The organism is Petrotoga sp. 9T1HF07.CasAA.8.2 (assembly GCF_002895585.1).
In the GTDB taxonomy this organism is placed as follows: domain Bacteria; phylum Thermotogota; class Thermotogae; order Petrotogales; family Petrotogaceae; genus Petrotoga; species Petrotoga mobilis.
This window is the reverse complement of the sequence record NZ_AZRI01000036.1, coordinates 1-57,671: the sequence shown is the minus strand read 5'-3', so window position 1 is coordinate 57,671 and position 57,671 is coordinate 1. Positions and strand designations below refer to the sequence as shown.

Sequence of the window (57,671 nt, the reverse complement as noted above, 5' to 3'; positions counted from 1 at the left end):
CCAAAAGAGAAAAATCGAATTATATTCTCAGAAATAACAAAAAATGCAATAAAAAATTCAATAAGTAATCCTCAAAGTTTAGACTTAAAAAAAGTAGATGCTCAAATAGCTAGGAGAATCTTGGACCGATTGGTAGGATATAAAATTTCACCTTTGGTTTGGAAAGTATTAAAAGATTACAAAACAAGCGCGGGAAGGGTTCAATCTGCAGCATTGAAATTGATAGTGGATAAAGAAAGAAAAATTTTTATCTTCAAACCAAAAAAATACTTCAATATCTATCTTGAGTACAAAGGTCAAAATATACCTTTAACAAAAGAAGACGGTAAAAAAATAAAACCCGAAAGCATAACAAAAATAAAAAAAGACCAGATCTTCGAATATTTGAAAGACAAGGATTTTAAACTGGTGAACGTAGAAGAAAAAGAATCAATAAGAAAACCCCCATTACCATTCATTACAAGTACGCTACAACAAGCAGCGGTTTCGACTTTTAACTGGGCTTCATCTAAAGTAATGAAAATCGCTCAAGAGTTGTATGAAGGTGTGGAAACCTCTGAAGGAAGTATTGCGTTTATTACTTATATGAGAACTGATTCTACACGAGTTTCAAATGAAGCTCAACAGGCTGCTATTAACTATTTGGAAAAAAATTATGGAAAAGATTACGTTGGACATTACTTATCAAAAAACAAAAAATCCAATGTTCAAGATGCTCACGAGGCTATAAGGCCTACAGACATCAACATGGATGTCAACAATGCAAAAAGGTTAATTTCATCAGACCATTTGAAATTGTACACCCTTATTTGGAATAGATTCATGGCCTCTCAATCAGCTCCATCAAGATATTTAGAAAAAACATACACTATTGAAGACAACACCAACAAATACGCATTTGAAATAACGTCCAAAAAATGTATCTTTGATGGATTTGAGAAATTCTGGAATCCTAACAATAAAGAAGTTAATTTTGAAATAGGTAAAAATGATAAGATCACATATGACCAATTAAAATTCGAAGAAAAAGAGACTAATCCTCCAAATAGATATACGGAGGCAACATTGATAAAAGAATTAGAATCTAAAGGTATTGGAAGGCCATCAACATACGCAACCATAATATCCACACTTTTGCAGCGGAAATACGTATCCAAAATAGCAAAAAGTACCTTGAGGCCTACAACTACTGGTTTTGTAGTAACTGACTTTTTGGAAACATATTTCCCAGAAATAGTCGACGTAAAATTCACTGCGAACATGGAAGAAGACCTTGATAAGATAGAAGACGGAAAAAACAAAAGTAAAGTCGTTCTAGAGCAGTTTTACAAAGAGTTTGAGACATTCCTTTCGACTGCATCTAACAACATCAAAAATAAAAAAGAAATTTTACACTACGAAAGTGATGTCCCTTGTGAAAAATGTGGGAAAAATATGAAATTAAATTTTGGGAGATATGGTCTATATTTATCTTGTGAAGAATGCAAGGAAACTCAGAAAATCCCAGCGGAATCATTTGGAGTAACAATTAAGGAGAAATTATACATAAAAGAATATCTACAAGAAACTTTAAAAATAGACAAAGAAGAGAATAAAATAGATGAAAAATGCCCCATTTGCGGTGGAGATCTCATATTGAAACACGGGAAATTCGGAGAATTTATTGCATGCAGTAATTACCCAGAATGTAAATACACTCGGAATGTGAAAGCGCGAGGGAAATGTCCCAACTGTGGAGGTGACATCGTAAAATTAAAAAGCAAAAAAGGAAAAACTTATTTCAAATGTAATTCTTGTAGTACCATGTATTGGAATGAGCCTTCAGAATACAGTTGCCCCAACTGTGGAGAAACCCTTTTTTACAAAACCTCAAAAGGAAAAGAAAAATTATACTGTGAAAAAGACAAAGCATACTTTGACATTGAAGAAATCAAACAACTAACAAAATAAACAGACAAAGTAAAAAAGGAGAAAAAACGATGTACATCCCAATCATTACAGGTGGGAAATCTAAAGAGAGAGAAATTTCCTTAACAAGCGCAAAAAATGTTTTTAATTCTATAAGTAATTTAGGTTATAAACCAGTAATCTTAGATTTAATAGATGATGATTTTATAAATAAAATTCAAAATTATAAATTCGCCTTCAACGTGGTACATGGAGATTACGGAGAAGACGGAAGATTACCTTCCTTATTAGAAATCTTAGGAATAGACTACACATGTTCAAACCCTGAAACATGTATAGCCACATACGATAAATTTATATTCTACTCTCTATTTAAAAATTATATACAAATGCCTCAGACAACCCTAACCAACAAATTGATATTACCGCCCTTTGAATACCCTTTCATCATCAAACCTAGAAAAAGTGGATCGAGTAAAGGAGTATACATCATTCACAACGAAAATGAATACAAATTCTATTTAGAAAAAGATTTGAAAGAATTTCAGGAAGTTCTGGTTCAAGAATATATAAAAGGCCGGGAAATAACGATATCTTATATTCAGAAAAATGAAGAGTTCATATTACTACCAATTCTTGAAATTATTCCAAAAAAAGAATTCTATGACTATGAAGCAAAATATACTAACGGGTTAACGGAACTCAAGCCACAGCTTAATTCACCCGAAAAAATCATACAAAAAATAAATGAAATAGGGAATCACGTTATGCAAACACTCACTTTTAAAGACATGTTTCGGATCGACGCCATCTTAAAAGACGATGAAGTTTACGTTTTGGAAATAAATACTGTGCCTGGTTTAACAGAATTAAGTGATCTTCCTACATCCGCACTAGCTGCTGGAATTAGCTTTGATGAGTTAATAAATATAATAATTAAAAACCATGTTGCGCGGGTTGCAGGGTGAAAGAGTAAAAAGCTCTTTTCCTTATGGTTTGCTGTATTATGCAAAGTAGGTCTTTAAATGATTTTGACGTAGAACTTGGGGTTTTTAAGGGGTTACCCCTTAATGCACGGGCGAAGGGGCGCTATAAAAAACACAAAAATGTGACTGCAAGGAGGAAAAATAATTTATGGATTTTCATGGGACAACAATATTAGGAGTAAAAAGAAACGGAAAAACTGTAATATGTGGTGATGGACAGGTAACAATGGGAGAAACAATCTTTAAAGGTAACGCCAAAAAAGTGCGAAGATTAGGCGAAGGAAAAGTAATATCAGGTTTCGCTGGATCCGTAGCCGATGCCTTGGCTTTGTATGAAAGATTTGAAGGAAAGTATAAGTCTTCACATGGCAATCTTATGAAAGCAGCTGTGGAACTGACCAAAGAATGGCGTATGGACAAAGCACTTAGAAGACTTGAAGCATTATTATTAGTCGCCGACAAAGAAAATATCTTTCTAATTTCAGGCAATGGCGAAGTAATGGAACCACAAGAAGATGCAATCGCAATTGGCTCCGGTGGACCTTATGCTTATGCTGCAGCAATGGCTCTATTGAGAAACACAGACTTAGATGCTGAAGAAATCGCTCAAAAAGCAATAAAAATTGCTGGTGAAATTTGTATTTATACGAACGATAATATCACCATGGAGATTATAGAATGAGTGAACAAATTTTAGCTATTCCCACAAAAAAAATGGACGAAAAAATATCTTCGAACAATGACAATTTTTTTAAAATAAAATTCAGCGATTTTGTGGAAATATTAGAAAGTGGTAATTTCTATGAAAGAAATGCACTCGAAAACGATTATAATTACAAACAAATCATACCTTATGTTGTGTTCAGAAACTTCCAAGACGAGATTTTAGTTTTAAAAAGGACACAAAATCAAGGAGAAAAAAGACTTCATAACAAAATATCGATAGGGATAGGGGGTCACATAAACAAAGGAGATAATGGTATTACTATGGAACAAACTTTTTTCAACGGGATGGATCGAGAAATTAACGAAGAATTATGGATTACCAATTCATATAAATATGTTTACAAAGGAATAATCAATGATAACGATGAAGATGTATCCAAAGTTCATTTAGGTGTTCTTTTCGTCGGATTCATCGATTCTGCTAAGATTAAAGAAGAAGATAACTTTGAGAGCACTTGGATGAAAAAAGAAGAAATCGTAAATTTAAAAGATGTGAATTTTGAAGGTTGGACAAAAATTGCTTTAAATAACTTGTAAGTTCCCTTCCTTAAATGGGTGCAGCCAACTACCCTTAAGGGACAGAGGGTCTCAGCTGAAGCGAATATAAAGGAGGTCTAAATTTATTTTATGAACAACATTTACGGAGAAAATTCAGGTAAAGGTTTTATAAAGGAAGTTCCTTTATCTACCTTTGCAAAAGCAGTAGAAAGTGCTATTTATAAAGCACCGCTTAGAGAAAACAACAAAGTTTGGTTAAGCGACTTATGGCTCATCACTTCTTTACCGGAAGATTTGATCAAAGAAACTATATCCAAATATATAGAAGAAATCGATATACCCGAAGACGTTGAAGAAATATACGACGATGAAAAAAATAAAGTTCTTTGGAAAAAATAAGTAAAAGGAGCGTTGTAATACTAATTAAAACTGGAGGGAAAATGTGAAAGTAGATTTTCATACTCATTCTACAGGATCAGACGGAAGTAACACTCCTAATGAATTATTGAATCTGGCTTTAGAAAAAAATATAGAATATCTATCTATCACCGATCACGATACCCTTGATGGAGTAAAATCTTTAGAAAATTTTAAAGATTTAAAAAAATTAAAATTTGTTCCTGGAGTAGAGATAAGTGCAGAATTCCCAACCACTCTACACCTATTAGGATACGGTTTTGATAGCAATAACGAAAGACTAAATAGGGTTTTAGAAGAGCTTCAAGAGTTCAGAAAAAAAAGAAACGTTTTAATGATCGAAAACATGCAAAAACTTGGTTTTCAAATTACCCTTGAAGAACTAAAAAAAGAAGCAGGTGGAGAATTGATTGGTAGGCCCCATTTTGCTTCTTTAATGGTGAAGAAAAATTATGTAAGCAACAAACAAGAGGCTTTCGATAAGTATTTAAAGAAAGGAGCTCCTCTTTACTTAGATAAAAAAAGGTTGAATCCAAAAGATGCAATATTGTTAATTAAGGAAGCGGGTGGTGTAGTTGTTTTGGCACACCCTTATCAAACAAAACTCGATGAACAAAATCTAGCCAATCTGATCAGAGAGTTAGTAGATTATGGGTTAGATGGCATAGAAGCTTATTACTCCTCGCACACCAAAGAAATGAACGAAAAGTATAAAGCACTTGCCAAAAAGTATGATTTGTTTATAACCGCTGGTTCGGATTATCATGGAACAAACAAAGCAGGGATAGAAATGGGGATTAACATCAGCAAAGAAGAATTAGAACCATTTTTAAATATTTTAAGGATGCTTTAAGATTCTTTGCATATAATAGATTTAGAAAACAATAACCCCCAATAAAATCCCCAACTTATCCCGCTTTATGCGGGGTTTTTTTATAAAAGAAATATATTTAATGGAGGTTTTTATGAAGAAAAAAAATCTGTTAATTCCGTTGTATGGTATTTTCATGGGTATTTCTGATTCTATCCCGGGAGTTTCAGGCGCTACGATAGCTTTGATACTAGGCATTTATGAGAGTTTCATATCTGCATGGTCTTTTGTTTTTTCTAATTTATTCAATTTCAAAACTTTAACGAAAAGTCGGGAACTTAGATTTTTGATATTGTTGTACATAGGTGTTTTTCTTGGAATGTTCTCAACCTTGGGACTTATAGACTTTTTAATAACTAACTACCAAACAAGTGTCTTTTCATTCTTTTCAGGTTTAATTATCGGGAGTATCTTTTTTTTAGGCTCAGATATATTTAAAAATCCTGATTTCAAAAATACGCAAAAATCTAAATACGTTTCTTTTTTTATTTCAACCGCTATTGGTTTTTTAGTTGCCTTCTATATTTCAGGGGCACAGTTTTTATTAGAACAACACGATTTTTTAATAATCTTTTCTTCTGGATTTTTGGCTATCTCTGCTATGATCCTACCGGGCATTTCCGGTGCATACGTCCTATTACTTTTGAATCAATATTCATTCATTGTAAAAGCAGTTAATGATTTTAATTTCCCTGTACTGATAACCTTTGTTTTGGGTGTTGTACTGGGATTGGCTTCTATGAGTAGACTATTGAAATGGGTGTTGGACAATTTTTACCTCACGACAATGTTTTTTTTGATGGGACTAATGGTTGGAGGATTGAGGGCTCCCATTTCAAGAATAGATAACTTTGTTAGTTTTTTAATATTTGGTTTAATTGGAGCCATAGTAATTGTAATTATCGAGAGGTTCGGTAGAAACAATAAATAATTTCACTGTTTCCTTTTTCTCTTTTTTGGTATTCCAAAAGTTTGATCAATTTCAACCTCTTTCCCCAACTCTCTATGAACAAGGGAAAGAGATTCCAACTTTATTTGATACTTTAACTTTTTATCAGACAAATAACTGGTAATCTGTCCAATGTTCTCTTTATTAATATCTTCTACCGCTAAAGTTATATGTGGAAACCAATTATCAGGAGAGTAATATTCATTAAGCTTTGAGTCATTTACATTGACCAAATTCCAAAGGTATTCGTGAAAGTTCAAAATTTCTTTTGTCGGTTTTACAGGGATGTACAAGGTTAATTTTTTGCCGGTAAATAAGGCTACACCTTCCGTTTTTATGGTTAATGAATCCAATTCTTTGGTTGCCTTTTTGAGTAACTTATTTAAATCGTTAACTTTATAATTCTCAGCAACACTCCAAGTTATATGGGGAAAAGGTACGTTGTTTTTTACCCAATTAACGCCAAAATTCTTTTCTAATTCATTCCAAAGTTTTGTTATTTTATTGTAAAAAGGTTGAGGTAGAATAGTCAAAAGAGCTTGCACGATTATCACCTTTTTTAGTGGGAGGTTTAAAAATGAGCTACAACAAAAAACGAATCATAAAGTTTCTTATCTATTATTTCTCTATTTCTGTTGGAGTTCTTTTAATATTCTATTTTTGGTTCACAAAACTTTTTTGGTTTTCTCTAGTAACTTGGATTTTTGCCACATTTGGTGTTGTTTCAATTTCTTTTTTCACTTTGATGAACCTAAGAATCGCTGAACTTCAAAATGAGTCAAAAGATGTAAAGAATAAAAATAATGAAAATGATTAAAGTGTTTATCAAACTAAGTTCAATTCGTCTTTTATTCGAACCATACCATCTATGGCTATTTTGAAGAAATCGTCTAATTCGATGTTCAGTTTGGTTATTTCTTTTATTTTTTCTCTGTCCGCTCCTCTAGCAAAAGCATTGTCTTTGAACTTTTTTTTTAATGATTTAACTGATAATTCAGCTATATCTTTGCTTGGCCTTACTAAGACAGAGGCAACAATAAGCCCAGAAAGTTGATCTGCAGCATATAAGGCTATCTCAATATCTTTTTCCAACGCTTTTTTTTCGTTATGCGCCAATATAGCGTCTTTTACATCTTGATCGACCTTGTCTCCAAGCATTTCAACAGTTTTTAACGCATGATTAGCTGGATCATCTTTGGTTTCTTCGTAATCCAAGTCGTGTAGTAAACCGGTGATTTCCCATTTTTGCTCATCTTTGTTTAGATGTATTGCTAACTCTTTCATAATAGCTCCAACGGCAAGGGAATGAGTGAACAAATTATCCGTTTTTAAGTTTTGCTTTAGTAACTCAAGGGCTTCTTCTTTAGTCAAAAAAATCACTCCTTATTCAAATTTATTATAAGCAAATTTAAAGTAATAATAAAAAATTAATACAGTAAATAAAATAGCTCCAAAGATGATCCATAAACCGATTACCACGGGTGGGGTAGTGGTAAAAATTAATATTAAACATGCAACTAAACCAAAAAATAACCAAAACATGATCTTCAGATTACGCCATATTTTATTTAATTTTTCTTTCATCTTTGAATTTTGAAAAAGCAGGTCGTCCAAAGTTTCCCTATTTTCTTTATTTTGTTCTTCTAATAGTTTTATTCTATTCTCTAAATCTTCAACATTATTCTTAGCCATCCTTTTTGCGTACCTCCTTTGGAAAAAGAGATTTTTATATCATTTTAATTATTATATCACAATTTTGCAGATTTCAAAGGCCTTTCGTGCAATAAATAAGCTTTCTCAAACTTATTAACCAATCAATTAGTCTATTTAGGCATTTTCTAAATATACAAATTATTTGCCCTGTATTTTTAATAATTAAATAACCAGAAAAAATATGGTATAATTTAAGGACAAAAAGATAAAGATTTTTTATTGTTCGGGCTGCTAAAGCTTGGTTTAGAATTCTTAAAGTTGCTATAACTACTACACTTAGGAGGGAATTTGATGAAGGGAATGATCGTAGAAACTTGGATGGAAACTTGGAAAAATACATATGGAGAAGATTATGTTAATCAGCTTTTAACCGAAATAGGAATTCCAAAAGATAAACACTTCTCTCCTTTCGAAGATTTGGAAGATTCAAAAGTTTTTAAACTTCTTGATTTAATGAGTAAAACAACTAATAAATCAAAAGAAGAGCTCATGAAAGAATTAGGGAAAAAAAACATTTATACGTTCAAAAAATATTACCCTAATTTTTTCAGAAAAAAGGGACTTCTGTCATTTTTATCAACCATGAATGACGTTCATAAATCGTTGACAAGGAGAATAAAAGGAGCCAAACCTCCCGCGATTGAATTTGAAATCATAGATAGCAACTCAGCCTACATTACCTATCGTTCTTTCAGAGATATGAGATACTATTTCTTAGGATTGTTGGAAGGTTCCGCCGAGGTTTTTGGTGAAAAAATTGAATATGAGATTATTGATCAAGGAAACACTGATCAGGGAAGTTTTCTAAAAATAAAATTAAAAAGCGAGAAACCATACGCAAAAATCAAGAAGGCAAGGTTTTTCACAGCTATGAGCTTATCATTAATGAAAATGTTTTTCACTTCTCTAACTTTTTATACAATAATCATTGTCTTTTTATTATCTTGGCTTTTTACTTGGATTTTAGGAAACCATTGGTATACATTTTTAATTACAGGTATCTTATCTGGAGCGTTTATTCTTTCGATGGGTAATTATTTCAAAAGGTTATTTTCTTCTTCTTCAGAAGGGTTGCAAAATTTAAATAACCTCGAATATGATAAACCCGTACTTTTAAAGGGAGAAAAAATGCTTGAAAAGCATTCTTTAGAAATTGATAATTTGAGAAGCAATTTTAATGGTATTTTTATTCAATTAACTGGAGATATAGAAGAAATAGAAACCTTTACTGAAAAAGTTGGCGAAAGAGCTGAAGAAATGAAGGAAATAAGTGACTCAATAGGAGAACTAGTTGAACAGGTGGCTATAAGTTCGGAACAGATCGCTCAAGATGCCGAATCAATATCAAATGTAGTTGAAGTAAATGTAAATACAATACAAAGTATCATATCTAGAGAAGATCAGATGGTAGACTCTTTGGAAAATGCTGTCAAAAGAATCAATGATTCCTCTTCAAAAGTAGAAGCATCCTCAAAAGAAATAGAAAATATGAGCGAAAGATTCAATAATTTAGTGAAAGAAAGTGATAAGTTAGAAGAGGATACTAAAGAAATTCTTAAGGTTGTTGACACGGTAAAGGGTATTGCTGATCAAACTAATTTGTTAGCCTTAAACGCGGCAATTGAAGCTTCAAGAGCAGGAGAAGCTGGCAGAGGATTTGCGGTGGTAGCTGATGAAATAAGAAAATTAGCAGAGGAAAGCAAAATAGCCGCTTCACAGATTGATAATATACTTAGTAGAATATCTTCAGGTATTCAGCTATTAACAGAAACTGTGGAAAAAGAGTTTAAGGCAATGAGAGAAGGAGCTAACAATCTAAGAATTAGCTCTCTAAATAATAAAGAATCTGCTACTAATATAAAAAATATCTCTAAAGAGATACACGAAATATTAAACGAATTAAGCAGTGAAGGGGTCAAACTAGAAGATTTAACTAAAAACACCCAAAACTTACTAGCTATATCCGAAGAAGGTTCGGCTACCGCTGAAGAAATATCTAGCTCCGTCAAAACGTTTGTAAATAATATAAAAGAAATCCTACAGAACATAAAAGAGGTGGATAGATTTATTTCTTCACTTAAAGAAAGCTTATCCAATAAGAATTGATCTTTTATTTCAAAATTATGTTATTTTTTTAATCTTTTTTTAAAACTTTCATGTTATACTTTACTTTAGAATGTGCCTTTAAAACATTTGAGAATTTTGAAAGACGATAATAAGTTTAAATAAGGGGGTAGATAACTTTGGTAGAAAGAGAAATGACAAGACAGTTTTTGGAGGATGCATTTTGTGGTGAATCCAAGGCACATATGAAGTATTTGATTTTCTCTACTGAAGCGGAAGAAAAAGGGTTAAAAAACCTTGCAAGAATGTGGAAAGCTATTGCACATGCTGAGTTTGTTCATGCAAGGAATCATTACAGAGCCTTGGGTTATATTGGATCAACTCAAGATAACCTCCAACAATGTATAGATGGAGAAACCTTTGAAATTGAAGAAATGTATCCAGTGTACAACAATGCAGCTAACTTTCAAGAAGAAAATGAAGCGGTAAGAACCACCTATTTTGCTTTGGAAGCAGAGAAAATACACGCAGAGTGGTACAAGAACGCAAAAAAGGTTGCAGACCAGGGTAAAGATGTTGAAGTTGGTAAAATCTTCATATGTGATGTCTGTGGTTATACTGTAGAAGGAGAAGCACCAGAAAAATGTCCTGTTTGCGGAGCTCCGAGAAGCAAATTTGTAGAATTCTAACTAGATTTTTTAAGAAAGGAGATGATTCTTTGTGTTAGGTGATGTAATTAAGATTAATGATTTCAAAAATGAAAAACATGTCCCTACAATCGATTGTCCAGACAAAGTTGAACCTAACGAAGAGTTTGAAGTTGATGTACAGATAGGTAAAGAGATTAAACATCCGAACACAGTAGAACACCATATTGAATGGATAGATCTTTTTATACAATATGATGATGATCCAAATACCGTACATGTTGGCAGATATATTTTTGGACCTGTGGTGGGGGAACCTCACGTAAAAGCAAAAATTAAGTTAACCAAATCAGGAACGTTGATCGCCCTCTCTCATTGCAATATTCATGGACTTTGGGAAAACACTAAAAAAGTTTCTGTAGGATGATTTTTGAAAATACTAAATAGGAGCTGATAAAAAATGAAAAAATACAGGTGTATGATTTGTGGATATATTTACGATCCAGAAGCAGGAGATCCTGATAACGATATAGAACCAGGAACCTCTTTTGAAGATTTGCCCGATGATTGGACTTGCCCAGTTTGTGGTGCAGCTAAAGAAGACTTTGAATTACTTGAAGAATAAAAAGCGGGATGTTAATCCCGCTTTTTTAATAATTCTCCTCCAGATTTTCTTATTTCTAAATTTTCACCATCTTTTGAGTCAACTATAACCGTATCTCCTTCTTTTATAGTATCTTCAATGATCATAGTTGCCAAAGGAGACTCTATTTTTCTTTCTATGACTCTTCTCAACGGTCTAGCCCCATAAACTGGATCAAATCCTTCTTTTGCTATAACGTCCTTCGCTGCTTCTGTTATTTGAATACTAATATGTTTCTCCTTCAATCTCTCTTCTAACCTTGAAATCATTATATCGACTATTCTCTTTATCTGGGAGATACCCAAGGGTTTGAAAACTATAATATCGTCGAGCCTGTTAATAAACTCAGGTCTAAATGCCAATTTTACTTGGCTCATAATTTCATTTTTTGTGTTTTCATAAGATTCTTCTTCTGTTTCTCCAACAAAACCAACACTTTTCTTGGTTTTATTTAGTAACTCTGAACCTAAGTTGGAAGTTAGTATTATGATGGTATTACTGAAATTGACGGTCCTACCTTGAGAATCTGTTAACCTACCATCGTCTAAGATCTGTAACAATATGTTGAATACATCGGGATGAGCTTTTTCAACTTCATCGAATAATACAACGGAATAGGGTCGCCTTCTGATCATTTCTGTTAGTTGTCCACCTTGTTCGAAACCTACGTAACCTGGTGCTGCACCTACTAACCTAGAAACGTTGAATTTTTCCATGTATTCACTCATATCTATTCTCACGAGTGCGTCTTCAGTACCAAATAATATCTCGGCTAATGTTTTTGCTAGTTCAGTCTTTCCTACTCCAGTTGGACCAAGGAACAAGAATGAACCAACTGGTTTCTTAGGATCTTTCAATCCCGCTCTGGCCTTTTTAATATGATCTGCAACAGTGTTAACCGCTTCATCTTGGTCAACGAGTCTTTTGTGTATTTCGTTTTCAAGGTTGGCAAGTTTTTTCTTTTCATCTTCAACCATTCGTGTAACAGGGATTCCAGTCCATTCTTGTACCAAAGAGGCTATTATGTCTTCATCTACTACATTGCTTATTTCGCTTTGTACTCGTTTAGCAGCTTTTTGTGCTTGTTCTAATTCCTTTTGAAGGTCAAAATACTCTGCCTTTTTTTTGGAGGCTTCTTCATATTTTTCCTCTAAAGTTAGTTTATTAATCTCTTCTTCTAATTTTGACAATTTCTTTTCCAATTCTCTAATTTTCTCTGGTTTGGCTGAGTTTCTCAACTTCACTCTGGCACAAGCTTCATCTATCAAATCTATGGCTTTATCGGGTAAGAATCTGTCGTTAATATATCTATGAGAAAGATTAACTGCTGCGATTAAAGCTTCATTCAATATTTCGACCTTATGATGTTTTTCGTAAGTTTCTTTTATACCCTTAAGTATTTCAATAGCCTGCTCAGGGGTAGGCTCTTGTACATACACCGGTTGAAACCTTCTCGCTAATGCTTTGTCCTTTTCAATGTATTTTTTATATTCTTCATAGGTTGTTGCTCCAATAACCTTTATTTCACCTCTAGCTAAAGCTGGCTTCAAAATATTTGCGGCATCCATTGCATTTCCTTCAGCCACTCCAGCCCCTATTATATTGTGAAGTTCATCGATAAAAAGAATAATTTCGTCGTTCTTTTCTTTTACAGTATCGATAACTGATTTAAGCCTTTCTTCAAATTCACCTCTAAATTTAGAACCTGCCAACAAGGCGGCCATGTCTAATTGTAAAATTTTCTTATTTTTCAAATAAGAAGGAGGATTTTCATCTACTATCAACTGCGCTAAACCTTCTACTACGGCTGTTTTCCCAACTCCAGCGTCGCCAACTAATACTGGATTATTTTTAGACTTTCTTGATAATATTTCAATCATTCTATTTATTTCTTTTTCTCTTCCTATCACAGGCGTAAGCTTTCCTTTCTTTGCCTCTTTGGTTAAATCTACAGTAAATTTTTTCAAAGGATCTCCCATACCTGATTCTATTTCTTCGTCTCCGTTTTCTAACATCTCTTGTAGCCGTTCTCTAATTAAAGCTTCCGTAGTATAAGCAGACAGAAGTTTGGAAGCGTAAGATGTACCTTCCTTTAAAATCCCTAACAATAAGGCTAGTAAAGGAATTTTTTTAAAACCCATCCTGTCGGATTCTGATTTAGCTATTTGTAAAGCATTTGCTAAACTAGTTGATAGATAAATACCTTGTGCACTACCATAGGACATTGAGTAATAAACTCCCATTTCTTCGGATAAAGCTTCTTCAAGTTTGCTTTTTATAGAATTAGTATTGGTACCTTGAAAAATTTTTTCAACATTTTCATCTTCAACATTTAAAATTGCTAACAACAAATGCTCAGGTTTGAGAATATTACCTCCTGAATAACCTAGTACATTTTGAGCTTCTTGAAATGCTTTTAAAGATTTTTCAGTAAAATCATTCGGATTGAATCTCATTAAGTCACCTCCATCCATAGATCCCTTTCAGGGAGTTTTTTTCTACGTAATAAAGTATTTTATCACTCGTTACTTTTATTTGCTAATTCTATTTTCATTATATCCTTTTCAATGTAAAATGTCAAGAAAAATTTTTAAATTTCTGTTTTAATTCATTTTCTTTTATAAAACCACCCAATATATCCAACTTGTCATTCGAAAATTTGATTCAATTAGTGAATTTACAGTATTTTTTATCCCATTTTTAAGCAATTTAGTGTTATAATTAGAATGAAAAAGATAAAATATCGGAGTGTGGAGCATATGGTAAGCAAAATTTTAAATATTATATATAATGATAAACCTCAAAATGTATTAAAATCAACTTTTAAAGAAGTATCTTCCCAATTGAAAGAATCAATGGGGAAAGACAACATTATGTTTATTTATCAATCAAGCAGGGAGGTTTTTAAAGCTTTAGCTTCTACAATAGATAAGTTTGAAAATATTAAAATATACCTACGCGGAGACGAAGATCTAAAAAACAAAATTTTTTCAAATGAGATCGTACCTGTGAATCTAAAAGATGATATTTCACAGGTAAGTTCAACCGCAAACGATATAAGAGAGTTATTTTTGTATCCGATATTTTCCGAAGAAGGCTTAATTGGCGCCGTCGGATTATTTGACAATCAAATTGATAAAAATACTTTCGACCAACATTTTTTTTATTATTCCGTATTGATTAATTTGATTATAGAAAAATTGAGAATTAGGGATTTGCAAGACAAGGTAATTTTAATGGAAAAGCTCACCGACATTATAGAAGAAATTACCGAAAAAGATATAATAGTCAATAATGTATTAAAACTCCTAAAAGATTCTCTACATGCAGAAAGCATAGCATTCTGGAAACTTCAAGGTGATACTCTCGAAATCAAATACTTTTTAGGAATAGATGAAAGCACAATCATAACTAGAACTATCCCTATAGAAAATACCCTCGAAGGTAAAGCAATAAAAGAAAGATCGAGTTATATGCTAGTGGGACGAGAAAACTTTCAAAATTATTTTATTCCTTTTAATATAGATCTCAAATCTTCTATTTATTCTGTTATAGAACAAAATCATGAAGTTTATGGCGTTTTAAGTGTTTATAACAGAGAAGAAGAATACTCATTTAGAACTTACAAAAATTTTGATGAAGCAGATTTCCACGTTTTTTCGGACACCGCCAAAAGATTAGCTTTTTCTATTCATAGAATAAATTTATACAACAAACTTCAAAATGAAGTCAGTAAATTGACTGAATTGAAAATGAATTATGAACAGCTTATTGAAAAACAAAAAGAACACTTAGATATGCTAAATGCATTGGATAAGATATCCCAAGCTGTGAGATCTGTTTACGATAAAAATTTGGCAATAAAAATAATGCTTTTAGGCTTAACTTCTGGGAGAGGTCTCAAGTTCAACAGAGCTCTTTATTTAGAAAAGGACAAGGTTCGGGGATTCCTTGTTCCAAAAATATGGGTTGGTCCTGATACAGAAGAAGACGCTACCGAAATCTGGAAAGACGCAAACATTAGGGCTTTAAAATACGGAAACGTCGTTCAGTACCTAAAAGAGGAGGCCATAAAAATACCCACCAATAATAAACTAATCCTCAGTTTACAAAATAAAGTTTTAGCATATAAAGGGCATCCTATTTTAGAACGAGTCGTTGAAAAAAAACAGGTTTTACATATCGTTCCTCAAATGTTGGAAATTAAATGGGAAGATTTAGAGGATATATACGATATAGTTAAAATTAATGAGTTTCTTATTTTCCCAGTTACTGGAATGACAGAAACTAAAGGAGTAGTAATAGTTGATAACAAAATAAACAAAAAACCCATCACCAACATTGAAACTGAAATTGTAAAATTATTTAAAGATAATATGGGATTAGCTTTGGAAATGATAGAAAATTATCAAGAATTAAAGGAAAAAACATTAAGATTAGAAGAACAAAAAGATTTGATGGATTACTACAGAAGATTCAAAGATAATATATTACAAAACCTGGCTGTTGCCGTAGTTGTGGTTGATAGAAATGGAAAAATAAACGAATGGAACAGAATGGCAGAAAATTTTTTCTCCAGACCAAGAGAGACCATGATAGGAACTGCTATCCAAGATATAACAGAACTAATCGGGGAAGAAATAATCGAAAAAATTAAAGACATTTATGAAACCAGAAATAATATCAAATTAAAGAATTATGAAGTAAAACTTTCCGATACCAAGAAAATTTTTGATATTCAGCTATCTCCTTTGAGAAACGAAGAATTAGGAGTGATAGAAGGCGTTATAATTGTTTTTGATGATGTAACCGAGCTGTACAACCTTCAAAAAGAAATGGAAAAGCGAGAAAGACTTGCTGCCATGGGAGAAATGACTGCTAGAATAGCTCATGAAGTGAGAAATCCTATTACTATTATCGGTGGCTTTTTAAACAGGATAGCTAAAATGAACGAAATGGATGATATTCAAAAATATACCCAAATTATTAAAGAAGAACTTTCAAGGCTCGAACATATAGTAAATGAGATCTTAGAATATTCTAGAGGAGGTAAAATTAACCAGATTGAAGAAGTCGATTTGATAGAAATCATACGTGGAATAATATTGATGTACGAAGATTTTATACAACAAAAACACGTTATGGTGAATACTGATTGGTTAAAAGAAGAGATCGTAATAAAAGCAGACAAAGATAAAATAAAACAGGTATTGATGAATTTAATAAAAAACGCCTTAGAAAATGTATACAACAATGGGAAAATTGAAATAAAAGTTGGATTTACCGATGAAAATAAAGTTTTTTTTGAAATAACCAACGATGGACCCTCTATTCCCCAGGAAATTAAAGAAAAATTATTCACACCTTTTCTTACTACAAAAAGCAATGGGACAGGATTGGGTTTAGCTATTTGTAAAAAAATAATAGAAGAAGAACACAAAGGTAAAATTTATTTGGTAAAATCTGACAATAATGGAACCTCTTTCAGATTTGAAATTCCAACAGGTGAGAAATAATACTTTTTAGGAGGGGTTAAGTTGTCGAAAGTACTAATAGTAGATGATGAAGAGAACATAAGAACTTTAATAAAAGAAGAACTGGAAGAAGCTGGTTACGAGGTTACTACAGCAAGTAATGCAAAAGATGCACTGGAAACCTTAGAAAATGATCAAGATATAGATATCATATGCACTGATATCGAAATGCCTGATGTAAATGGCTTAGAACTCGCAAGTGAAATCAGAAAAAGGTATCCAAACAAAAAAATAATATTTCTCACAGCCTACTCACATTATAAAAGCGAGATGGCATCCTGGGCTGCAGATGCTTATGTTGTAAAATCAATGGATTTAACAGAAATAAAAGATACAATCGAAACTCTTTTAAAAATTCAATAATATTTTATCGGAGGTGCGGGTTTTGGATTACAAAGACACAATCAATCTTCCAAAGACATCATTCAAGATGAAGGCAAATCTAAAAGAAAAGGAGCCTCAAATTCTTCAAAAATGGGATGATTTAAATATTTCTTACTATCTCAGAAACAAAAGAATTGGGGAAAAAAAGTTTGTTTTACATGATGGTCCACCGTATGCGAATGGAGACATTCATATGGGGACTGCCCTTAATAAGGTTTTAAAAGACATAGTTTTAAAATACAAAACATTGAGAGGTTTTGATGCTCCTTATGTCCCTGGCTGGGATACGCACGGTCTTCCAATTGAACATAATGTTACTACCAAGCTTGGAGAAAAGGCACACACCTTGAGTAAGTTAGAAATAAGAAAACTTTGTGAAGATTACGCTATGAAATACGTAGACATTCAACGAGAAAGCTTTAAAAGGTTGGGGGTAATAGGTTTTTGGGATAAACCATATTTAACTTTGAATCCCGAATATGAAGCCAAAGTTCTAGAAATTCTTCGTTCTATAGTTGAAGCTGGCAATATTTATCGAGGAACAAAACCTATATATTGGTGTACAGAATGTCAAACAGCTTTAGCAGAAGCTGAAGTTGAATACCATGATCATACATCAGATTCAATTTATGTAAAGTTCCCTCTAGTTGGAGAAAACAATGCATACGTGATCATTTGGACGACAACACCGTGGACTTTACCAGCGAACGTAGCTATTGCTGTTCACCCTAATTTTGATTACGCAAAAGTTCAAGTTGGAAACGAATATTGGATAATGGCTAAGGAATTAGTTGATAAAACTATGAAAGAATCAGGAATAGATAATTACAAAATAATCGATACCTTTAAAGGATCTACATTAGAAGGGAAAAAAGCTAGACATCCTTTTGTTGACAGAGAAAGCCTTTTAGTACTTGCAGATTATGTAACTTTGGAAGAAGGTACCGGATGTGTTCACACTGCTCCAGGACACGGTATGGAAGATTATATAACAGGTACAAAGTACAACCTTCAGGTAATATCTCCTGTAGATAGTAAAGGATATTTCACCGACGAAGCTGGAAAGTATAAAGAGATGAAAATTTGGGAAGCGAACAAAGAAATTATCAAAGATCTAAAAGAAAACGGTTTTCTCGTTCAATCAGGAAAGATAACTCATTCCTATCCACATTGTTGGCGTTGTAAAAATCCTGTTATCTTTAGAGCCACTCCTCAATGGTTTATAGATCTTGAAAAAAACAACTACCGTGAAAAGGTGTTGGAAGAAATAAAAAAAGTAAATTGGATACCCAAGTGGGGAGAAAATAGAATATCCTCTATGGTGAGAGAGAGACCTGACTGGGTAATTTCAAGACAGCGTGCCTGGGGAATCCCAATACCAGCTATTAAATGTGATAATTGTGGCGAAACAATTTTGGACACCAAAATTATAGACCACGTTATAGAAATTATAGAAAAAGAAGGGAGTAATGCGTGGTTTGAAAAAGAAGCGAAAGAACTTCTACCAAATGATTACAGGTGCCCTAAATGTGGTGGTTCAGAGTTCAAAAAGGAAGAAGATATTTTAGACGTTTGGATCGATTCTGGATCATCTTTCGAAGCAGTTGCAAATTCACGTGAAGAATTAAAAAAATTCCCTGTAGATTTATATCTTGAAGGAAGCGATCAACATCGAGGGTGGTTCCAAAGTTCTATATTCTTATCTGTTGCAAAACACGGAATTGCCCCTTATGAATCCGTTTTGACTCATGGTTTTATAAAAGACGAAGAAGGAAAGAAGATGTCTAAATCCTTGGGAAATGTAGTCAACCCAAAAGACATTATCAACAAATATGGAGCAGACATATTAAGGTTATGGGTTGCATCAGCAGATTACAGAATGGATATTAAAATATCTTACAATATTTTGGAACAACAGGTTGAAACCTACCGCAAACTTAGAAATACTATAAGATTTTTGCTGGGCAATATAAATGATTTTGACCCTGATGAAGATTCTGTGGCTTATGAAGAAATGTTAGAAATAGACCAATGGGCATTGATGAAGTTACATAATTTGATAAAAAATGTCACCAAAGCTTATGACAACTACGAATTTTACAAAGTACACTATCTTATAAACAATTTTTGTACAATAGATATGAGTTCTACTTACTTGGATATAATAAAAGATAGAATATACGTAGAAGGAAAAAAATCTAAACTCAGGAGATCCGCTCAAACAGTTTTATATGAAACCGCTATAGCTTTAAATAAGATGATTTCACCCATATTGCCTTTTACTGCGGAAGAAGTTTACGAGCATCTCAATTACTCAAACAAATATGAAACCATATTCGCTGAACTATGGCCTGAATATAAAGAGAATTACCTTAGCGAAGAATTAGAAGAAAAGTGGAATAAAATTTTTGCTTTGAGAGAGGATGTTTTAAAAGCCCTTGAAGAGAAAAGAAAAGAAAAATTTTTAGGAAACTCTCTGGATGCTAAAATTATCCTCAACCTAAAAGATGATACATTAAAGCAAATTCTATCTCAATACGATAACAACTGGATTGCTGATCTATTTATAGTATCTCAATTTGAATTTGGTAATGTAGATGAAGGATTTGAAGGTCGATACGCAACAATTAAAGTTACCAAAGCAGAAGGGGAAAAATGCGAAAGATGTTGGAAAGTAGATCCTAATACGGACAATGACCCTGACTTTCCGGGCGTTTGTCCAAGATGTGCAAGAGTATTAAAAGAGGAAATAAATGCGTAAACTCTAGGATGGGCTGTATAGCAAAAGAACACAAAAAACAGTTTTATTAATTCTAAAGGTATGTGAGGGGGTACATAATGAAGCTTTTTTTTGGAAAAAAGGAAGAGAAAGTAATAAAACTTTTTTCTAAACATTTAGAAAAAGTAGAAGAAGGGGTAAACTTACTCACAGAATTAGTAGAATTGTATGTAACAAACGATATGGAAAAATCTGTTGATTTATCAAAACAAATATCTAATATAGAAAGCGAAGCTGATTCTTTAAGAAGAAAAACGGAAAGCGAAATGTATCAAGGAGCTTTTTTGCCAAATTTTAGAGGAGAACTTTTAGAATTAATAGAAGCGGTTGATAAGGTTATGAATAAAACACAAACGGTTTCAGAAATCTTAATTTTTCAAAAACCAAAAATACCCGAGAATTTTAAACCAGATTTTTTAGAACAAAGTCGATTGGTAAAGAAAACTTATAAATCCTTGAAAAAGTCTATAGAAAACGTATTCGAAAATATAGAAAAAAGTAGTGAGTATATTCAAAAAGTTGAATTACAGGAACATGAAGAAGATATCTTAGAGAAGGATTTAATACGAAGATTGTTTGAAATAGATAGCCTTGAATTATCGGAAAAATTGCAGTTGAAAGATCTTTTTCTACAGATAGGAGATATAGCAGACAGGGCCGAAGATGCTTCTGATAAATTAGAAATTATAGTCTTAAAAAGGAACATTAAATAAAAATATCGCTGGTCGAAAAAACCAGCGATATTTTTTTATAGCAAGTTCATTATAGCAAAGGATAAACCTGCAGAAATTACCACTGAGATAATGATATCTAAGAAGTTTACTCCTCCACCGGCACCTTCAGCTATTTGTTTTACATCAGTGACCTCTTGAGAGAGCTGATCAACACTACTTTGAACGGCTTGTAAGTTTTGGGACAATTCAGAAACAGATTGGGTATTATTACTTAATTGAACACTTAATTCGTCAGTAGTGTTTTTTAACGAAGTAAACTCAGTTTTATCAACTTTAGAATCTATCTTCGAATTCAAGTTAGCCGTTAAAGCATTCAATCTGTCCAAATCTTGGTTTACACTAGAAAAAGAGTTTTGAATACTAGCTACTGAATTTTTTAACGACTGTATTTCTTGATTGGAATTAGATACTGTTTGAGAAAGATTCTGATAATTACTATTCAGACTTCCAACGGTGTTTTCCAGATTGGTAACTCTGGTATTTAAGTTTCTGATGTCAGTTTCGCTTACCGCGGGCACTGATATGGCGTTGACCTTTCTCTCTAATTCGTCTATCTTCGTGGTGGCATAACCAAGCAACTCATAAGAATTCTGAAGTTCCTTGACAGAACTATCCAACCTCGAAACGGAACCCTGAAGAGTAGAAAGATCACTTGTAAGAGAGTTTAATTTTGTTTGAAGTTGCTGTAATTCCGCTGAAGAAACTCCTTGCGGAACAGATAAACTACTTACAGTCCTTTCCAAATTCGCCAAATTTTGGGCTAAAGGCTCAATCATACTTTGTTCTACGTAATCAATCGTTCTGGACAAAGCAACAGTCAGTTGATACCTGTTCATGTTTTCTAATCCTTTAAAAGTACCATCGGGGTATCCTTCAATAATGCCAATACCAGAAAGCCTTTCAACTGCATCATATGCCCAATGATTGATGGGAACATCCTTAAAAGACTGTGAAAATACTCCTAAAGCCAAAAACAAAAATAAAAACAAAATACCTGCCTTTTTCACTACACACACCTCCTGAATTTTAGTATTTTAAGTTTTTTTACTGCTATCGATTTTATTTTATCACAAAAAGTGGTGAACTACTCAACTCTAACGAGGAGAAAGGCTTCTACCTCTTGAGGAGAGCTTCCTAATTCATCGACCGTTGCGAAACATCCTAGAATGAATCTAAGGGTGCTCGACTTACACAGTCTCCAAAGGCTTAACATCCCCCAGTTCCTGGGGTAGAGTCTGTTTATACAGTGACTAGCTGTTTCCTTATCTGCCGTAGGGCTATATAACGAATGCCTGTTTTAACCCAAACTGCCTAATGTTAACAGCAGCATTTATATCTCTATCATGTTTAGTTCCACATTCAGGACATACCCATTCTCTATCAGAAAGTTTTAAACCTTCATTCTTATACCCACATACACTACAAGTCTTAGACGAAGGTTCAAACATTCCTATTTCGATTACCTTTTTACCTAATCTCTCTGCTTTGTATTTTAGGAACGTTTTGAATTGATACCATCCTGAATCTGAGATACTTTTAGCTAAGTGGTGATTCTTTAACATGCCTCTTATATTGAGAGTTTCTACAACAAAGAGATCAGCTTGGTTCTCACTGATTTCTTTTGTTAGTTTATGCAGAAAATCCTCTCGTGTATTTTTTATTTTCTCATGTATTCTAGCAACTTCTAATTTTGCTTTGTCCCAATTCTTTGACCCTTTTTCTTTACTTGAAAACTTTTTATATGCATGTTTTAGTTTCCTTTCGTACTTAGACAATACTTTAAGAGCTGGATACTTCGTTCCATCGGATAATACAACAAAATCTTTAAGTCCCATATCCATACCGATTGCGTTTTCGTAGTCTATATCTCTTTCAAGGTAAGAACCTTCGACTTCAAAGGTTATAGACACAAAGTACTTACCTGTTGAAGTTTTAATGAAAGTACAATTTTTTATCTTTGCATTTGGATCTATTTTTCTATGTACTCTTACTTTTATACCTTCTTTAAACTTTGGTACAAATAGAATACCGTATTTATCGTTATTTTCATTTTCATACAGTTGTATATGTTGAGGAACTCTAAAAGATTGTCTACTTGATTTTTTCTTAAATTTGGGGTATTTACTTTGTTTCTTGAAGAAACGTTTGAATCCAGTTTCTAAGTTCTTTATGGACTGTTGTAAAGATTGAGAATTGGCATCGTTTAGCCATTGATATTTCTCGGTTTTTTTAAGAGTTGCTAATACTTTACACCACATATAGTAATTAGTTAACGTTTTAGTATTCTTATATGCATTGTTAGCAAATTCTAAGAAAAGGTTGTATACAAACCTAGCATGTCCAAAGTGTTCGTTAAGTTTATGTATTTGTTCGTTAGTTGGGTACAACCTAAACCTGTATGTTATTAGCATTTTAATTCTCCTGATATAATGTGTATTTAGTCCTTTTAGAAACTTTAAAACACGCATTGTAACTAACTTTTAATACCTTAAATATTATACATTTACCTCAAGAGTAACCCTTGTTACAGTTTTTACCTATTTTTTGAAGTAAAGATCTTTTATTCGCCAAAGTCCGAATGCGTATAACTTTTTCACCATATACGATCTTATCAAAGAAAATGTCCATGGGGCATATACCTATTGCGGGGCAAAGTATAAAAGTATATATTATGTTATTTGATCAGTACCCTTTTATTTCAAACCTTCTTTCTTTATCTCTGAAATTACCTGCTCTATAATGTCAAGAAACTGATTGACTTCGTCTACTGAATAGGCCTTATCGATCACCCATTTTAGATTTGATTTTGCATCTTGAAAGTAACCGAGGTTTTCAAGACTTTTTTTGTAAGATGTAATAATATTTTCCGGATGGTTAACCTTTTTTGTAATATCTCCAAATACCGTATAAATACTCTGATTGAATGCAGAACTGGGGGGGAACCCGTAAAATAGACCAACAGAACCACTCGTCAATTCAACATTTAAAGAAAAACCCTTGGACCCCCATCTGATCATTAAGCCTTTTTGTTCTGCGAATTCAAATATCTTCTGAAAGACTTCCGTTCCGTTATTATCCAATAAATTTAAGAATTTTTGCTTATTAACCTTTGGAAGTGAGGAGGAATAAATTTTTTGACGTATAAATTCTTCTTGACCAACAACAATATCGCTTGAGATTATCCTTTCTCCAAACTCGGTCTCGAAATACTTAAACTCCATACAATAAATATCAATACCTTTTTTTCTTAAAAATAAGGCGGTTTGCCGAATTTCTTTTGAAATTTCCTGAGCAACTATTACTAATTTTGTTGATTTATTAAATGAAACTTTTTCATCTGTTTCGTTTTGGAAATACGCTCGGTGATAATCTTCTAAACTAATTTCTTCACCAGAATAGTCTCGATAAATTTCATTTAACTGTGAATAATCTAAGTTCTCAATAAAGGAAGCGTATTCTAATAGCTGAGCAATTGTCTCCCGCGGTGTTTTGTCCCTTTTTAACTCAATCACCACGGTATTCCCATTTTTATCAATACCTAACAAATCTATAATACTATTTAAATTGGTAATAACCTGACGACCAATTATAAGAACATTGCTTTCTTCAAAAAAGTATTCAGGACTATTTTCAAGCAAAACTTCTAAATCTTTTTCTAAATTGGAATCTTTGTAAAGTTGTTCTTTATATAGAATTAAGTTTCCATTTTTATCAATGGTAAACATTTTCATGTTCTATCATCTCCTTTGTTTCTTGATTTCTAATACAATCTAATTTACATCATAGAATTGATTTTGGTAATTTCAGTTAATACAAAAACATCGCTCTATTTTACAACAGTGCCTTTGTCCTTCCGGCAGCTATCTATGATGAAGGATAGCCGTGTCCAAGTAAACCTTGTAAAATCAAAAACTTATTTTTAAAGTGGAAAACAAGAATTTTAAGTATTTTTGCTGATATCGATTTTATTTTACCACAAAAGATGGTGAACTACTCAACTCTAATGAGGAGAGCTTCCTAATTCAACGACCGTTGCGAAACACCGATGGTTTCACCTGCTTCTGTCAATAACAAGAATTATTCTTTCGTCCTTATGGAAAAGGTTGTTAAGTATTTGGATCTTAGTGGATTTAACTTCTTAGCTTGTTTCTTTAAGAAGGTTTAAATCTTTTTCAATACTTCCCAAATGAACGGTTATTCATTAACTGTACTTCTTTCATCTCTATTTTTCCCAAAAAATGCCTCGATTATAATTACTTTTCAATTTTTTTAAGAATTATCTCGATTTTCAAAGAGCATTTTGGATAATTATCTAATATTTTATTTCTTTTTCTTCTTGCCTTGTTTTCCTTGAACCCGTTTCGGGGTGTCCCCTTTCATTAATCATCGCTTTTATCTACTTCTGAAGTGGGTATAATGTGTATGATATAATTATACCATACACAACGAATTAATCTAATTTCCTCATTTGATTATATTAGATGTCCTTGAAAAAGATTGGTTAGATCATAATTCGAATCTTTGAGGGGGTGACCCCCCTCAAACTCCCCAACAAACAAGAAACTTCTCTAAATCTTAAAATTCTGAATCACACAATTCTGTGATTGGGGGTAACCCCCCTCAAACTCCCCAACAAACAAGAAACTTCTCTAAATCTTAAAATTCTGAATCACACAATTCTGTGATTGGGGGTAACCCCCCTCAAACTCCCTGAAAACAAAAATCTCTTCTTATAAAAGATCTTCGCTTGCACAATACTGCAAACAAATGATATCATATCTTTATTAATCTCGTGTTTGAAAACACGAGTCTTTTTAAAATTTTTATGGTAAAATAAGATGAAAAAACATTGGAGGTGTTATTTTTGTTTCAAAAAAGAACTCATACTTGTGGAGAATTAAACGAAAACGATATAGATAAGATCGTTATTTTAAACGGGTGGGTAGATAGGATTCGTGATTTAGGAGGAATAATCTTTGTTTTGATAAGAGATAGATACGGTAAAACTCAGGCGGTTTTCGATTCAAGCGATAACAATGCGCTTTATCAAAAAGCCTTGAAATTAAAAAATGAATATGTTGTTTCTATCCAAGGAAAAGTTAGACTACGTCCTGAAAAAGACAGAAATTCAAATATGTTTACCGGGGGTGTTGAAATACTTGCAACAAATTTAGAAATTCTTTCTGAATCTGAAACGCCACCAATATACGTAAACATAGAAGAAGATATTTCTGAAAATTTGAGGCTAAAGTACAGATACTTAGACCTCAGAAAAGAACGGATGCAACGGAATCTAATCCTGAGACACAAGGTTATGAAAATCACTAGAGATACCCTAAGCGCTGAAGGCTTCCTGGAAATTGAGACCCCTTACTTAACAAAATCAACACCAGAAGGGGCACGCGATTTTCTGGTTCCTTCGAGATTAAAACCTGGCAATTTTTACGCCTTACCTCAATCTCCTCAACTTTTCAAACAGCTGCTGATGGTATCAGGTTTTGATAAATATTTTCAAATAGCTCGTTGTTTCAGAGATGAGGATTTTAGGGCTGATAGGCAACCCGAATTCACACAAATTGACATAGAACAGTCCTTTGTTGAAAAAGAAGATATATTTGCATTAACAGAAAAATTAATCAAAGAAATATTCGAAAAGTCTCTAAATTACAATGGATTAGAGATCCCATTTCAAAAATATACCTATGATGAAGTAATAAAAAAATACGGTTCAGACAAACCTGATTTACGTTATGGTATGGAATTTATAGACTTAACAACTTATTTTAAAAATACCGAAACTAATTTTATAAAAAACGGGATAGATAAAGGCCTAATATTAAAAGGATTTATTGTCCCTGAAAGGTCTAACAATTTTTCAAGAAAAAAATTCGATGATCTTACAGAGTTTGCTAAAGAACAAGGCAGTACCGGATTAATTTGGATAGCTAATGACAAAGAAATAAGATCAAATATAAAAAAAGCCGCAGCCAAAGAGATTAATATCTTAGTAGAACGTGGTATAATGAAAGAAGGTGACGTTTTATTAGCTATTTTGGAAGAAGCAGACAAAATAGATAAGATTTTAGGACAATTGAGAATAAAAATGATCAAAGAAGAGTTTGAAAAAGAATCCGGGTTCAGCATAATTTGGGTCACTGATTTTCCAATGTTTTCTTGGAATGAAGAAGAACAGAGAATAGTAGCCGAACATCACCCCTTTACTATGCCCAATTTAGATGATTTAGCTAAATATGATAATACAGACCCTTTAAAAATCAAATCTCAATCTTACGATCTTGTAATAAACGGTTATGAGATTGCAAGCGGCAGCATAAGGATACACAAACAAGATATACAACAAAAGGTATTCGATATTTTAGGTTTGAGCAAAGAAGAGGCACAAGAGAAATTTGGATTCTTATTAGAGGCTTTCAAATACGGTGCTCCACCTCACGGAGGCATAGCAATCGGAATGGATAGATTGGTAAGCATACTGGTAGGAGAAGATTCAATAAAAGAGGTCATTGCATTCCCAAAAACAGCTTCTGGAACAGATCCTATGACCAATGCTCCATCAGAAGTTAGTGAGAAACAATTGGAAGAATTACACCTCGCTTTGAAAAAATCAAACGAGAGTGAGATGAAAAATGACTCAAAAAGCTAAAAAAATAAAGATTGCAATAGATGGGCCGGCAGGATCAGGCAAATCTACAATTGCACAAAAACTAGCAGAAATACTAAAAATAAATTATCTAAATAGTGGGGCTTTGTACAGAATCATTGGTTATTACCTAAACGAACAAAAAGTGGACCCACAAGATTCAAAAAATATAGAAAATATTTTAGAAAAACTTAACATTGAAATAAAAAACAACCGTTATTTTTTAGACGAAAAAGATGTTACTATCTGCATTAAAGACTCAAAAATCGGTGATTTAGCTTCTCTATACTCTCGTAATAATATTATTAGAGAAAAAGTTAATGAGATAATTAAAAAGATTGCCGAAAAAGACAGTATAGTGGTTGATGGAAGAGATATAGGAACCGTAGTTCTGCCCGATAGTGATATTAAAATATATCTAACCGCCTCTATAGAAGAAAGAGCTAAAAGAAGATGGAGTGAAGAAAAGGGGAAAAAACCCAATATTTCTTTTACTGAAATATTGGAAGAAATAAAAAATAGGGATTACAACGATTCAAATCGTTCTATAGCTCCATTAAAACCAGCTCAAGATGCAATAATTATAGATACTACTAATCTGTCCATAGAAGAAGTCCTTCAAAAAATATTAAAAATTATCGAAGAGAGAGGTATTTATGGAAATTAATGTAGCAAAAAGAACTGGTTTTTGCTCAGGCGTTCAAAAAGCGTACAATGAAGTTAAAAATTCCTTAGTTAACAAAAATAAGATTTATATTTATGGTGAGTTAGTACACAATAAAAAGGTAATAGAAGAGTTAAACAAATCAGGTGCAATAACTATAAAAGGATTGGATGAGATACCCGAAGATTCCATAAACGAAACGGTAATCATCAGAGCCCATGGTATTTCAAAGGCTGAGAAAGATCTTTTAGAAGAACGATTCTCTAAAGTTATAGACATGACTTGCCCAATAGTCACAAATTTAGTAAAATACGTAGGTAACAAGCAAAAAGAAGGATTTTTTGTAGTCGTGTATGGAAAACCTGACCATCCTGAGATACTTGGGCTAAAAGGGAATGTAGATGAGAGTAAATTGCTAATAACACTTTCTCCAGTGACAATACCTCAAAAAAAAGTATTGATAGTATCTCAAACAACCATGGGCGAAGAAGAGTACAAAAATTTTATAACCAGTATTTTAACTATTAATTCTTTTACGGAGGTGTTGATAAGAGATACTATATGTTCTGAAACTATCCTAAGGGAAAAAGAGACACTAGAACTTTCTCAAAAAAGCACATTGATGCTAGTTCTAGGCGGAAAAAACAGTTCAAATACTCAAAAATTATACCGTATTTCAAAAAAATATTGTAAAAGGACATACCATATTGAATCTGGTGAAGAACTTAAAGAAATAACTATCTCTCCACAAGACAAAATAGGAATAGTTACTGGTTCATCCACACCAACATCAGAATTAAATAAAGTGTTGGAGTATCTAAGCCAAAAGAAGGAGGATTTTTCATGATGGAGGAAAAAACATTTGAAAAACTTTTGAACGAACAAGAGATAAACGAGGTAAAAAAAGGAAAAATAATAGAAGGAAAGGTATTTGAAATAAATAGCGATGGTATATGGGTTGCTTTAGAAGGTGCCACAGGAGATGTGTTTGTAAGTCAAGTAGAACTCATAAAACCTCTCCAAGAATATCAAGTAGATCAAAAGATACTAGTAGAAATAACAAAAACAAATGATGCAGAAGGTTTAAACTTTGCCTCCGAAAAAAGGGCCGTTTGGAATGGAACTATGAATAAAATAAAAGAAGGAGGAAATTATCCGATTATTTTTAAAAATAGGCTCAAGAAAGGCTACAGCGTATTGATTGAAGGACTTATCGGTGCTTTTCTTCCTGGTTCGTTATCTTTATTAAGCCCTAAAGATGATTTACCTGAAGGAGAAAAAATGGCTAAAGTTATTTCTAAAAATGGAAAAAACATAGTCGTATCGATAAAAGATTACGCAGAAGAAAAAATTAATCAAACTTTCAATGAATACGAGGAAGGAATGGTAATTGACGGTGTGGTAGAGGATATAAAAAACTTTGGTGCCTTTGTAAGATTGAATGATCATTTGAATGGTCTCATACCAGCAAGCGAGGTTAGCTGGGACGAAAAGATCTCTATAAAAGATTATCTAAAAGTGGGTCAAAAAGTTAAAGCGCTGATAATAAAATTGGACAGAGAGAAAAAAAGAATTTCACTATCTCTTAAACGCTTGAAAGAAAATCCCTGGAAAACAGTGGATGAAAAATATCCTATAGGAAGTATTGTTCAAGGTACTGTAACTAATATATTACCTTTTGGTTTTACCGTTAAGATTGAAGAAGGTCTGGAGGGTTTGGTCCATGAAACAGAAATATTCTGGGGCAGGAAAGGTAGGATAAGCGACTTAGTAAATGTTGGAGACAATGTTCAAGTCAAAATATTGAATTTAGACAAAGAGAATAAAAAGATTAATCTAAGCTACAAACAAGTTTCAGGAGATCCATGGGAAAACATAGAAGAAAAATACTACGAAGGAAACATTGTTACAGGTACTGTAGAAAAGGTCCTAAATAACGGAGCGATTATAAAACTGGATCAAGGAATCACTGGATTTTTACATGTTTCAGAACTTTCATGGGATTTTGTCGACGATATTTCAACAGTGCTTAATGAAAAACAAAAGATTAAAGTAAAAATAATAAAAATAGACAAAGATAACAAAAGGATGAGACTATCAGTTAGAGAAACAAAAGAAAATCCTTGGAAAAAGGCTTCAAAAGAGATAAAACCAGGTGATACTGTTAAAGGAAAAATAATTCGTTTTTTAGATAAAGGAGCAATAGTCCTCATTGATGGTTACGAAGTAGAGGCTTATCTACCCGCAAGCAAGGCTTCCACAAATTCAAAAAGTCTCGAGGAAACATATAGTATCGGTGATCAAATAGAAGCAAAAGTTTTAGAGATTGGACTTGAAAATGAATTTAAAAGAGGGAACATGATTATAAGTATATCGCATCTGCAAGAAGAAAGAGAAAAAGAAGAGGCGCTAAAAGTAATTAAAGAAATGAATGAAGAGTAAAATGCTTCAGTAAAAAACAAGAGGTGGAATAACTTGGAAAAACCGACGGTTCTCATAATTGGAAAACCCAATGTGGGAAAATCAACATTATTTAACAGAATGATTGGTGAAAGAAAATCAATAGTTCACGATATGCCTGGTGTAACGCGGGATAACGTTTCCTCCACAATCCAATGGGACGATATATCTTTTACATTGGTAGATACTTGTGGTATATTCGAACAACCGGAAGACAACATAGAAGAAAGGCAGAAAAAAATAATTTTTGAAAGTTTAAAAGACGTATCTTTGGTAATATTTGTAATCGATGGAAAGATTGGACTTACCTCAGAAGACTATCACATTGCTGACTACTTAAGAAAGACCAATTCGAAAGTTATCTTAGTTATTAATAAGGCAGAGAATTTTGAAAAATACGAGCTTGAGATGAAACCAGAGATCTACTCTCTTGGCTTTGGTGAAGGAATCCCTGTTTCTGCAGAGCATAACAAAAATATTTTTACTTTAATGGATACTATCGCAAATACTTTAAAAACTTCTGGCTTAAATTCGGAGGAATCTGTTGATAGCGAGAAGGATAGCGAAGAAATAAAAGTATCTATCGTCGGGCGTCCTAACGTTGGGAAATCTTCTCTTTTTAATAGCATAATTGGTTCAGAAAGGGCTATCGTTTCAGAAATACCTGGAACAACCCGAGACGCCATTGATCATCTAGTTACAATGGGGGATAACACCTTCAGATTTATAGACACTGCCGGAATGAGAAAAAAAAGTACCATTCATTATGGAAGTATTGAAATGTTTTCAATATCAAGAACAATCAACGCTATTGAAAAATCAGATGTAGTAATTTTAGTGGTTGATTCAACAGAAGGAATAACGCAACAAGACAAAAGCATCATAGGTATTGCAGAAAAAAGAGGAAAGGGAACAATTATAGCCTTTAATAAGTGGGATTTAGTTAGTAACAACCATCAAAGAAAGGAAGAGTTTTTTAACTATTTTGAAAAAGAACTCTACTTTGTAAATTATAGTCCATTAGTTTTCACATCGGCACCTAAAAGATGGGGGATTCAAGAATTAATAACCGCTATAAAAGAAGTAGAAAAATCAAGAAACAAAAAAATCCCAACAAGTGCGTTGAATGCAGCCTTAGAAAAATACACATTGGTTACTCCACCACCAATTAAAAAAGGAAAAAGAATTAAATTTTACTATGCTACACAAGTTGGGACTAAACCTCCTGTTTTCGTATTCTATTCAAATTTACCATACGACATACCAAAATACTATCAACAAGGTTTGAGAAACATGATAAGAAATTACATTGATCCTTTCATTGGTTCACCTATATTTCTAAAATTCGAAGCAAGAAAAAATGAAGAAACTTCAAAAACCAAGCAAAAAACATTATAAAATTTGTTGTTAAACTTTGACTAAATTATATATCCTATTTCAGGGAGGAAAACATATGTCCATTGCTGCTTTGATCATCAGTTATCTATGTGGATCTATTCCTTTCAGCTTCTTGATTCCATGGAGTAAGGGGATAGACATAAGAAAAACTGGAAGCGGAAACGTTGGAGGAACCAATGTTTTAAGGGCTTTGGGGCCAAAATGGGGACTCCTTTCAATAACTCTTGATTTTTTGAAAGCATTCATTCCCATTTTAATAATAAGACTTATTTTTGGTGTTGATTCGTGGGTTCCTTATTTATCTTTAATTGTACTTGTTTTAGGTCACGACTATCCAATCTTTTTAAAGTTTAAAGGTGGAAAAGGAGTCGCTTCGACATTAGGTGGTTACTTTGCTTTGAGCCCCTTATTAGGCGCAATATTTTTGTTAGTTTGGATACCCGTCGAATTATCCACCAAATATGTTTCTTTATCGTCCCTTTTAGGCTTGCTTGTAACCGCTATCTTAGGTTATTTCTTGGATACAAAAATGGGCATTACCTACACTATTTTGTTTTTACTGAGTTTGTATAAACACAGATCGAATATCAAAAGGTTACTATCGAATTCTGAAAATAAAACAGACATTATAAAAATCTTACAAAGGAAAGAAGAGCTTAAATGAAAAAAGCACTTATCCCCCTTTTTATTTATCTTTTGCTGACTAACGTTTGGATATTCTCTCAAGAATTATCAGAAAGTGAATTAAAATCAAGAGAACTATTTTCAGAGAGTCTCCAGTTGTTATTTGAAGGGGAAAAATACGAGGCACGTGTTCAATTGAATCAAGCAATGAGTGGAGAAATATATATAACAGATATACCCAAACTTTGGTACTATGCAGCTAAATTAGATTTACAGTTAGGAATGATAGACAAAGCTATTCAAGACTTGGAAAATTCTTTATTATTCTCTACAGTAAATGAAGAAACTAATACATTGTTGAACTTTATAAACAGTATCAAAAATTTTTCACTTTCCAACTATGCCACACCTGTATTTCTTGAAATTAGCCAAACAGCAGGCGTTAAAGATTCTTTTGAAAGATTTTATAATCCAGTAGATTGCGAAATCATCAATTCAAATTTGTACGTTTTAGATTCTCAAAATCACTTGATATTTAAAACAAGTAACTACGAAGAAACTTGGATAAGATTGGACAAAGGCAAAAAATATTATTCTATAAACGCCGACGAACATTTAAATAGAGTTTACTTAGGAACCGATCAAGGAATTTACTACTTTGAAAGTTATTCTCCAATCATTAGAAAGGAAATTAAAACCAATTCAACGGTGGAAAGTACGGTATTAACAAACGAAATAGAAAACCAAATAGAAGTTTTGACAGAAGGTTTTCCATTTGTGATTTACGACATCGATAACGCTGGAAGATTAGTCGGATACGATCCATACAACAATGAAATAAAAATCATAGGTTACAACGGTGAGATACTTCAACAAAAGAAATTTGATCATTCAATAACGTTTCTCGATGGAGCCTTATGGCACAACAATTTATACTTAATTGATTATGCAAGTTTATCAGTTTTTAATTTCGATATATTAAAAAATGAAGTGGTGAACACAACAAAACTACCAAATAAAACTTATATTTCTCTTGATGTTCTTCCCTGGAATAAAATCTTAGTTTCATCAGTTGAAGATGGCATAGAAATTTTAGAAGAAGATGGAGAACTCAACCCAATCGATGATAGTTTTAATGGTAAAAATACTAGTCAATTCAGGGGAAAAGTCAAAATTGAAAATGGTGTGCTTATCCTTTCGGATTTAGAAGATAACAAAGTTTACTTGGAAAGAATAGATTCAAATACTGAAAGTAACCTGTATATTTTAAATTTGTACGGGTTGAAGTATAGTAAAAACGATCGAACAGTGACCCTAAAAATTAATGTCAACGATATCTCAGGCGAAAAAATGGATTTTTTGACCAAAAATATATACGTAATGGATTCAGGGGGTAGAGTGCCTTTTAATTACCATCGTACTTATTCGATATCAGATACTTATGAATATGAAATTAACGATCTCTTCCAAGTTCATGTACCCCAAATTAACACCGATTCGAAGATATTAACACATGGTGAGATCGACACAGAACTAACCCCTGAAAAGACGATACCTTTTATCCTTTCAAGTAGTTCTTTATTCCACCTGACTAATGGAAAAGAAGTAAACGCTAACTTAGAAAACCTTGCCTTCATGAGCGGAGGAGGTATTATAGATCAAAGCCAAGAAGAATATCTGAAAAGTTATTTGAAAGTTTCATACAAACCTATTGATTACATAGAATACAACTTATTTCCTCCAATAATCAGTGGGATAAATCCAGCCGGTGTCTCTCTGTTATTAGAAGATAAAACTTTAGTTGATACTCTTTTTTACTATACTGAAGGGGATATAAATGAGTAAAGAACTGGCATATTATTACAACCAAAAAGCAAACACCATGTTAGAAAAAGGGAATTATCTAAATGCTGCTTCATATTATAAAAAAGCGATATCTTTACTTCCTGAAGATCCTATGTTCTATCATAACATTGGGGTCTGTTATATGCTAAGTGAAGATTACGAAAAAGCTAGTAAATTTTTAGAGATTGCTTTAGAAAAAGGCATAGACTTAGACGAGACAAACCTTTACCTTGCCCATTCATTATACGAAATAGAAAAGTATGAAGACATATTACATTTAAAAGAACCTCAGGATGGCCAAAACAAAATAAACTTTTTGATCATAAAATCAAAAGCCGCGTTGAAAAGTGGAAACAACGAAGTTGCAAAAAAGATAGTAAGTCATTTAAAAATCTCGGGTTACAATTCTCAAGAATTGGAACTAATAGAAAAAATGATATAACAAAAAATTTTAGTGGGGAGGATAAAAAATGAAAAAAGGTAGCTTTATTATCATTCTTTTAATTCTTTTGGCTTTACCAATTATTACATTCTCATATAACGTAAGGATGGGTGACATCTTAGGAATTTGGGTCTTAGGATATCCTGAATATTCAATAACCGATGCAATTGTGGGGCCAGAAGGAGACGTCACGGTACCTCCTATTGGCAGAATAAAAGCAGAAGGTAGAACTTTAGAAGAAATTGAAAACGAGATATCCACTAAAATGGAAAGTTACATAAAAACTAATAAAGTTACAGTAGGAATCACCCAGTATGCCCCTTTTTCGGTAACGGTTTTAGGAAACACCAACATAAACGGGGTCATTAACATAAAAAACGAAAAGATTAAACTTTCAGATCTAATTGGATTAGCTGGTGGGATAAAAGATATCACTAACTCCTCTTATGCGTTGATCAAATCTCCCGATGGAAAGGAACAAAAAGTTAATATCGAATGGATCAAAAGTGGAGAACCTGGTGAAGATCCTTATATATATGAAAATTACTTTGTTCTCTTCCCATACGACTATACCAATAAGGTCACTGTTTTTTCAGACTTCGGCACGTCATCTTTAGATTACTATGAAGGTTTGACGTTGAAAACCGTCATCTCTTCCATGAATATACCTACTAACAAGATGCCTACTGAACTTATGATTGTTCGAGAGGGAAAAATTCAAGAAGTCCCATTTGATGAAATAGTAAAAAAAGAAGATTATTCCTTACAACCAGGCGACACAGTAATAATTCCTTACAACTACACGAATAATGTTCTCGTCTTTTCTGATTTTGGATCAGCTTCTTTAGATTATTTTGAAGGCATGGGAATAAAATCTGTAATAACGTTACTTAACGTTAGTCTAAGCGAAGTAGAAGACTCTGTAACAGTTGTTAGAGAAGGAGAAACTACTACTTTATCTTTACAGAAAACAACCAACAATGAAGATTTTTTGCTTCAACCAGGCGATACAGTAATAATAAACAGATTTGAAAATTATGTATACTTAAGTTCACAAGAAAATTCACAAAGAGTTGACTTTGAAAAACAAGAAAGAATGAACATCAGAACACTCTTAACTAAAGTTGGTATAAGTGAAGAAAATGTGGAAGAAGTTCGAGTAAACAACCAACCCGTAAATTCGAATACTGAGCTAAAAAAAGGTGATTTTGTTCAAATTACACTTAAGAGAAACTATGTTTATCTAAGTGGAGCATTCAACAGAACTGGAAAGGTTGAATTTTTGCCAAACGAAAAAATAAGGATGGATAAGATAGTTGGATTAGCAGGTGGTTTCAGTAACAATTTTTCGGGTAACTTGGTTATCGTGGACAATTCTGGAAGTACAAAAAGTTTAACCGTTGATCCGAATAACTTAACTATGTTGAAAGATGTCTTAGTAAGTTCTGGCTCAACGATAATAGCCGACACAGAATTAAGAATGGCTTATATATTCGGAGAATTCTCTAATGTTATGGCCTACAATCAAGGAGAAAGTTTGTATGAACTACTGCTCCCATTAAACTTAGATGAATCCTACCAAGTTAGATATCAAATCGGTGAAAAAACCGGAACTTCAATAGCGAATGAATTTGACAGTTTAAAAAATATTCCACTCGAAGGCAAGGCCTTTGTAGAGATTTCAAGAATTGCTCCAGACCAAATTATCGTCTACAAGGCAGGAGAAACACAAGTTATTCAGCAAAAAAATGTGAGGTTAATAGATGTCTTCTCGTCTGTAAATGGGTTCTCCCCAGTAGATACTGGAACAATAGCAATTTACCAAAACAATGAAGTTATAAAAACGATCAATTCTGAAGAATTATTGAATAATTTAATGATGGAAGTTCCAAAAGGTTCATACGTCGTTGTTCAACCAGAAGTGAGTGGTTCATACATAGCTGTTTTGGGAAATATCTCTCCAAAAAGTCTAAGAACAGATGTTCCAATGAGCTTGGTTGAGATCCTTTCTAGCTCCGCTATCGATTGGAAAAACCAAGAGAGTATCTTCATCTACACAAAAAACAACGAGGAAATAAAAGTGGATATAAAAGACGTTGAATCACTAAGAAATGTACTTGTTAACCCTGGATCCATAGTCTACGTACCACCGGCAGAAGAGCAAGTTGTTTACGTCTTTGGAGAAGTAACAAAACCCGGTATTATCCCATACAATGCAGGCATGACAGTGCTAGACGCAATACTCAAAGCAGGAAACGCTTCTCAATCAGCTCAATTAACAACGGTATACTTATTCAAAGATGGTCCGGAAAATCCACCTGTAACTTTGGACTTATCTGGAATAATAAACGCAGCCCCTGTAAAAACCGGGATGAACCCAGAAGTAAAACCAAAAGATATTATCTATATTCCAAAAAACACACTCACCAACATCGTAGAAGTTATGAGTACGGTACAAACATTCATGAGTTTTATTAACGCCGGCTTTGACACATACGCTAATGTATCTGGTCTGTTTTGATAAAATAAGAAAGGTGAAATTTGTTTGAAAACCTCTGAATGGCTTAAGAAGTACGATATAAGATTAAAAAAAGGGTTGGGTCAAAATTTTTTGTCTAACTCGACTGTGTCTCATGAAATAGTAAAAAAAAGTGAAATCGATGAAAATGACGTAATAATAGAAATTGGAACCGGCAATGGAATTCTCACAGAAGAGATAGCAAGGAAAGCAAAAAAAGTAATAACGTTTGAAATTGATGAGAGGCTCAAACCGCTATTAGAAGAAAGGTTTGAAGGTTCAAAAAATGTAGAAATACATTTTGAAGATTTCTTAAACACAGACCTTTCTAAATTCAAAGATATTCCAAAACTGAAATATATAGCAAACATCCCATATTATATCTCTTCAAAAATATTAGAAAAGATATTTGAAGAATCACCAAAATTTGAATACGCAATTTTTATGTTTCAAAAAGAGTTTGGACAACGGTTGATGGCAAAATCAAAAAAAAGTTACAGCCCTTTAAGTATATTCGTTCAGACTTATTGTACTGTTGAAAGAATCATGGATGTATCTAAAAACAATTTCATACCAATTCCAAAAGTAGATTCAGTAATATTGAAATTCAACCCTGTGTACAAGTATGTAGAAGAAATAGATCCAAAAGATTTCATGAAATTTGTTCACATATGTTTTTCTAAAAGAAGAAAAACTATAAAAAACAATCTAAAGGAGTTAATACCTAATACGGAAAAATATTTAATGGAAGTTCAAATTGATCCATCCTGTAGACCAGAAGATATTCCTTTAGAAACATACATAGAATTATACAAAATTATTGCCAAAGGAAATAAAAGTGAATAAATTTCAAAAGTCTAATTACAACTCATCTAAGTAGATATCCTATGTAATTATAGAGGCTTTAGAAATAAAAAGATTTTCCAAAATCTCGTTTGCGTAGCTTTTGCTGTTTTATGCAAAAAGTTTTTTAATAATGCTTTAGAAGTAACATCCTCATTCTCATTTGCGAAGCAAATGCGTTCGGGGATCTTAAGGGGTTTACCCCTTAACGTTTGGCGAAGGGGCGCTAACAAAGGTTTCTAAAGGCAATAGTAAATTTATCTTTGGAGGGATAGAAATGGCTGAAGAGAACTATTCAGAAAATAAGAATGAAAATAAATTAGAATACGAAAGTTTAATCAACCAAGAAGAAAAGAAACCACCACAAAACAGAGAGAGATTAATTATTATTACAACTATTATTGCAATAGTTGTCTTGGGTATTGTGATTATATTTTCTCTGTTGTTTTTTGGTGGAAAGTATAATGTAACGATCAACTACGAAATAGTTGCTTCAGAAGGTCTACAAGAACCTTACAACGAAATAAAAGTTGAATTGATTGGAGCCAATACTTACGAAGCATCTTTTCCTGTTGGAGAAAGTATAGAATTAACGTCCATAGAAGAAGGGACTTATGAGCTAAATATCATGGCAGTCGATGATACAGGACTTGCATATTACTATTATAACAACCCAGAATTGTTTGTGAATGAAGATAAAACCCTAAGCGACATAAATCTCGAAAAATTACCCCTAAGATATCAAATAGATTATGAATGGGATGATAACGATTTGTATATAACACTCCCACAAGATTATGACCAATATTTAATTTATAGAAGAAACAGTGATGGAATGTACGAACCTTATAGGACCTCCACCCAGCATACACTTATTTTAAGTTCAGTGCCTTCAGAAGGATTGGATCTGAAATTTGCTGTTGTTAAAAATAACATGGTTTATAATTTCTCTGAAAATTATTATTTTCAAAAAAATAGTTCTCCCATAAGCCCAATAATCTTATCTCCATCTGAAAATCAACAATTAAGCGAGTCTAGTGTGTACTTCGTATGGCAAGCTGAAGATCCCGATAGAGATTCATTGGTTTTTGATTTATATTTAACTGCGGACTCTGGACAAGAGCGACTCATAGCAGAAAATATCGATACGTATTTTTATCGATTTAATTCTTTGGAAATGGGAAAAAATTACACCTTAAAAATTGTTGCAAAGGATCAAAAAGGCGGAGAATCTACCTCTCAAATACGCTTTTCCACAAAAGTAGTGCCCGAGGAAAAAGTTTATCTCTACTCACCAAGTGGCGAAATGGGGGTAACTATATATGAAGTTACAGATCCAAGTAAACCCCAAGAAATCGCTACAATAGACACGCCAGGAAACGTCACAGATGTAATCAATCACGATAACTATCTATATATACTCAGATATATGGAAGGATTAAGCATCGCAGAAATAAGTAATCCTAACTCTCCCAAACTCCAAGAAAACTTGAATTTAGAAGGTATTAACGGAATTAAAATCGCCAATGGTTATTTATACGCTAGATTTGAAAACGGACAAGTTAGTGTCTATTCAATTAAAGATAATCCACGTAATCCAGAATTTCTAGGATACACTGACATCAAATTCTATGGTGCCCTAGAACCTGAAATAAGATATATTCAAACTCAGCAAGACTTAAAAGTCGAAATTATCAAAGGCGAGTACCCGGTTAGAGTCAACCTTAACAACCGTGTTTTTGTTACAGAATATTCCCTTTTAGTTGCCAACGCAGAAATGAAAGAAACTGTAGAAAATTCCTTTTCGCAAGTGTTTGACACTCTTAGACTCATTTTCTCAACTTATAAACCTGAAGATTTTAGAAATAATGAGAAAATTGCCGAAATTGAGAACAAATTGCTTTCAGCTTTAAATGAATTATTTAAAACTAACACTACTAACGGTATAAAAGAGGTAAATTTAGAAATTTCTAGAGTTGAATAATCTCCTATTTTGTCAATTTTTGCTTTAGATAGCATTGTTCTCTGAAGGCTGCTATTTCAGCTTCGAGATTTGTATTTGCAGAATCTCCAAAAAATGCATGAATCATTGGAACAACCAATGAAGGATCTCGTTTTGATACTTCTTTGGCGATGGCATCCATTTTTGCCATCGCCACGCCTTCTTGCATGCAAGTGAAAGGTCCTACATGGAATATCCCAGAAACTTTTTGTCTACCGTTTGCCAATTCACCATTTAAAAATTTTAGAAATATCCCAATTACCAAAGGTGATTCTCCTACAATATCACCGTGGTACTTTCTACTATTTTGCATGTCATCGATGATTTTTTGAGGTTTGGGTAAAACAGCGTGGTCTTTAGAATACGCCCCAAAAATTTTTTTGAAACGCCAATCGGTGAAGCCCATGTAATTATCCACAAAACGGAAAAGAAAATTAGGGTTTCTTCTTTCGTTAATGTAAATTACATATTCTAACCATTCAGCTATTGTCCCTCTGATTATTTCTAACCTTTCCTCTTCTATCCTTTCCATTACATAATCTGTGTAAGGATCATGTTGTCTTGAATATATTTCCCCTATGTACAATACTAAAGGAAGTGAATGTTCTTTTGCACTTGGGGATAACTTTGTGAAAGTATCTATAGCGTTTTTCACCCATCTTTTTAGATATTTTATAGAACCGCCTTTTTCCATCAGTAATTGTTGTAGGTTTTCCCATAGTTTTTGTGTAGTTTCATCGAAATCGGAAAAATCATCTGCATATGGTCTGAATCTTCTGATTAAATCATCTGTCATATCCGCCATTTTTATTGCCCTGAAAACGTTTATTAATGCATCGGCTTTCTGATAAAGAGTTTTAAACTGTTCTGGTGCCTCTATCTGTAGGTAACCTGTATCAACAGAAGGGCTGATTATAGGGATATTGTCAAGTCCTTCTTTATGTAAAAAAATCTTCAGAACTTCTCCATACTTACCAAAACGACATGGGCCAGAAGTGGTCGGTAAGAATATAACTGTATTGTCATTTATCCAGTCCTTTCCTTTATCTCTGGCTATTTCTTCCAAGGTTGCCATTGCATCACCAACGACGCCTCTTAACGGGAAACAAACTTCCGTTGTGATAAACCTATCTGCCGCTTCTTTGGCTTGAACTGTGGCTGTTGGTAAGACCTTTGCTTCTATCCCGTAATGTTTAAGTATAGCTTTTCCTAGGTTACTTGCCTCACCCATGTAGGGAATGAGCCACTGCCTCTGCCCCAATTTTAATTTGTCCTTATGACCATCTGGGAATAAAACAAAATCTTTGAACTCCAAATCAGTTTTTGGTTTACTCTTTTTTACAACTCGATCGTGTGCCTCAGCCCTTGTAACAAAGGGGGCGTTGTTGGTTTGTGCATCTGTCACTAAATGCAAAAACGGTTTGTCTGCTCTTTTGAATATCTCATCTTCATGATAAAATTTGACTGAGTCAGGTCCGCAAGCAAAATTCATCTGTCTTATTGGAAATAGTTTTGGATGTTGTGCAACGAATATAGAAGCTTGGAGAATATGTGCATTTTGATACCAGTATTCGTTGAAAGAAAGTTCATCTATCGGAATATCCTTGTAGTACTCTTCCAAAAAAGTTTGTGGAATATAATTCATACCTCTTTGGTTGGTGAACATAGAACCTGATTGTGAGGAAGCCTGAGGGTCTAATACAACATAATCTCTTCCCAATCCTACATACCCCACCTCTTCACTTTTTTCTAATTTGTTTAAGAATCTTTCCCCTTGTTTGTGTAAATCGCTTTTGAATGCTTTTAATTTTTGATCTGCATATTCTATGGCTTCCAATATCTTTTCTTTGGAAATATTGTAACCAATTCTTTTTAATTCATCGTATATCGCTTGAGCTGACCTTTCTTTATCTTTCCAGTAAAGAACAGGCAGAATCTCTCTATCTTCTTCTAATCCCAATATGTCTTGTAACAAGTAACCTTCAGCCTCTGTATATATGCAGAATTTTCTCATAGGTTTTTTATCTCTTACTTCTTCAATAACCGAAGGGTTAAACAGATGTTTTATCCTTTTATCTTTTGCCAGCAGATCCCCGTGACCTATAACAAGTTTCATAGCTATACAAAACTCTGTAGGAGCAATATTAATACCTCTTTGTGCAATTTCTTCATCTGAGACTGGAGATAATACTGGTAAAAATCCAATTTTACTAAACAATGCGGCAGACCAAATACCTATTTCTCCTAAGGTTACTCCAGCTCTGTGAATACCTACCGTTTTTTCATTATCGACATTTATTTCGTCCAACTTTTCGTATTTTATGCCTTCAAAATGTTTTTCAAACAATCTATGGAAAATTTCAACATAATCTACTTTTACCTTCTCTGCCCCTTCACTGTTCCCTCTTGGACAAAAACCACCTGTTATAACTTTTTCGCCTGCTATACTAAAGATTTTTAATCTGCAATTTCTTACCTTACAGGACAATTTGCCGAAGTAATCTGAACACATTACCTCTTCTTTTTCAAATTTCATATCTACTACTTCAAAGCCTCTGAAAGCTGAGCGCACTTCTTTTCCTTCTTTTTTCACCTTCAATATCTCTTCTCTTAGAAAAAGACCCGCTCCCCATGCTCCAAACAATTCTCTGTGGGGATAAGCGTAGATATCTTTGTTTGTAACTTGTGCCATTGCAGCCAAAAATGCTTTCCCCAAGGCTGGTCCCCCTTGACAAGAGCATTTGTTTTGAATATGTTGTGGACCTCCAACAAATTTATTAAAATAGCTAGCTGCGGTGGATCTGACTATCGCTGCAGCTATCTCTTCTTGTGAAAAACCCTCGGAAATTAAACGGTTTTCTTCCATTTCCATGAAAACGCCACAGGTAGAATCTATAATGGGTACTTTTTCTGCTTTCAACGCTGCTTCTTGAAGTGTCGATTTGACATCCAAGCCTAACAGTTGAGCCATGTTCTCCAATGTTTGACCAGCTCCGGCTTGACATGAGTAATTCATCCTAGCCTCTTTTATCTGATCTGTAGCTTCTTCTCCATTAAGTTTGAAAGAAGTGAACTTCATATCTTGTCCACCGATTTCAAATATCGTATCGATCTCTTCATCGTGAAATTTAATTCCCTTGGCGTGACATGTGACTTCATCAACGGCTCCATCTAAAACTGCGTATCCTTCTTCTTCTAAAGTTTCTTTTTTCTTTTGACTTACTAAAATTCTCTCGTACAATTTTCTGGCTGATCCTGTGGTACATACACCAAGAACATTATAATTATTGGATTTTTTGGCTAAGTGTCTAAACACTTCTTTAAGAGCTCTTTCTGGATCACCATGGGTGCTGATGTAAATTTTGTCTAAAAGGGCACCCGTTTCAACGTCCACAATCGCAGCTTTTGTGGTGGTTGAGCCTCCATCTACTCCTATGGTTACATCTCTAACCACATCAGGTTGCACTTTCTCAATTTTTCCTTCGTAGCTGTGGACTTTATCAAGAAAGGCATAAAGAGGCTTAGCATAGGGACGTTTACTCTTCGTAAAATTAGAGATCTCAGAAAGTCGGTTAAAATCTATCACAAATTTGTTTTTCTTTTCTAAAGCTTCCAGAGCTATTCCTATTGCTCCAACCGCCGTATGGTACTTAGGCCTTTTTACATTTAAATTAGTTAACATATTGAAACTTTTGAGGATATAATCACTTGAAAAGACTCCTCCTGTAGCTATGGCTGAGAGAGATGGATCAAGTTCCCTCGCTCCAATCACGTCATTTTTAAAATTCCTAGCTACTGTAGAGTACAATTTTGCAACTAAAAAGGGCCTTTGAGCACCTTCATTTTGTTCGTGTATCAAATCTGATTGAATTACAACACCACATCTAGCGTTGAAGCCTTGAATATCGCTGTAATCTTTCACCTCGTTTTCTGCTTGAGCATATAATTTTCTCATTAATTCGATTTTTTGTGAGTAATCATCTATCTGAAAAAACTCTGAATCGTTTTTTAAGTATAATCTTTTCAACTGTTTTTCAACTAAGATTCCTGAACCCCCGCCACATTTGCTATTAGCTGACAACTCTAAAAGATTCACCTTTTCTTTAAGATGTCCAAGTCTTAAAAAATATGAGTCCTTTGCTCCAATGTGGAATACATAGGAAACATTTGGTTCGAGAAAAGAAGCACCTTTGGGTATGGTAACACTTTCATAATCAAACAAGAGTTCCGAAAAAACTTTGTTGAAAAGTTGTGCACCTATTCCCGTGAAAGACGTAGAAAGTACTTCCCCATCCAGTTCAGGTTTTATCAATTCCCAAATCTTCGGTAGCCTTTTTAAAGGCACACCAAAATGTGGAATACTTTCTTTAACGTATTTTAGTTTTCGTTCTTCATCAATGACCGCTACATGAATGCTTGATGAACCAATATCAAACCCAACGTAATACATACCTTTTCTCCCCTTAAAGCCCAAAATTTTTCTTTTTTTGAAGCCCTAAAACCTACTTTAGTGCCTCTTTAACCCACCATCAGTCACATTCATTTCTCTCTCACTATTATGATATACCTTTTTACAATAATTATCAAGGTTCTTAAGATTTTATAACAAACAAAAAAAATTAAGCCCCATTAAGGGGCTTAAAATTCTATCCTTTGTCTTTTCTTGATTTCTTGCTGCTCATTTCCGGCAAATTTTGTTTTTCAATCAATAGTCTATAATTGTTTCATGATTTCTTTGGTACTTTCATACAATTTTTTGTACAAACTGAAGTATTTATCATAAACACCTTTGTTATTAGTGTTTGGCGAAATATTTTCTTTGAACTTTATCCATTTCTTAATATCTTGTGAATCGTGAAATACGCCTGTTCCTAAGCCTGCTAAAAACGCATCTCCTAAAGGTGCTTCAACATCTTGCATCGTTCTTTTCATAATATATCCCGTCACATCTGCAAATATTTGAGTCCAAATATCACTCTTAGAAGCTCCTCCTACTAGATAGCATTCCAAGTTCAATTTCATTCCAGTATTTTCTGCATATTCCATATTATGTCTCAGAGAATAGGCTACAGACTCCATAAAAGCTTTGTAAAGATGGCTTCTTTTGTGATACAAGTTAAGCCCTATGATAGTTCCTTTCGCACTTGATTCCCAAACAGGTGATCGTTCACCCATAAAATAGGGCAAAACTATAATCCCATCACTTCCTGGAGGAATATCTTTTGATTCTAATTCAAAAAGTGAATAAGCAGAAACACCTCTTTTTCTTTCAAATTCTTTTTCATATTCCCCAAATTCTTCTCGAAACCATCTCACTATCGCCCCTGAGGTGGCTCCACCCCCAAAAGTGTATATTTTTGTTAAATCATCAACTACATAGGGATAGCTCACCAATTCGGGGGTTAAGTATTTGCCGTCGTGAATATTGCCCCAACATGTTGAAGTACCAACCATAGCTACGTGTTCACCTTGGTTGACAGATCCCGCACTTAATTGAGCCACTGGGGCATCAATACCTCCAGCGATTATCGGTGTACCCTCCAAAAGTCCGATCTCTTGAGCATATGTTTTATTAAGGGTCCCTACAATTTCAGAAGATTTAACTATTTTTTGAGGCAATTTATCTAAATCTATTCCAAGAATTTTGCCCATTTCTTCTGACCAATATTTTTTATAAATGTCGAAAATTCCTCCGATATTACCTGCTGAAGAGAAATCTATTATTACTTCACCTGTTAGTTTTTGAATGACAAAATCTTTTGGTGTTATAAATTTACAAGTTTTTTCCCAAATATCCTTCTCGTTATTTTTTATCCAAATGATTTTTGTGAAACCAAAGTAACTATCGACATAGTTACCTGTTATCCCAAATAAAGTTTCCTCGGGAACATTATTTTTAACCCAATCCGTTTCTTTCGTCGCCCTCCTATCCATCCAAATTAAGCAGGGCCTCAGAGGGCTGAAATCTTTATCAACTGGGATTCCCGAACCTCCATATAATCCACTGATAGCGATTCCTGCAACGGTTTTTGGATCTATTTTCCCTTTTTCTACTGCAAATTTCAGAGTCTCAATCACCGCATCAAGCCACACATTAGGCCATTGTTCAGCCCAATTTGGCTGAGGTGTCAAAACAGAATATTCTTTCGAAGCTTCTGCAATGACTCTTCCATTTTCATCTGTGATAACTGATTTAGTGCTTTGAGTTCCGATATCCACTCCCACTAAGTACATTTTAAGTTCCTCCAAATATAAATTTTTTTTAATCCAAAATCTGATAATCGATATTCTTAATCTTACAAAAATGTACCAACTCATCTATATAATTTCCATATACCCCGTGTGTATGGTTACAAGGATAATATTCCAAAAAGGTTTCTATATCTGTATCTAATTTAGCATATGCATGTGGCCATTCGATTTGCACTTGTTCACTTAGCCTTTTCTTTTCTTCCTCAGAAAGTGCGACAAACTCAGCAGGAACTATCGTCATTACATAATTTCCGTCTTGCCTTGCAAGTCTTGCCAATGTGACTCTTCCAGGGGCTGCAAAGTGTTTAACAGCACCACCACCCGCCGGGAAATAAAAGTCTTCAGGGTGTATAATCACTTTTTTCAAATTTTCTTCAGGTTTGTTAGATTTTCCTGCAAAATATGTCGCATGCTGTCCGGAGTTTGCTAAATCCAATAAATTCTCTTCTTTAAAGTAATGCCTTACGTCTGCAAACAGTACAGGGGTTTGGGCTATATGTTTAAAGATTTCCATCGTTAAAGCTCCATCCATGTCTGTTTCAGTTGCTGCTACAATAGGTTCCTTTGCACCATCAAAATCATATGGATCGTTCAAAAAAGCTTCTGCTATATCTAATGTTGCATAATTATTTGTCATTTCAGGTTGCCCCTTGAATCCAACAAAATCAAGCTCTTCTTCTTTTATGATTTCAAGTGCGGCGTAATATAATCCTATCTGTTTCTCTAAAATTTCAGGGGTGAGTCTATTGCCGTCATATTCAACGGTTGCTAATTTTTCAAGCCATTCTCTTGCATTCTTTTTCTTCTGGGATGGTACGTTTTCAGCTTTTAAAACCAATGCATATTGGTCTACCTGTTCAACATCAATTCCAAATTCTTTCATCCATTGATCTCCATTGGCAGAAGCGGTGTACATTCCCATCGGTCTCCCACCAAACATTCCATACCTTTCTCCTTTTAATCTATGAACAGCACTGGCGGCACGTATATATTTTAGTAATTTTTCCAAAACAGTTGGATCTTCGGGCTCTCCCCAAACTCTTTCTGGGAATATTCCTATTTGTTCCAAAGCCCCAGCTGCAGCTAACAATCCTACCATTCCAGGATACTTTGGATTTATTTGGCCATAAGTTAAATATGGTCCAGGAGCATAAAGTGAAGCCATAACGCTCAAATGAGGCCAACACCATATAGAATAATTGAAGATCGTCATTTCCACTTCTGCTTTCATCATTTCTTTTCCAGCTTTTTTTGCTTTGGATGGTTTGTTTACAATGTCTGAAGCTCTTACTACATCCACTTCACCGGTGCTTTCTAACGCTTTTACTAGCCTATCTTCAAATTTTTTGTTCATCTCCAAGGTTTCCTCATGAACAAAATCTCTACCATCTGAAAATGTGATTATTCCTACTTTTCTTTTTTGCATATGAAAATAACCTCCTTTGAGGAAACGTCTTAAACCAAATAATTAAAAAAGATCTTTAACGTTACATTAATTGATGAAATTTACCCTTTTGAATTATTTATTCGTTTATAAACTATGAAATTAACAATAGCACTACCTATAAGAATCATTCCCAATATCCCATCTTGCCATATAGGATTAACTCCCGAAAGTTGTAGCCCATTATTTAGAAAAGTAATTAATACTATAGCTATTACCGTTCCAATTATGGTTCCTTCTCCTCCTACAATATTTGTACCTCCCAGCACTGCTATGGTAATAGCTCTGAGATTTAAATTTGCACCCAAATCTGGCCTAGCGCTTCCGATTCTTGAAGTCATAACGAAAGCTGCTATACCCGCTAATAACCCGCCTATTGTATATGCTAAAATTCTAACTTTGTTGTTGGGTATTCCAGAAAATCGAGCAACTTTATCGTTTGAACCTACAGCATATAATTGTTTCCCATAAATGGTTTTAGATAAGAGCAAATGAAGTATTATTACTAAAGGAATAAAAACAATAAGCAATTGAATGGGTATATTTAATATTTCATACTGGCCAACAAAATAGTAATTTTGTGGGAAATTTGATATTGGCATTGCGTTACCGTATTTATCCATGGATATTACAAGTGCTAAAGAATCATAAATATACATAGTTGATAGGGTTACAAGTATAGGAGGGATTTTAATAAGAGATACTAATATTCCATTGAATAATCCGCAAAGAGTTCCAACTCCTATTCCGAAAACAACGGCTATCCATATATTAACTCCAATATTACCAGCTAGAACACCTATTGTCATCGCACTTAAACTTAGAATAGAACCAATTGATAAGTCAATTCCACCCTTTCCTGAAATTATTATTATAGTCTCAGCTAGAGCTAACAAACCAATCTCAACACCATATTTTGTTAAATTGAGAATATTATAGTAACTTAAAAAGTCTTGAGTTGCCAAACTAAAGTAAATAAACATAATGAGAAAAATTAATAATAAAACAGTATTTCTATTTCTTAAGAGTAAAGCTGAAATTCTGCTCATATATTTTCACCTCTGTTGCTTAAGATGTCAGCAATAACGGAAATCAATATTAAAATCCCTAATATAAGATTTTCTAATAAGGCGGGAACATTTAATAGTACTAATCCATTACTAATTACTCCAATCATTGTAGCCCCTAAGAAGCTTCCAATTATTGTACCTTTACCCCCTGTTATGCTAGTTCCTCCTAACACAACAGCCGCTATTACTTGAAGTTCATAACCTGTACCTATATTTGCTTGGACTAGTCCAGTTCTTCCAACTACAATAAATGAGGATATAGCATACATCAAGCCTGCTAAAGTATATATAAATAAAAGAACGTTAGATGTATTAATCCCAGAGACTCTTAAGAAATCAGGATTATTTCCATAGGCATAAATGTATCTAGCAAAAGGCCTTTTATAACTAAAATAAGAAAAGAAAATTATGAGTATTATCATCAAAAATATAGGAAAAGGGATTTTCCAAAGAGTTCCAGAACCAAAAAACAAAGCCTTTGAAGGTATTCCTAACACCCATCTACCACCTGAGATGACAAAAATCATTGTTCTCCAAATACTCATAGTTCCTAAAGTGACAATTATAGGTGATAAATGAAGTTTGCTTATAAGAAGACCGTTAAGTAATCCTAACATCGCTCCAACAATTGCTCCAACAGTTAGAGCCAAAATAGGGTCCATTCCAGAAGTAGATAACTTTGCCATAGTTAAGGCGCTGAGTCCAAAAATAGAACCGGCAGAAACATCAATTCCACCTGTGATAATTATAAATGTCATTCCTATGGCGCTTATAGCTATACTCGATGTTTGCATAAAAATATTTTTAATGTTTTGAAACTGTAAAAAAGATGTAGAGTATAAATTTATGAAGAAAGATAAAATTAAAATTGTGCAAAAAACTATGAATTCACGTGTTTTGATGATTTTTTTGATTTTTAGCACTAATAATTCACCTCTCCACTACCATATTTTCGCCAATACTAGCCTTAATTAAATTTGTTTCATTTATATCTTCTTTTTCGAATATCCCAGAAATGATTCCTTCATGCATTACAATGACTCTATCACTTAACTTTAGAATTTCTGGTAATTCTGAAGATATTAGAATTATTGATAATCCTTCTTCCGCTAAATTAAAAATTAATTCATGAATTTCTGATTTAACCGCTACATCAACTCCACGAGTGGGCTCATCTAAAATTAACAATTTTGGTGTTGTTGCTAACCATTTGGAAATTAATACCTTTTGTTGATTCCCACCACTCAAATTTTTCACTTGGGTGAGAACAGAAGGAGCTTTAATTTCCAACAATTTCAAATAATCGTTTGCTAATTTTAAACTATTTTCTTCGTCGATAAACCCGAAATTTTTTTTCAAGCGTTCCAGTATACTGATTCTAATATTGTCGATTATACTAAAGTTTAAAAAAAGACCTTCTGAACTTCTATCCTCTGGTAAGTAAGCGATTCCTGCTTTTATCGCTTGCTCTGGAGAGCGTATGTTTAACTGTTTATTTTCAAAAATGAGTGTCCCGCTATCTGCAGGATAAATTCCAAAAATTGATTGCATTAATTCACTTCTTCCTGCTCCTACCAGTCCAGAAAACCCTAAAATTTCTCCTTTCTTTGCTTTGAATGATATGTTTTTAAACATTTTCTCTTTAGTAAAATTTTTTACCTCTAAAATAGTTTCTCCTTTTATACTCTCTCTTTTTCTTTTTTCAATAATATGCTTCCCCGCCATAAGTTCAATTATTTTATCTCTACTTAATTCATTTGTTAAAAAGGTTCCTTTTACTTCTCCGTCCCTCATAATTGTTATTCTATCTGCAATTTTTTCTAATTCTTCTAACCTGTGGCTTATATATATGATTCCTAATCCTTGATTTTTTAATTCTTTGATAATGTCAAAAAGTCTTAAAGTTTCTTGTTCTGTAAGAATAGCTGTAGGTTCATCAAAAATTAAAATTTTAGCTGTAAACAATAGGGATCTTGCTATTAAAACTAATTGCTGAAAAGCCATGGATAAATTCCCCATTGGAAAATCTAAAATGTTTTCTTTAAGACCTACTTTTTTTAATAAATCTTCTGCCTTTTTTCTTTCCGCTTTCCAGTTTATAGATCCTCCTGAAGTTTTAATTTCTTTTCCTAAAAAAAGATTTTCCACTACACTCAATTGAGGATAAATCATAGGTTCCTGATAAACTGCAGCTATTCCTTTTTCTAGGGCATCTTTTGGAGAATTGAAATATACTTCTTCGTTTTCCAATATCATTTTTCCACTATCAGCTTTGATAACACCAGCTAAACATTTAATGAGAGTAGATTTACCAGCACCATTTTCTCCAACTAAAGCATGGCATTCTCCATTTTTTAAATCGAAATCAACTCCTTTTAGAGCTTTTACCCCTCCATAACTTTTTTTAAGATCTTTCACTTCTACTAAAAGCAAAATTTTTCCTCCTTTCAAAGAAGGGGAGCTTGGCTCCCCTTTCTGAGTGATTAAAAGTTATATTTATCAACATTTTCAGGTGTAAAGATTAAAGGAGGTCCAAGTACCAATTCTTTCGTTTCGGGATAATAGATTGGTTTTGTAGATATACCTGGTACATCAATTGGTTGGCTTTCTGGTAAGGTGTTGCCATCTAACAAATATTTTGCTGTCCAAACTGTTAGATAACCTAATTCTACGGGATCCCATAGAATAAATTCAGGAACTATACCTTCTTTCATATATTCTCTCATCATACTCGGAGTACTAATTCCTGTTGCATATACTTCACCAGTTCTTCCAGCAACTTTAATCGCTTGCGCCAATCCTGGCGCAGAAGTTGTGTTCATTCCAACCATAACCTCAACGTCTGGGAATGCTTGCATTATACTTAATCCTACATCCATTGCTCTTTGAACATCCTCACCTGCGTATCTAATAGTTACCAATTCAATATCTGGATATTGAGCTAATCTTTCCTGTAAATACATTATCCATGTATTCAGATTCCAAGCAGTAGGACCACCAGATACTATGGCAAATTTGCCTTCCCCACCTAAAATCTTGGCAACTGTATCCATCATTTGATAACCAATCTCTTGAGGTCTTGCTTGGTTTATGAATAGTTCCCTTGCATCAACGTTTGCATCGGTGTCACTTGTCATAGTGAGAATTCCGCTTTCCATAGATTTTTTCAAAATAGGTGAGATAGCAGCAGGATCATTGGGGGCAACAGCTATTGCATCAACACCTCTTGTAATAAAATTATCAACCATTTGTATCTGTTCTGCAACGCTATCCGTTGTTGGACCACTATAAATGAAATTTACTCCTAAATCTTCAGCGGCTTTTTTCCCACCTTCTTCCATAGCGTTGAAGTATGGAATACCAATTACTTTGGGTATAAAAACTATGTCATATTGAGCCAACATCAGAGTTGCTAATAAGGCGAACACAAAAACTCCAAAAACCTTTTTCATTTCCAACATACCTCCTTTGCGAAAATTTTAATCTCTTTCCCTCACCATCTTCCAGTACTCATCACACTCATTTACGTACTTTATCGTATCTTCAGGTAATCCTTTTTCTTGTCTCACCTCCCTTAAGATTCCCCTTACATCTGTTTCGTATGCTTCTTTTAAAATCTCTTCTGCTTCTACAACGTCATGATTTTGTTGAGCTTGCTTCAATTTTTCATAATCTACTAGTAGCGACTTTGCATAGGTGATTTGTAGATTGTTTAAGGACTGTACTACCGCGGGGATTTTTGGTTTTACATTGTGACTTTGATCCAATACCAAGCTAATCTTTTGGTTTTGACTTTCTGCAGAAAGGTCAAAAAATTTGTTGAGCTCAACGAAGATTAGAAATAATTCATACGGATTGAGAGATCCAACAGTTAAATCATCATCGGCGTATTTTCTTGAATTGAAGTGAAACCCACCTAACTTCTTTTTTTGAGATAACAAAGAAACTATGTATTCAATGTTCGTTCCTTGTGGATGATGACCTAAATCAACAAGTGTTTTTACATTTTTCCCTAATTCTTTTGACAAAATATATGAAGTTCCCCAATCGAATAGTAGCGTCGAATAAAAAGCAGGTTCAAAGAATTTATACTCTAAAAGCATAGTCATATCTTTTTCTAAATGTTTAGTGATCTGTTTTAATGAATCTTCCAGTAATTCAAAAGATTTATTGAAATCTATCTGGCCAGGATAATTAGAACCATCTGGGATCCACATGGATAAAATTTTTGAATTTGTTTGTTTCATAATTTCTATACATTCAAAGGTTTGATCGATTGCTTTTTGTCTTATTTCTAAGTTGAAATTACTTAATGAACCAAATAGGTAGTCTTCGTCTTCAAAATAATTTGGATTCACTGCACCTATTTTTAACCCTTTTTCTTCTGCGTACTCTTTTAAAGCTTTATAATCTTCAACTTTGTCCCAAGGTATATGTATTGCAACAGCGGATACGGCATCTGTTATTTTGTTTACAAATGCAGCGTCATCAATTTTTTCATATACATTTCTGGCTTCACCAGGAATATGAAAAGCATGGAATCTTGTTCCAGATTTTCCAAACCCCCATGAGGGGACTTCTACTTTAAAATTTTTTATTTTTTCTTTTATCTCAGTTAACTCCATCATTGCTCCTCCTTGTTCCTTCTGAAAAATTCTTTGAATGCAGCTATTTTTTCTTCTGGTATTTCGTTGACATTAGAATAAAGTTTAGAAATGAATGAAACTTTTTGTTAAAGGGAAATGAAAAAAGATAAATGGCTTACCTACCTAAAATATCAATCTCATTTTTGCCAACAATATAGCCCCTCTTATTATGTGAAGTATTATTATTAAAAAAGGTACAATACAGTTCTTTTATTCTCAAATGAGTAATCTAAGTTAACAATAAAGGACTTGAAAAAACATCAAATAAGGAAATTTTTCTCTTTTACCTGGCTTTTGGCTTTTCTAAAAGTATTGAAATATTTGTTAAGCACATTTCCAACAATTTTTTGATTTTATCATTTTTACCGGTTCTCTTTCTTATATTAGTTTTAAATTGTCATGATTTCAAATTTTTTACCGATTTTCTTTCTATTAATTCTCCTTTTAAAATTACTTTCATAGGTCTAGCATACCTATCTTCTATCCTTGATAGTAAAGATGTAGCTGCTATTTTACCTTCTTCTAATATTGGTTGTTTTATAGTCGTTAAAGGTGGATCTATCAATTCATTTTCAAGTGAATCATCAAATCCTACTAAAGAGAGTTCTTCTGGAATTTTTATATTATTTTTCTTAGCTGCGTAAACTATATACTTAGTTATATTGTTGTTTGTAGCTATTATCGCTGTGGGTAAATTATTTTTTCTCTTTAGATTATCTAAAACTTCTATTGTTTTTTCGTGAGGATATATATCTTCACAGATCCATTCCTTTTTTACGGGAATATTCAACAGTTTACAACCTTTTAGAAATCCTTTGAGCCTTTCTTCTATAGTGAATATTCCCTTTTTAGATAAAAAAATGCCTATCTTTTCATGACCATTTTCTTTTAAATACATTAAGGCTTGAATGATTGCATCTTGGTTGTCTACAATTACATAATCAAACTGTTCTTGATTGTAAAACATTCTATCGTAGAAAACTATTGGAATGCCCATTTTGAAAAAATCTTGATATAATCTCAAATTACTTTTACCAGTACTTTCTGTAACTGGTGAGGCTAAAATACCTTCAACTCCATGACCGATCATCCAGTTTAAATAGATCTTTTCTTTATCAACATTCTCGTCGACATTACTTAACAAAATCTTATATTCACGTGGGAATAAAACATCTTCTACTCCTTTTAAAAAATCCAAAAAGAAAGGGTTCCTTATATCAAAAGCGATAACACCAATAATTTTTGATTTTGAATTTTTAAGTGTACCTGCGGATAGATTTTTCATATACCCTAATTTTTGAGCAGTATCTATAACTTTCTTTCGTAATTCCTCACTTGCACCAGGTTTACCAGACAACGCTCTTGAAACTGTAGAGGGAGAGATATTCAAAGCCTTTGCGATGTCTTTTATTGTTGTTTTTTGCATGGAATTTACCCTCCCTAAGCATTTAATAAGCAATCGTTTGCGTTACTAATTCTTATTATAAATTAATAAACAATAAAATCAAAATTAACTCTCGACGATTAAATCGAAGATTTTTTATAATAATCGACTTTAATTTGGAATAATTACAAATTTTGGATTAAAACGGCGGATTTTAGATAAAAGAACTATAAACCCTCTATTAATCGAAGAAATATCTATTGTAAATTTTATGTAAATAAAAATCCCATCTAAAATTAGATGGGATCGTTTATTACGATATGATTCTATTGATTTATATATGCTGCTTTTAAGAAAGGCTTTTTGTCTGAAGATATATACTTCGTTATCTCTGAAAGATCACCAACATCGGTTAATAATTTTTGAAAAAAGAATTCATTACTATTAAGAATTTTCACGGCCCTTTGCATGGTGAAAGGATTTACATAAGAACCGGTGATTGAAATTTCGTCACTGTATATTTTAAAAGGCTCTACTTCCTTTGATTTCAATCCCTTTGGTGTGACTCCAAAATCTATTATTTTTCCGCCTTTTTTTACTAAGGTATAAGCGGTTTCAAATCCCGAAATAGTTCCAGAACATTCAAATACTATATCAAATTTGCGGGATTTGGGATTATTGTCAGGATGTTCGATTTCCAAGCGAAACTCGTTTTTTATAAATTCCATTTTTTCTTGAGAAACTTCAAATATAACGGTTTTCCCTACTGAGAATCTGTTTAATAGCATGGCGAAGATCAGACCTATTGCTCCTCCACCTATTATTGCTATATCATCAGTGTAAGAGAAATTAGAAAGATCTATTCCATGGATTATACAAGAAAGAGGCTCTGCAAATATTGCATCTTTTACTTGGATATTGTCGTTTAATGCGAAGATCTGTTCATTTGGGACAGAAACAAGTTCGGCAAAACCGCCATCTCTATTTACACCAACTGCGCTAAGATTTTCACACAGATGAATTTTGCCTTCCCTACAATACTGGCAAACACCACAAGGTCTATTTGGATCAATGGTTACTTTGGTTCCTTTCTCAAATGTCTTAGATTTTACTATTTCTCCAACGATTTCATGCCCTGGTATAAGAGGATAGGTTGCTAAAGTTTCACCTTTAAAGATTTTTAAATCCGTTCCACAGACTCCACAACCTAATACCCTTATCAATGATTCATTTTCCTTTGCAGTTGGCTCCTCTTTATTAATTACTTCAATTTGATGAGGTTTTTCGATGTAAATAGCTTCCATAAGCGCACCTTCTTTATAATTTAATCAAAGTTTTAAATGAGTTTTTTTCATCAGAAGCGTACAAAACGCATTCGGTACTTGATCTAATACTCTATTTATGATTATCAATTTTTCAGTGGAAGCCAGTTAAGCACTTTTTCAATGTAAGTATCCCAAAATTTCCAAGTATGTGCGCCTGGCCCTTCTTCATAAGTTAAATCAACGTTATTTTCCACAAGAAAATCTCTGAATTCACGGTTAGTGCTTAATAAATCATCTTCGGTGCCACAAGCCATATACATTTTAGGAAAATGTATTGACGGATCTTTTTTCATCTGTTCTTTGATATCCTTCACAAGAACCTTTGGATTCTTATCTGACAAAAGAGCCTCCTTAGAATCTCCGAACCAGTTCTTCACAAAAGCAATTTCTGGATAAGATTCACCAAGCGTTTGCAATTGTTCAAGATCCAAGGCACTGGAAAGTCCAGCAACATAGCCAAAGGTTTCATGGTATTTTAGACCATTTCTAATGGCACCATAGCCTCCCATGGAAAATCCCGCAATAAAGGTATCTTCTCTTCTTTTAGACAAAGGGAACATCTTTCTTGTGATATCAACAAGTTCTTTTCCTATAAACTCTCCATAAAAATTCCCAAATTCTGGTTGATCCAGATAAAAAGAATTATCACCAGAAGGCATCACAACAGCAAGGTTCCTTCCCTCAGCCAATCTTTGAATTCTTGTTTCTGATACCCAACTAGTATAATTACCAAACCCCCCATGAAGAAGATATAGCGTTTTAAAATGAGTATTGTCTGTCATTTCAGATGTAATTGAAAAATTTAATTTATCAACCGGTAAAACCACCATAACTGGTACTTTTCTCATTAAAGACTTCGACATAAAGTTTACTTCTAATAAAGCCATCATATCTCTCCTTAAAATCAACTTTTTGACTCTTAACGAATTTGAATTATTTTTTAACTATATTAAATTGTACCATTTTTGCCGTCGTTCTTTTTCTATGTATGCATTATTTAGAAAACTAAGAAGTAAATCTTTTGTTTGTCTCGGGTAAATTTTAGATTAAAATTAAACACGACAGTTTTAATCTTATTTTTTAAAATCCATAAAGAAAGGAATTGAAAGGGGTTTTAATGAAATTTTTTTCAAATCTTGCAAAAACGGAGATTTTAGTGTATAATCGCTAATAATTTACTCTAATCTCAAATAATTAACAATAATTAGGAAAAATGAAATTTTTTTCTTATTCTTACAAC

The 57,671-nt window shown here is 33.3% G+C and carries 45 protein-coding genes (1 of these 45 running past the window's edge); 27 read left to right on the top strand and 18 right to left on the bottom strand.

Annotation, left to right across the window (positions count from 1 at the left end; translation table 11 throughout):
• The 7 genes from topA to X925_RS07840 all read left to right on the top strand — a co-directional run.
• Window positions 1-1,950 carry the 3' portion of a type I DNA topoisomerase gene (gene topA, locus X925_RS07870; RefSeq protein ID WP_103064706.1) on the top strand. Its footprint begins 339 nt before the window's first position, so only the last 1,950 of its 2,289 coding nucleotides appear in the window; its start codon lies beyond the left edge, outside the window; its stop codon occupies window positions 1,948-1,950.
• Between the two features lie 29 nt (window positions 1,951-1,979).
• Complete coding sequence (locus X925_RS07865; protein ID WP_012209434.1) at window positions 1,980-2,876, top strand: ATP-grasp domain-containing protein; 897 nt, start codon at window positions 1,980-1,982, stop codon at window positions 2,874-2,876.
• A gap of 166 nt (window positions 2,877-3,042) precedes the next feature.
• Window positions 3,043-3,576 carry an ATP-dependent protease subunit HslV gene (hslV, locus tag X925_RS07860; RefSeq protein ID WP_012209433.1) on the top strand — a complete coding sequence of 178 codons (534 nt, stop codon included), beginning with the start codon at window positions 3,043-3,045 and terminating at the stop codon, window positions 3,574-3,576.
• Window positions 3,573-4,157, top strand: a complete 585-nt coding sequence (locus tag X925_RS07855; protein WP_012209432.1) for an NUDIX domain-containing protein — start codon at window positions 3,573-3,575, stop codon at window positions 4,155-4,157. The genes hslV and X925_RS07855 overlap by 4 nt, the downstream gene beginning before the upstream one ends.
• Window positions 4,158-4,247: 90 nt before the next feature.
• A complete protein-coding gene (locus X925_RS07850) occupies window positions 4,248-4,517 on the top strand; it encodes a hypothetical protein (protein WP_012209431.1) in 270 nt (89 codons plus the stop codon).
• 43 nt (window positions 4,518-4,560) lie between these two features.
• Complete coding sequence (locus X925_RS07845; RefSeq protein ID WP_121959639.1) at window positions 4,561-5,388, top strand: PHP domain-containing protein; 828 nt, start codon at window positions 4,561-4,563, stop codon at window positions 5,386-5,388.
• Between the two features lie 112 nt (window positions 5,389-5,500).
• Window positions 5,501-6,337, top strand: a complete 837-nt coding sequence (locus tag X925_RS07840; RefSeq protein WP_012209429.1) for a DUF368 domain-containing protein — start codon at window positions 5,501-5,503, stop codon at window positions 6,335-6,337.
• A gap of 2 nt (window positions 6,338-6,339) precedes the next feature.
• On the opposite strand, the gene X925_RS07835 is transcribed toward X925_RS07840, so the two are convergent.
• Window positions 6,340-6,900 carry a 2'-5' RNA ligase family protein gene (locus X925_RS07835; protein ID WP_012209428.1) on the bottom strand — a complete coding sequence of 187 codons (561 nt, stop codon included), beginning with the start codon at window positions 6,898-6,900 and terminating at the stop codon, window positions 6,340-6,342.
• 32 nt (window positions 6,901-6,932) lie between these two features.
• On the opposite strand from X925_RS07835, the gene X925_RS07830 reads away from it, so the two are divergent.
• On the top strand, window positions 6,933-7,172 hold the full coding sequence (locus X925_RS07830) for a hypothetical protein (protein ID WP_012209427.1): 240 nt from the start codon (window positions 6,933-6,935) through the stop codon (window positions 7,170-7,172).
• Between the two features lie 8 nt (window positions 7,173-7,180).
• Here the strand turns inward: X925_RS07830 and X925_RS07825 are convergent, their stop codons facing one another.
• Together X925_RS07825 and X925_RS07820 are read right to left on the bottom strand one after the other, a co-directional pair.
• Window positions 7,181-7,735 (bottom strand): HD domain-containing protein, encoded by a 555-nt coding sequence (locus tag X925_RS07825; protein ID WP_369973667.1) that lies wholly within the window; start codon window positions 7,733-7,735, stop codon window positions 7,181-7,183.
• A 3-nt stretch (window positions 7,736-7,738) separates the two neighbouring features.
• Window positions 7,739-8,047 carry a hypothetical protein gene (locus X925_RS07820; RefSeq protein ID WP_012209425.1) on the bottom strand — a complete coding sequence of 103 codons (309 nt, stop codon included), beginning with the start codon at window positions 8,045-8,047 and terminating at the stop codon, window positions 7,739-7,741.
• Between the two features lie 312 nt (window positions 8,048-8,359).
• On the opposite strand from X925_RS07820, the gene X925_RS07815 reads away from it, so the two are divergent.
• The 4 genes from X925_RS07815 (at window position 8,360) to rd (ending at window position 11,404) form a co-directional block, all read left to right on the top strand.
• Complete coding sequence (locus tag X925_RS07815) at window positions 8,360-10,174, top strand: heme NO-binding domain-containing protein (RefSeq protein ID WP_012209424.1); 1,815 nt, start codon at window positions 8,360-8,362, stop codon at window positions 10,172-10,174.
• Between the two features lie 137 nt (window positions 10,175-10,311).
• On the top strand, window positions 10,312-10,821 hold the full coding sequence (locus X925_RS10470; protein WP_012209423.1) for a rubrerythrin family protein: 510 nt from the start codon (window positions 10,312-10,314) through the stop codon (window positions 10,819-10,821).
• A gap of 31 nt (window positions 10,822-10,852) precedes the next feature.
• Window positions 10,853-11,206 carry a class II SORL domain-containing protein gene (locus X925_RS07805; RefSeq protein WP_012209422.1) on the top strand — a complete coding sequence of 118 codons (354 nt, stop codon included), beginning with the start codon at window positions 10,853-10,855 and terminating at the stop codon, window positions 11,204-11,206.
• Window positions 11,207-11,239: 33 nt separating this feature from the next.
• Window positions 11,240-11,404, top strand: coding sequence for a rubredoxin (gene rd / locus X925_RS07800; RefSeq protein WP_012209421.1), 165 nt, complete (start codon window positions 11,240-11,242; stop codon window positions 11,402-11,404).
• Between the two features lie 11 nt (window positions 11,405-11,415).
• Here rd and X925_RS07795 read toward each other — a convergent pair whose 3' ends face one another.
• Window positions 11,416-13,878, bottom strand: coding sequence for an ATP-dependent Clp protease ATP-binding subunit (locus X925_RS07795; protein WP_233187762.1), 2,463 nt, complete (start codon window positions 13,876-13,878; stop codon window positions 11,416-11,418).
• Window positions 13,879-14,181: 303 nt separating this feature from the next.
• Between X925_RS07795 and X925_RS07790 the strand changes: the two genes are divergently transcribed.
• The 4 genes from X925_RS07790 to X925_RS07775 all read left to right on the top strand — a co-directional run bounded on the left by X925_RS07790 (window position 14,182) and on the right by X925_RS07775 (window position 20,832).
• Window positions 14,182-16,938: an ATP-binding protein gene (locus X925_RS07790; RefSeq protein ID WP_158245442.1), complete on the top strand. Its 2,757-nt coding sequence runs from the start codon at window positions 14,182-14,184 to the stop codon at window positions 16,936-16,938.
• A gap of 21 nt (window positions 16,939-16,959) precedes the next feature.
• The gene (locus X925_RS07785; RefSeq protein WP_103064704.1) at window positions 16,960-17,319 is read left to right on the top strand and encodes a response regulator; all 360 of its coding nucleotides are present in this window, start codon (window positions 16,960-16,962) and stop codon (window positions 17,317-17,319) included.
• Window positions 17,320-17,341: 22 nt separating this feature from the next.
• A complete protein-coding gene (ileS, locus tag X925_RS07780) occupies window positions 17,342-20,101 on the top strand; it encodes an isoleucine--tRNA ligase (RefSeq protein WP_103064703.1) in 2,760 nt (919 codons plus the stop codon).
• Between the two features lie 77 nt (window positions 20,102-20,178).
• A complete protein-coding gene (locus tag X925_RS07775; protein ID WP_012209416.1) occupies window positions 20,179-20,832 on the top strand; it encodes a TIGR00153 family protein in 654 nt (217 codons plus the stop codon).
• 35 nt (window positions 20,833-20,867) lie between these two features.
• Here X925_RS07775 and X925_RS07770 read toward each other — a convergent pair whose 3' ends face one another.
• The 3 genes from X925_RS07770 to X925_RS07760 form a co-directional block, all read right to left on the bottom strand.
• Entirely contained in the window at window positions 20,868-21,860 is a 993-nt protein-coding gene (locus X925_RS07770; RefSeq protein WP_012209415.1) for an S-layer homology domain-containing protein, read from the bottom strand.
• A 270-nt stretch (window positions 21,861-22,130) separates the two neighbouring features.
• A complete protein-coding gene (locus tag X925_RS07765; RefSeq protein WP_012209414.1) occupies window positions 22,131-23,264 on the bottom strand; it encodes an RNA-guided endonuclease TnpB family protein in 1,134 nt (377 codons plus the stop codon).
• Between the two features lie 282 nt (window positions 23,265-23,546).
• Entirely contained in the window at window positions 23,547-24,584 is a 1,038-nt protein-coding gene (locus X925_RS07760; protein ID WP_012209413.1) for an endonuclease NucS domain-containing protein, read from the bottom strand.
• Between the two features lie 1,133 nt (window positions 24,585-25,717).
• Between X925_RS07760 and aspS the strand changes: the two genes are divergently transcribed.
• The 11 genes from aspS (at window position 25,718) to X925_RS07705 (ending at window position 40,292) form a co-directional block, all read left to right on the top strand.
• Complete coding sequence (gene aspS, locus X925_RS07755; protein ID WP_121959636.1) at window positions 25,718-27,517, top strand: aspartate--tRNA ligase; 1,800 nt, start codon at window positions 25,718-25,720, stop codon at window positions 27,515-27,517.
• Window positions 27,501-28,181 (top strand): (d)CMP kinase, encoded by a 681-nt coding sequence (cmk, locus tag X925_RS07750; protein ID WP_121959635.1) that lies wholly within the window; start codon window positions 27,501-27,503, stop codon window positions 28,179-28,181. Before aspS ends, cmk begins: the two co-directional genes overlap by 17 nt.
• Window positions 28,171-29,025, top strand: coding sequence for a 4-hydroxy-3-methylbut-2-enyl diphosphate reductase (ispH, locus tag X925_RS07745; protein WP_121959634.1), 855 nt, complete (start codon window positions 28,171-28,173; stop codon window positions 29,023-29,025). The genes cmk and ispH overlap by 11 nt, the downstream gene beginning before the upstream one ends.
• Complete coding sequence (locus X925_RS07740) at window positions 29,022-30,620, top strand: S1 RNA-binding domain-containing protein (RefSeq protein WP_121959633.1); 1,599 nt, start codon at window positions 29,022-29,024, stop codon at window positions 30,618-30,620. Before ispH ends, X925_RS07740 begins: the two co-directional genes overlap by 4 nt.
• Window positions 30,621-30,653: 33 nt before the next feature.
• Entirely contained in the window at window positions 30,654-32,036 is a 1,383-nt protein-coding gene (der, locus tag X925_RS07735; RefSeq protein WP_121959632.1) for a ribosome biogenesis GTPase Der, read from the top strand.
• Window positions 32,037-32,091: 55 nt separating this feature from the next.
• Window positions 32,092-32,700: a glycerol-3-phosphate 1-O-acyltransferase PlsY gene (plsY, locus tag X925_RS07730; protein ID WP_121959631.1), complete on the top strand. Its 609-nt coding sequence runs from the start codon at window positions 32,092-32,094 to the stop codon at window positions 32,698-32,700.
• Complete coding sequence (locus X925_RS07725; RefSeq protein ID WP_121959630.1) at window positions 32,697-34,505, top strand: hypothetical protein; 1,809 nt, start codon at window positions 32,697-32,699, stop codon at window positions 34,503-34,505. The genes plsY and X925_RS07725 overlap by 4 nt, the downstream gene beginning before the upstream one ends.
• A complete protein-coding gene (locus tag X925_RS07720; RefSeq protein WP_012209405.1) occupies window positions 34,498-34,947 on the top strand; it encodes a tetratricopeptide repeat protein in 450 nt (149 codons plus the stop codon). Before X925_RS07725 ends, X925_RS07720 begins: the two co-directional genes overlap by 8 nt.
• Before the next feature lie 28 nt (window positions 34,948-34,975).
• Entirely contained in the window at window positions 34,976-37,468 is a 2,493-nt protein-coding gene (locus X925_RS07715; RefSeq protein WP_121959629.1) for a polysaccharide biosynthesis/export family protein, read from the top strand.
• Between the two features lie 24 nt (window positions 37,469-37,492).
• A complete protein-coding gene (rsmA, locus tag X925_RS07710; protein WP_121959628.1) occupies window positions 37,493-38,311 on the top strand; it encodes a 16S rRNA (adenine(1518)-N(6)/adenine(1519)-N(6))-dimethyltransferase RsmA in 819 nt (272 codons plus the stop codon).
• A 274-nt stretch (window positions 38,312-38,585) separates the two neighbouring features.
• Window positions 38,586-40,292 (top strand): flagellar basal body-associated FliL family protein, encoded by a 1,707-nt coding sequence (locus X925_RS07705; protein WP_121959627.1) that lies wholly within the window; start codon window positions 38,586-38,588, stop codon window positions 40,290-40,292.
• 4 nt (window positions 40,293-40,296) lie between these two features.
• Here the strand turns inward: X925_RS07705 and X925_RS07700 are convergent, their stop codons facing one another.
• From X925_RS07700 to X925_RS07645, 11 genes are all read right to left on the bottom strand, one after another.
• Window positions 40,297-44,760: an acyl-CoA dehydratase activase-related protein gene (locus X925_RS07700; protein WP_121959626.1), complete on the bottom strand. Its 4,464-nt coding sequence runs from the start codon at window positions 44,758-44,760 to the stop codon at window positions 40,297-40,299.
• Window positions 44,761-45,023: 263 nt separating this feature from the next.
• A complete protein-coding gene (locus X925_RS07695; RefSeq protein WP_121959625.1) occupies window positions 45,024-46,544 on the bottom strand; it encodes an FGGY-family carbohydrate kinase in 1,521 nt (506 codons plus the stop codon).
• A gap of 28 nt (window positions 46,545-46,572) precedes the next feature.
• A complete protein-coding gene (locus X925_RS07690) occupies window positions 46,573-47,988 on the bottom strand; it encodes an L-fucose/L-arabinose isomerase family protein (protein ID WP_121959624.1) in 1,416 nt (471 codons plus the stop codon).
• Between the two features lie 80 nt (window positions 47,989-48,068).
• Entirely contained in the window at window positions 48,069-49,055 is a 987-nt protein-coding gene (locus X925_RS07685; protein ID WP_121959623.1) for an ABC transporter permease, read from the bottom strand.
• Window positions 49,052-49,999 (bottom strand): ABC transporter permease, encoded by a 948-nt coding sequence (locus X925_RS07680; protein WP_121959622.1) that lies wholly within the window; start codon window positions 49,997-49,999, stop codon window positions 49,052-49,054. Before X925_RS07680 ends, X925_RS07685 begins: the two co-directional genes overlap by 4 nt.
• 7 nt (window positions 50,000-50,006) lie before the next feature.
• On the bottom strand, window positions 50,007-51,509 hold the full coding sequence (locus tag X925_RS07675) for a sugar ABC transporter ATP-binding protein (RefSeq protein WP_146026695.1): 1,503 nt from the start codon (window positions 51,507-51,509) through the stop codon (window positions 50,007-50,009).
• Between the two features lie 50 nt (window positions 51,510-51,559).
• The gene (locus X925_RS07670; RefSeq protein WP_158245441.1) at window positions 51,560-52,528 is read right to left on the bottom strand and encodes an autoinducer 2 ABC transporter substrate-binding protein; all 969 of its coding nucleotides are present in this window, start codon (window positions 52,526-52,528) and stop codon (window positions 51,560-51,562) included.
• A 27-nt stretch (window positions 52,529-52,555) separates the two neighbouring features.
• Window positions 52,556-53,704, bottom strand: a complete 1,149-nt coding sequence (rhaI, locus tag X925_RS07665; RefSeq protein WP_121959619.1) for an L-rhamnose isomerase — start codon at window positions 53,702-53,704, stop codon at window positions 52,556-52,558.
• Between the two features lie 415 nt (window positions 53,705-54,119).
• Window positions 54,120-55,148, bottom strand: coding sequence for a LacI family DNA-binding transcriptional regulator (locus X925_RS07655; RefSeq protein ID WP_121959618.1), 1,029 nt, complete (start codon window positions 55,146-55,148; stop codon window positions 54,120-54,122).
• Window positions 55,149-55,432: 284 nt separating this feature from the next.
• Window positions 55,433-56,410: an alcohol dehydrogenase catalytic domain-containing protein gene (locus tag X925_RS07650; protein WP_121959617.1), complete on the bottom strand. Its 978-nt coding sequence runs from the start codon at window positions 56,408-56,410 to the stop codon at window positions 55,433-55,435.
• A 104-nt stretch (window positions 56,411-56,514) separates the two neighbouring features.
• Window positions 56,515-57,318 carry an alpha/beta hydrolase family protein gene (locus X925_RS07645; RefSeq protein ID WP_121959616.1) on the bottom strand — a complete coding sequence of 268 codons (804 nt, stop codon included), beginning with the start codon at window positions 57,316-57,318 and terminating at the stop codon, window positions 56,515-56,517.
• Between the last annotated feature and the right edge of the window lie 353 nt (window positions 57,319-57,671).

Coding starts and splice junctions, on each gene's coding strand:
- X925_RS07765 (WP_012209414.1), bottom strand. CDS start 23,264: ATGCTAATAACATACAGGTTTAGGTTGTACCCAACTAACGAACAAATA.
- X925_RS07790 (WP_158245442.1), top strand. CDS start 14,182: ATGGTAAGCAAAATTTTAAATATTATATATAATGATAAACCTCAAAAT.
- X925_RS07815 (WP_012209424.1), top strand. CDS start 8,360: ATGAAGGGAATGATCGTAGAAACTTGGATGGAAACTTGGAAAAATACA.
- X925_RS07855 (WP_012209432.1), top strand. CDS start 3,573: ATGAGTGAACAAATTTTAGCTATTCCCACAAAAAAAATGGACGAAAAA.
- hslV (WP_012209433.1), top strand. CDS start 3,043: ATGGATTTTCATGGGACAACAATATTAGGAGTAAAAAGAAACGGAAAA.
- X925_RS07850 (WP_012209431.1), top strand. CDS start 4,248: ATGAACAACATTTACGGAGAAAATTCAGGTAAAGGTTTTATAAAGGAA.
- X925_RS07685 (WP_121959623.1), bottom strand. CDS start 49,055: ATGAGCAGAATTTCAGCTTTACTCTTAAGAAATAGAAATACTGTTTTA.
- X925_RS07795 (WP_233187762.1), bottom strand. CDS start 13,878: ATGAGATTCAATCCGAATGATTTTACTGAAAAATCTTTAAAAGCATTT.
- X925_RS07700 (WP_121959626.1), bottom strand. CDS start 44,760: ATGTATTACGTTGGGTTTGATATTGGTTCATCAAGCATTCATGTAGCG.
- X925_RS07840 (WP_012209429.1), top strand. CDS start 5,501: ATGAAGAAAAAAAATCTGTTAATTCCGTTGTATGGTATTTTCATGGGT.
- X925_RS07695 (WP_121959625.1), bottom strand. CDS start 46,544: ATGTACTTAGTGGGAGTGGATATCGGAACTCAAAGCACTAAATCAGTT.
- X925_RS07830 (WP_012209427.1), top strand. CDS start 6,933: ATGAGCTACAACAAAAAACGAATCATAAAGTTTCTTATCTATTATTTC.
- X925_RS07775 (WP_012209416.1), top strand. CDS start 20,179: ATGAAGCTTTTTTTTGGAAAAAAGGAAGAGAAAGTAATAAAACTTTTT.
- X925_RS07740 (WP_121959633.1), top strand. CDS start 29,022: ATGATGGAGGAAAAAACATTTGAAAAACTTTTGAACGAACAAGAGATA.
- X925_RS07655 (WP_121959618.1), bottom strand. CDS start 55,148: ATGCAAAAAACAACAATAAAAGACATCGCAAAGGCTTTGAATATCTCT.
- cmk (WP_121959635.1), top strand. CDS start 27,501: ATGACTCAAAAAGCTAAAAAAATAAAGATTGCAATAGATGGGCCGGCA.
- X925_RS07820 (WP_012209425.1), bottom strand. CDS start 8,047: ATGGCTAAGAATAATGTTGAAGATTTAGAGAATAGAATAAAACTATTA.
- X925_RS07715 (WP_121959629.1), top strand. CDS start 34,976: ATGAAAAAAGGTAGCTTTATTATCATTCTTTTAATTCTTTTGGCTTTA.
- plsY (WP_121959631.1), top strand. CDS start 32,092: ATGTCCATTGCTGCTTTGATCATCAGTTATCTATGTGGATCTATTCCT.
- X925_RS07865 (WP_012209434.1), top strand. CDS start 1,980: ATGTACATCCCAATCATTACAGGTGGGAAATCTAAAGAGAGAGAAATT.
- rhaI (WP_121959619.1), bottom strand. CDS start 53,704: ATGATGGAGTTAACTGAGATAAAAGAAAAAATAAAAAATTTTAAAGTA.
- X925_RS07705 (WP_121959627.1), top strand. CDS start 38,586: ATGGCTGAAGAGAACTATTCAGAAAATAAGAATGAAAATAAATTAGAA.
- ispH (WP_121959634.1), top strand. CDS start 28,171: ATGGAAATTAATGTAGCAAAAAGAACTGGTTTTTGCTCAGGCGTTCAA.
- X925_RS07690 (WP_121959624.1), bottom strand. CDS start 47,988: ATGCAAAAAAGAAAAGTAGGAATAATCACATTTTCAGATGGTAGAGAT.
- X925_RS07645 (WP_121959616.1), bottom strand. CDS start 57,318: ATGGCTTTATTAGAAGTAAACTTTATGTCGAAGTCTTTAATGAGAAAA.
- X925_RS07720 (WP_012209405.1), top strand. CDS start 34,498: ATGAGTAAAGAACTGGCATATTATTACAACCAAAAAGCAAACACCATG.
- X925_RS07725 (WP_121959630.1), top strand. CDS start 32,697: ATGAAAAAAGCACTTATCCCCCTTTTTATTTATCTTTTGCTGACTAAC.
- X925_RS07650 (WP_121959617.1), bottom strand. CDS start 56,410: ATGGAAGCTATTTACATCGAAAAACCTCATCAAATTGAAGTAATTAAT.
- X925_RS07670 (WP_158245441.1), bottom strand. CDS start 52,528: ATGAAAAAGGTTTTTGGAGTTTTTGTGTTCGCCTTATTAGCAACTCTG.
- rd (WP_012209421.1), top strand. CDS start 11,240: ATGAAAAAATACAGGTGTATGATTTGTGGATATATTTACGATCCAGAA.
- X925_RS07760 (WP_012209413.1), bottom strand. CDS start 24,584: ATGAAAATGTTTACCATTGATAAAAATGGAAACTTAATTCTATATAAA.